Source organism: Umezakia ovalisporum Ak1311, assembly GCF_029891685.1.
Classification (GTDB): Bacteria; Cyanobacteriota; Cyanobacteriia; order Cyanobacteriales; family Nostocaceae; genus Umezakia; species Umezakia ovalisporum.
Genome location: NZ_JANQDJ010000080.1, coordinates 1 through 57,671 on the forward strand (window position 1 = coordinate 1; position 57,671 = coordinate 57,671).

Annotated in this window: 53 protein-coding genes, 1 tRNA gene and 4 pseudogenes (1 of these 58 running past the window's edge); 36 read left to right on the plus strand and 22 right to left on the minus strand. The window is 40.9% G+C overall.

Features of this window, described 5'->3' with window-relative positions; translation table 11 throughout:
* Window positions 1–125: pseudogene (locus NWP25_RS18855) on the plus strand (IS982 family transposase); the annotation flags it as partial.
* A 97-nt stretch (window positions 126–222) separates the two neighbouring features.
* The gene (locus NWP25_RS15550; RefSeq protein ID WP_280652738.1) at window positions 223–1,620 is read left to right on the plus strand and encodes an amidohydrolase; all 1,398 of its coding nucleotides are present in this window, start codon (window positions 223–225) and stop codon (window positions 1,618–1,620) included.
* Window positions 1,621–1,655: 35 nt separating this feature from the next.
* Here NWP25_RS15550 and NWP25_RS15555 read toward each other — a convergent pair whose 3' ends face one another.
* Window positions 1,656–2,009 (minus strand): hypothetical protein, encoded by a 354-nt coding sequence (locus NWP25_RS15555; RefSeq protein WP_280652737.1) that lies wholly within the window; start codon window positions 2,007–2,009, stop codon window positions 1,656–1,658.
* Window positions 2,010–2,421: 412 nt separating this feature from the next.
* Here NWP25_RS15555 and NWP25_RS15560 point away from each other — a divergent pair, with 412 nt between their 5' ends.
* Complete coding sequence (locus NWP25_RS15560; protein WP_280652736.1) at window positions 2,422–4,440, plus strand: glycoside hydrolase family 10 protein; 2,019 nt, start codon at window positions 2,422–2,424, stop codon at window positions 4,438–4,440.
* Here NWP25_RS15560 and glsA read toward each other — a convergent pair.
* Window positions 4,437–5,414: a glutaminase A gene (gene glsA / locus NWP25_RS15565; RefSeq protein WP_280652735.1), complete on the minus strand. Its 978-nt coding sequence runs from the start codon at window positions 5,412–5,414 to the stop codon at window positions 4,437–4,439. The genes NWP25_RS15560 and glsA overlap by 4 nt on opposite strands.
* A gap of 797 nt (window positions 5,415–6,211) precedes the next feature.
* Between glsA and NWP25_RS15570 the strand changes: the two genes are divergently transcribed.
* The 7 genes from NWP25_RS15570 (at window position 6,212) to NWP25_RS15600 (ending at window position 14,446) form a co-directional block, all read left to right on the plus strand.
* Complete coding sequence (locus NWP25_RS15570) at window positions 6,212–7,348, plus strand: septal ring lytic transglycosylase RlpA family protein (protein WP_280656385.1); 1,137 nt, start codon at window positions 6,212–6,214, stop codon at window positions 7,346–7,348.
* A gap of 136 nt (window positions 7,349–7,484) precedes the next feature.
* On the plus strand, window positions 7,485–9,089 hold the full coding sequence (locus NWP25_RS15575) for a bifunctional pantoate--beta-alanine ligase/(d)CMP kinase (protein WP_280652733.1): 1,605 nt from the start codon (window positions 7,485–7,487) through the stop codon (window positions 9,087–9,089).
* Window positions 9,090–9,474: 385 nt separating this feature from the next.
* Complete coding sequence (gene sodB / locus NWP25_RS15580; RefSeq protein ID WP_280652732.1) at window positions 9,475–10,077, plus strand: superoxide dismutase [Fe]; 603 nt, start codon at window positions 9,475–9,477, stop codon at window positions 10,075–10,077.
* A 118-nt stretch (window positions 10,078–10,195) separates the two neighbouring features.
* The gene (locus tag NWP25_RS15585) at window positions 10,196–10,402 is read left to right on the plus strand and encodes a hypothetical protein (RefSeq protein WP_280652731.1); all 207 of its coding nucleotides are present in this window, start codon (window positions 10,196–10,198) and stop codon (window positions 10,400–10,402) included.
* Window positions 10,403–10,475: 73 nt separating this feature from the next.
* Window positions 10,476–11,501, plus strand: coding sequence for a phosphoribosylformylglycinamidine cyclo-ligase (purM, locus tag NWP25_RS15590; protein ID WP_280652742.1), 1,026 nt, complete (start codon window positions 10,476–10,478; stop codon window positions 11,499–11,501).
* 1,037 nt (window positions 11,502–12,538) lie between these two features.
* On the plus strand, window positions 12,539–13,225 hold the full coding sequence (locus NWP25_RS15595; RefSeq protein WP_280652730.1) for a PHP domain-containing protein: 687 nt from the start codon (window positions 12,539–12,541) through the stop codon (window positions 13,223–13,225).
* A gap of 357 nt (window positions 13,226–13,582) precedes the next feature.
* Entirely contained in the window at window positions 13,583–14,446 is an 864-nt protein-coding gene (locus NWP25_RS15600) for a DUF5895 domain-containing protein (protein ID WP_280652729.1), read from the plus strand.
* Window positions 14,447–14,521: 75 nt separating this feature from the next.
* Here the strand turns inward: NWP25_RS15600 and mltA are convergent, their stop codons facing one another.
* From mltA to NWP25_RS15625, 5 genes and pseudogenes are all read right to left on the minus strand, one after another.
* Entirely contained in the window at window positions 14,522–15,778 is a 1,257-nt protein-coding gene (mltA, locus tag NWP25_RS15605) for a murein transglycosylase A (RefSeq protein ID WP_280652728.1), read from the minus strand.
* 3 nt (window positions 15,779–15,781) lie between these two features.
* A pseudogene (locus NWP25_RS15610) lies at window positions 15,782–16,010 on the minus strand (hypothetical protein).
* 301 nt (window positions 16,011–16,311) lie between these two features.
* Entirely contained in the window at window positions 16,312–16,491 is a 180-nt protein-coding gene (locus NWP25_RS15615; protein ID WP_280652727.1) for a hypothetical protein, read from the minus strand.
* A gap of 411 nt (window positions 16,492–16,902) precedes the next feature.
* A complete protein-coding gene (locus NWP25_RS15620; RefSeq protein WP_280652726.1) occupies window positions 16,903–18,615 on the minus strand; it encodes a diflavin flavoprotein in 1,713 nt (570 codons plus the stop codon).
* 203 nt (window positions 18,616–18,818) lie between these two features.
* Complete coding sequence (locus NWP25_RS15625; protein WP_280652725.1) at window positions 18,819–20,564, minus strand: diflavin flavoprotein; 1,746 nt, start codon at window positions 20,562–20,564, stop codon at window positions 18,819–18,821.
* A gap of 386 nt (window positions 20,565–20,950) precedes the next feature.
* Between NWP25_RS15625 and cobA the strand changes: the two genes are divergently transcribed.
* The gene (cobA, locus tag NWP25_RS15630; protein ID WP_280656387.1) at window positions 20,951–21,694 is read left to right on the plus strand and encodes a uroporphyrinogen-III C-methyltransferase; all 744 of its coding nucleotides are present in this window, start codon (window positions 20,951–20,953) and stop codon (window positions 21,692–21,694) included.
* Between the two features lie 45 nt (window positions 21,695–21,739).
* Here the strand turns inward: cobA and tnpA are convergent.
* Window positions 21,740–22,152: pseudogene (gene tnpA / locus NWP25_RS18860) on the minus strand (IS200/IS605 family transposase).
* Window positions 22,153–22,488: 336 nt separating this feature from the next.
* Between tnpA and NWP25_RS15640 the strand changes: the two are divergent.
* From NWP25_RS15640 to NWP25_RS15665, 6 genes are all read left to right on the plus strand, one after another.
* Window positions 22,489–23,556 carry a transposase gene (locus tag NWP25_RS15640; RefSeq protein WP_280699737.1) on the plus strand — a complete coding sequence of 356 codons (1,068 nt, stop codon included), beginning with the start codon at window positions 22,489–22,491 and terminating at the stop codon, window positions 23,554–23,556.
* Between the two features lie 40 nt (window positions 23,557–23,596).
* Window positions 23,597–24,484 carry a uroporphyrinogen-III synthase gene (locus NWP25_RS15645; protein ID WP_374911808.1) on the plus strand — a complete coding sequence of 296 codons (888 nt, stop codon included), beginning with the start codon at window positions 23,597–23,599 and terminating at the stop codon, window positions 24,482–24,484.
* 3 nt (window positions 24,485–24,487) lie between these two features.
* Entirely contained in the window at window positions 24,488–25,084 is a 597-nt protein-coding gene (coaE, locus tag NWP25_RS15650; protein ID WP_280652722.1) for a dephospho-CoA kinase, read from the plus strand.
* Between the two features lie 367 nt (window positions 25,085–25,451).
* Window positions 25,452–25,646: a hypothetical protein gene (locus tag NWP25_RS15655; RefSeq protein WP_280652721.1), complete on the plus strand. Its 195-nt coding sequence runs from the start codon at window positions 25,452–25,454 to the stop codon at window positions 25,644–25,646.
* Window positions 25,647–25,796: 150 nt separating this feature from the next.
* Entirely contained in the window at window positions 25,797–26,291 is a 495-nt protein-coding gene (locus NWP25_RS15660; RefSeq protein WP_280652720.1) for a universal stress protein, read from the plus strand.
* Between the two features lie 490 nt (window positions 26,292–26,781).
* Window positions 26,782–27,879, plus strand: coding sequence for a hypothetical protein (locus tag NWP25_RS15665; protein WP_280652153.1), 1,098 nt, complete (start codon window positions 26,782–26,784; stop codon window positions 27,877–27,879).
* A gap of 37 nt (window positions 27,880–27,916) precedes the next feature.
* On the opposite strand, the gene NWP25_RS15670 is transcribed toward NWP25_RS15665, so the two are convergent.
* Window positions 27,917–28,105, minus strand: a complete 189-nt coding sequence (locus NWP25_RS15670) for a hypothetical protein (protein WP_280652152.1) — start codon at window positions 28,103–28,105, stop codon at window positions 27,917–27,919.
* A gap of 59 nt (window positions 28,106–28,164) precedes the next feature.
* Between NWP25_RS15670 and mrdA the strand changes: the two genes are divergently transcribed.
* Window positions 28,165–29,973 carry a penicillin-binding protein 2 gene (mrdA, locus tag NWP25_RS15675; protein WP_280652151.1) on the plus strand — a complete coding sequence of 603 codons (1,809 nt, stop codon included), beginning with the start codon at window positions 28,165–28,167 and terminating at the stop codon, window positions 29,971–29,973.
* A gap of 58 nt (window positions 29,974–30,031) precedes the next feature.
* On the opposite strand, the gene NWP25_RS15680 is transcribed toward mrdA, so the two are convergent.
* The 3 genes from NWP25_RS15680 to NWP25_RS15690 all read right to left on the minus strand — a co-directional run bounded on the left by NWP25_RS15680 (window position 30,032) and on the right by NWP25_RS15690 (window position 32,439).
* Window positions 30,032–30,436: an ExbD/TolR family protein gene (locus tag NWP25_RS15680; RefSeq protein ID WP_280652150.1), complete on the minus strand. Its 405-nt coding sequence runs from the start codon at window positions 30,434–30,436 to the stop codon at window positions 30,032–30,034.
* Window positions 30,420–31,073 (minus strand): MotA/TolQ/ExbB proton channel family protein, encoded by a 654-nt coding sequence (locus tag NWP25_RS15685; protein WP_280652149.1) that lies wholly within the window; start codon window positions 31,071–31,073, stop codon window positions 30,420–30,422. The genes NWP25_RS15680 and NWP25_RS15685 overlap by 17 nt, the downstream gene beginning before the upstream one ends.
* A 553-nt stretch (window positions 31,074–31,626) precedes the next feature.
* Window positions 31,627–32,439: a M15 family metallopeptidase gene (locus NWP25_RS15690; RefSeq protein WP_280652148.1), complete on the minus strand. Its 813-nt coding sequence runs from the start codon at window positions 32,437–32,439 to the stop codon at window positions 31,627–31,629.
* 102 nt (window positions 32,440–32,541) lie between these two features.
* On the opposite strand from NWP25_RS15690, the gene NWP25_RS15695 reads away from it, so the two are divergent.
* Entirely contained in the window at window positions 32,542–33,459 is a 918-nt protein-coding gene (locus NWP25_RS15695) for an AEC family transporter (RefSeq protein WP_280656391.1), read from the plus strand.
* Window positions 33,460–33,693: 234 nt separating this feature from the next.
* On the plus strand, window positions 33,694–34,944 hold the full coding sequence (gene chrA, locus NWP25_RS15700; RefSeq protein WP_280652146.1) for a chromate efflux transporter: 1,251 nt from the start codon (window positions 33,694–33,696) through the stop codon (window positions 34,942–34,944).
* Window positions 34,945–34,968: 24 nt separating this feature from the next.
* Here chrA and NWP25_RS15705 read toward each other — a convergent pair whose 3' ends face one another.
* The gene (locus NWP25_RS15705) at window positions 34,969–35,490 is read right to left on the minus strand and encodes a phosphoribosyltransferase (RefSeq protein WP_280652145.1); all 522 of its coding nucleotides are present in this window, start codon (window positions 35,488–35,490) and stop codon (window positions 34,969–34,971) included.
* 61 nt (window positions 35,491–35,551) lie between these two features.
* Here NWP25_RS15705 and NWP25_RS15710 point away from each other — a divergent pair, with 61 nt between their 5' ends.
* The 4 genes from NWP25_RS15710 (at window position 35,552) to NWP25_RS15725 (ending at window position 38,978) form a co-directional block, all read left to right on the plus strand.
* On the plus strand, window positions 35,552–37,003 hold the full coding sequence (locus NWP25_RS15710) for an MFS transporter (protein WP_280699739.1): 1,452 nt from the start codon (window positions 35,552–35,554) through the stop codon (window positions 37,001–37,003).
* Between the two features lie 97 nt (window positions 37,004–37,100).
* Window positions 37,101–37,478, plus strand: a complete 378-nt coding sequence (locus tag NWP25_RS15715; RefSeq protein ID WP_280699741.1) for a hypothetical protein — start codon at window positions 37,101–37,103, stop codon at window positions 37,476–37,478.
* A gap of 173 nt (window positions 37,479–37,651) precedes the next feature.
* Window positions 37,652–38,158, plus strand: a complete 507-nt coding sequence (locus tag NWP25_RS15720; RefSeq protein ID WP_280652142.1) for a hypothetical protein — start codon at window positions 37,652–37,654, stop codon at window positions 38,156–38,158.
* Between the two features lie 40 nt (window positions 38,159–38,198).
* Complete coding sequence (locus NWP25_RS15725; RefSeq protein WP_280652141.1) at window positions 38,199–38,978, plus strand: photosystem II S4 domain protein; 780 nt, start codon at window positions 38,199–38,201, stop codon at window positions 38,976–38,978.
* A 3-nt stretch (window positions 38,979–38,981) separates the two neighbouring features.
* Here NWP25_RS15725 and ubiG read toward each other — a convergent pair whose 3' ends face one another.
* From ubiG to NWP25_RS15760, 7 genes and pseudogenes are all read right to left on the minus strand, one after another.
* Window positions 38,982–39,743 (minus strand): bifunctional 2-polyprenyl-6-hydroxyphenol methylase/3-demethylubiquinol 3-O-methyltransferase UbiG, encoded by a 762-nt coding sequence (ubiG, locus tag NWP25_RS15730; RefSeq protein ID WP_280652140.1) that lies wholly within the window; start codon window positions 39,741–39,743, stop codon window positions 38,982–38,984.
* A 189-nt stretch (window positions 39,744–39,932) separates the two neighbouring features.
* Window positions 39,933–40,061 (minus strand): annotated as a pseudogene (locus NWP25_RS15735) (NADH-quinone oxidoreductase subunit D-related protein); the annotation flags it as partial.
* Window positions 40,054–40,695 (minus strand): DUF4142 domain-containing protein, encoded by a 642-nt coding sequence (locus tag NWP25_RS15740; RefSeq protein WP_280652139.1) that lies wholly within the window; start codon window positions 40,693–40,695, stop codon window positions 40,054–40,056. The gene NWP25_RS15740 and the pseudogene NWP25_RS15735, both read right to left, overlap by 8 nt.
* A gap of 5 nt (window positions 40,696–40,700) precedes the next feature.
* Window positions 40,701–42,422 (minus strand): cytochrome c oxidase subunit I, encoded by a 1,722-nt coding sequence (gene ctaD / locus NWP25_RS15745; RefSeq protein WP_280656394.1) that lies wholly within the window; start codon window positions 42,420–42,422, stop codon window positions 40,701–40,703.
* 12 nt (window positions 42,423–42,434) lie between these two features.
* On the minus strand, window positions 42,435–43,040 hold the full coding sequence (gene ndhI / locus NWP25_RS15750; RefSeq protein WP_280652138.1) for an NAD(P)H-quinone oxidoreductase subunit I: 606 nt from the start codon (window positions 43,038–43,040) through the stop codon (window positions 42,435–42,437).
* 210 nt (window positions 43,041–43,250) lie between these two features.
* Window positions 43,251–43,847: a general stress protein gene (locus NWP25_RS15755; RefSeq protein ID WP_280656396.1), complete on the minus strand. Its 597-nt coding sequence runs from the start codon at window positions 43,845–43,847 to the stop codon at window positions 43,251–43,253.
* Window positions 43,848–44,022: 175 nt separating this feature from the next.
* Window positions 44,023–44,286, minus strand: coding sequence for a hypothetical protein (locus NWP25_RS15760; RefSeq protein ID WP_280652136.1), 264 nt, complete (start codon window positions 44,284–44,286; stop codon window positions 44,023–44,025).
* A 584-nt stretch (window positions 44,287–44,870) separates the two neighbouring features.
* Between NWP25_RS15760 and NWP25_RS15765 the strand changes: the two genes are divergently transcribed.
* From NWP25_RS15765 to NWP25_RS15790, 6 genes are all read left to right on the plus strand, one after another.
* Window positions 44,871–46,016 (plus strand): saccharopine dehydrogenase family protein, encoded by a 1,146-nt coding sequence (locus NWP25_RS15765; protein ID WP_280699743.1) that lies wholly within the window; start codon window positions 44,871–44,873, stop codon window positions 46,014–46,016.
* The gene (locus NWP25_RS15770) at window positions 46,013–46,264 is read left to right on the plus strand and encodes a hypothetical protein (RefSeq protein ID WP_280652134.1); all 252 of its coding nucleotides are present in this window, start codon (window positions 46,013–46,015) and stop codon (window positions 46,262–46,264) included. Before NWP25_RS15765 ends, NWP25_RS15770 begins: the two co-directional genes overlap by 4 nt.
* Window positions 46,265–46,437: 173 nt before the next feature.
* Window positions 46,438–46,701: a TIGR02450 family Trp-rich protein gene (locus tag NWP25_RS15775; RefSeq protein ID WP_280652133.1), complete on the plus strand. Its 264-nt coding sequence runs from the start codon at window positions 46,438–46,440 to the stop codon at window positions 46,699–46,701.
* Between the two features lie 516 nt (window positions 46,702–47,217).
* The gene (gene bchL, locus NWP25_RS15780) at window positions 47,218–48,084 is read left to right on the plus strand and encodes a ferredoxin:protochlorophyllide reductase (ATP-dependent) iron-sulfur ATP-binding protein (protein WP_280699745.1); all 867 of its coding nucleotides are present in this window, start codon (window positions 47,218–47,220) and stop codon (window positions 48,082–48,084) included.
* Between the two features lie 29 nt (window positions 48,085–48,113).
* Window positions 48,114–48,797 (plus strand): DUF5331 domain-containing protein, encoded by a 684-nt coding sequence (locus NWP25_RS15785; RefSeq protein WP_280652131.1) that lies wholly within the window; start codon window positions 48,114–48,116, stop codon window positions 48,795–48,797.
* 143 nt (window positions 48,798–48,940) lie between these two features.
* Window positions 48,941–50,353 carry a ferredoxin:protochlorophyllide reductase (ATP-dependent) subunit N gene (locus tag NWP25_RS15790; protein ID WP_280699747.1) on the plus strand — a complete coding sequence of 471 codons (1,413 nt, stop codon included), beginning with the start codon at window positions 48,941–48,943 and terminating at the stop codon, window positions 50,351–50,353.
* Window positions 50,354–50,517: 164 nt separating this feature from the next.
* Here NWP25_RS15790 and NWP25_RS15795 read toward each other — a convergent pair whose 3' ends face one another.
* Entirely contained in the window at window positions 50,518–51,573 is a 1,056-nt protein-coding gene (locus tag NWP25_RS15795) for an anti-sigma factor antagonist (RefSeq protein WP_280652129.1), read from the minus strand.
* A gap of 202 nt (window positions 51,574–51,775) precedes the next feature.
* Between NWP25_RS15795 and NWP25_RS15800 the strand changes: the two genes are divergently transcribed.
* A complete protein-coding gene (locus NWP25_RS15800; protein WP_280656760.1) occupies window positions 51,776–52,573 on the plus strand; it encodes a 7-carboxy-7-deazaguanine synthase QueE in 798 nt (265 codons plus the stop codon).
* Between the two features lie 47 nt (window positions 52,574–52,620).
* Here the strand turns inward: NWP25_RS15800 and NWP25_RS15805 are convergent, their stop codons facing one another.
* Window positions 52,621–53,265, minus strand: a complete 645-nt coding sequence (locus tag NWP25_RS15805) for a DUF3318 domain-containing protein (RefSeq protein ID WP_280652128.1) — start codon at window positions 53,263–53,265, stop codon at window positions 52,621–52,623.
* A 515-nt stretch (window positions 53,266–53,780) separates the two neighbouring features.
* On the opposite strand from NWP25_RS15805, the gene rsfS reads away from it, so the two are divergent.
* The 5 genes from rsfS to NWP25_RS15830 form a co-directional block, all read left to right on the plus strand.
* On the plus strand, window positions 53,781–54,242 hold the full coding sequence (gene rsfS, locus NWP25_RS15810) for a ribosome silencing factor (protein WP_280652127.1): 462 nt from the start codon (window positions 53,781–53,783) through the stop codon (window positions 54,240–54,242).
* Window positions 54,239–54,739, plus strand: coding sequence for a CGLD27 family protein (locus NWP25_RS15815; RefSeq protein ID WP_280652126.1), 501 nt, complete (start codon window positions 54,239–54,241; stop codon window positions 54,737–54,739). The genes rsfS and NWP25_RS15815 overlap by 4 nt, the downstream gene beginning before the upstream one ends.
* Before the next feature lie 176 nt (window positions 54,740–54,915).
* The gene (locus tag NWP25_RS15820; RefSeq protein ID WP_280652125.1) at window positions 54,916–55,869 is read left to right on the plus strand and encodes an asparaginase; all 954 of its coding nucleotides are present in this window, start codon (window positions 54,916–54,918) and stop codon (window positions 55,867–55,869) included.
* A 48-nt stretch (window positions 55,870–55,917) separates the two neighbouring features.
* A tRNA-Met gene (locus NWP25_RS15825) sits at window positions 55,918–55,994 on the plus strand.
* Between the two features lie 221 nt (window positions 55,995–56,215).
* Window positions 56,216–57,671: the 5' portion of a YcjF family protein gene (locus NWP25_RS15830; RefSeq protein WP_280652124.1), read on the plus strand. Its footprint extends 14 nt past the window's final position; 1,456 of the gene's 1,470 nt are visible here — the first part of the coding sequence; it begins with the start codon at window positions 56,216–56,218; the stop codon falls past the right edge of the window.

Here is a 57,671-nt window from a genome sequence, read left to right on the forward strand (position 1 = left end):
TCAACAAAACTGTTGACGGCTTTTGTGTCCATATTGCGGCTAAAATTGCCTCTCACACTCTACGTCTTTTGCTTCGTCGCCGTTTTGGTATTAATGTTCTCACTTTCCAGTCTCAACCTATTTAATTCACATTAGGCGTAAATGAGAACGCCTAATACAGTTTTTAAATTTTTAACTTGGATTTCTACTGTTTGTTCAATTACTTAATTAAGGTTAAATAAAGTGAATTTCACTATTCAAAACGTTCTGATTGCTACCAATGACGATTATCTAACTGTAGATGTGCGGGTTGTAGATGGTAAAATAGCAGCCATAGCACCTGATTTAGATGTCATCGGTACTATTTTTGATGGTAGCAATAAGCTTCTACTACCGGGTTTTGTTAATGCCCACACCCACTCTTCAGAAATGTGGCAACGGGGAGTTATGTCTATCTTTCCTTTAGAATTGTGGCTAGCGGAGTTATATGAGTTTGCCTCTCTAAATTTAGAAAAAGTTTATCTCGGTGCTTTGGGAACGGCTGTGGAAACTTTACTTTCCGGTGGGACAAGTGTGGTGGATCATTTGGTGTTAATTCCTGGACAAGAATTAGAAACCATTGCTATGGCAATTCGCGCTTATCAAGAGGTGGGAATTCGTGCTTTTATCGCGCCGCTCATTCAAGATGAATCCCTCTCAGCCGGTATACCGTCGGGGGAGTCTGTACAAAAGCATGAGCTTTATTTTCGGACAACGAAAGCAATACTAGAAATTCTAGAAGAGGCTGTGAAACAATTTCATTGTCCCGAAGGGGGTGTGAGTATGTTGGTTGCTCCCACGGGTATTCAATTGTGTACTGATGCTTTATTTAAGGGATGTATTGATTTGAGCGATGGCTATGGTCTTTGTCGTCACTCTCACTTGCTGGAAACGAAAGCACAGGAAAAACTAGCCCAAGAAAAATACGGTTGCAGCGCTGTTGAATATTTACAACGCATTGGTTATTTGAGCGATCGCACTTCCTTGGCTCATTGTGTTTGGTTGAATGATGATGATGTTAACATTCTTGCCCAAAGTCAATGTACGGTTGTTCACAATCCTTTAAGTAACTTGCGTTTAGGTAGTGGTATTGCTCCGATTTTAAAATACCTCCAAGCTGGGGTAAATGTCTCTTTTGGTTGTGATGGTGCTGCTAGTAATGATTCTCAAGATCTGCTGGAAGCTATTAAGATTGGTTCTATCTTGCACAATGTTACAGATTTTGATTATCGCAATTGGATTTTACCGAGAAAGTCTATAGAAATGGCATCATTGGGTGGTGCAAAGGGACTGAATGTGGCGGACAAAATTGGTTCTCTGACTCTGGGTAAGGAAGCTGATTTGGTGCTTTATGATTTAACTAATTTGTCTTTACTTCCCCGTACAGACCCTGTTGGTTTAATAGTTTTAGGTCGTCCCACAAATGTTGTTTACAGTGCTTGGGTAAATGGACGGCAAGTTGTTAGTAATGGTCGAGTTAATACTATTAATGTGGATTATTTACGGCAAGAATTATTTAGGCGCAGCCAGTGGGAAACAAAGCGCAAATCTCAAACTGTGTCAGAACTAGAAGCTCATTATCGCCAAGTCATGGATTTGTGAAACTCAGAATAAATTTCCTTGGCTCGCTTTGGAGGCTAACGCTTGACGTAACCTAATTGCCAGTTTTGTGGTTTTTGTAGTTCACTGAGCTTACCTTGGGCAATTAATTTGAGAGCAATACGAGTGTTTAAAAATCCCTTAATCAAGGTGTAGTGTTGGGGTTTATTAACCCTAGGTGAAATTTTGCCAAGATTCTGAAATCCTCCGCAATAAGTTCGATTTCCAGGTATTGATACTGTGAATAAATCATCACTTTTGTATCCAATAGGAATTACGAAGATAGCGTAAACATTATGTTGTCCACGCCAAGGTTTAATTACTAATCTTTGAGGATGGGTATAGTATTTTTCCCTTTGTGGGGGATTGAATGCTTGTTGCTGACATGTCACTATGGGTGGTTGTTTTGAGATGCGAGAAGAAATATAAGAAAATCCCAGAATGCTAAATAAGCTTAATAAGCTTATTAAAAATAATATGTAAAGTATGAGTTTTCGCACTGGTGAATTGTTAAGTTAGTTCTTTAATCTCATATTTTAGCTGGTAAGTTTAAAAAGCGCTCACAGTTATTTGTTTATTATTTCCATTTTATTTGAGTTAAATATGAAAATTTTTTGTTCTGGTGCTGCTAGGTTTGTTTGGGTGTCAGGTTTGTTTCTGTGTTGATTGTCCTTTTATGCTGGAGAGAGATTAACCTCGTGATGAGAATTTTTAAATTTTATGAGCGATTAAGGGCATTATCGCTTTTCTGTTGTTAATTTAACAAGGAATATGAGTATGAAGTTAAGTTAGCTGGTGTTGATTATGATGTCTGATTCTACTGGTTTCCGGGATACTAAAAATCATTGGGCTAGGTTATTCATTGAAGAATTGGCGGGGCGGGGGTTTTTAAGTGGCTATCCTAATGGAACTTTTCGACCCGATTATTCTGTGACTCGCGCTGAGTTTGCTGCTATGGTTGGGGCGGTGTTTACAGGTTCACCGCGGCGTGAATATGTTCCTTTTACTGATGTACCTTCTAATCACTGGGCGTTAGGTGCTATTAAAAAGGCTTACGAAACAGGTTTTATTGTTGGCTATCCTGATAAGCGTTTTCGCCCCAATGACAGAATTTTACGCGGTGATGTTTTGGTTGCTATGGTCAATGGCTTGGGGATGGCTGCTGATGTTAAACCAGATTTGCTGACTGCATTACCACGATTTTATCAAGATGCAAATAAAATCCCTGGTTATGCTAGAAGTCAAGTGGCTATGGCAACTAGAACTGAGTTGGTAGTTAATTACCCCAATGTTAAGTTGCTTAACCCCAATATGGCCTCAACTCGTGCTGAGGTGGCTGTGATGGTATATCAGGCTTTAATTTATTTGGGTAAAGCTGATAAAATTTCTTCAGAGTATATTGTAGTTCCTTCTGGGTTTGTACCAAGTTCTGAAACTATTAGGGTTGGCCATGGGCGAGAGTTTCGCGGGGTGTGGGTGACCACGGTATGGAATAGTGATTGGCCTTCTAAGCCGGGACTTTCAACGCTACAACAACAGGCTGAGTTGGTGGAAATTTTGGACGGATTACAAAGTCTCAATTTTAATGCTCTGATTTTGCAGGTACGACCAGAGGGTGATGCGTTGTATGCTTCGGATTTGGAACCTTGGAGTGCTTGGTTGACGGGAACCCAAGGAAAACCACCAGAGCCTTTTTATGACCCTTTGGAGTTTGCGATCGCGGAGTGTCACAAGCGTAATATTGAACTTCATGCTTGGTTTAATCCCTACCGAGCTAAGAGTAGCACTAAGTCTACACCCAATGTTAGACCCCATATAGCTTTGACTAATCCTGAAGTGGTTTATCAATGGGGAAATCAACTTTGGATGGATCCAGGAGTTAAGATTGTCCAGGACAGGGCTTACAATGTCATTATGGATGTTGTGGATCGCTATGATATAGATGGTGTTCACTTGGATGATTATTTTTATCCTTATCCTATCCAGAATCGGATTTTCCCTGATAATAAGACCTATGCAGCTTACAGATTAACTGGCGGTAAACTCAGTTTAAGTGAATGGCGACGGGAAAATGTGAATCAAATGGTGTTGCGGCTATTTCAAGGAATTAAAGCTACAAAGCCTTACGTTAAATTCGGCATTAGTCCTTTTGGTATTTACCGACCTGGACAGCCAGAGGGAATTAGGGGTTTGGATGCCTATGATGTGCTGTATGCCGATGCTAAAAAATGGTTGGAGCAAGGCTGGATTGATTACATAGCTCCTCAACTTTATTGGCGCATTGACCAAGCTGCACAAAGTTATCCGCTATTACTGAAATGGTGGACAGAAAATAATCCTCAGCAGCGACATATATATGTGGGGAACAATATCAGTCAACTGGATGGGAAAGCATGGAAAAATGAGGAAGTTAACAAACAAGTGATAATTACTCGCAACCTGGCGGCTAAGTTGTCACTAGGTAATATCTTTTTTAGCATGAATTCGATTAATCAAAATCGTGAGGGAATTGCTGACATATTCAGAAGATCTCTTTATGCTTCCCCAGCTTGTGTACCTGCTATGTCATGGCAGAATGGAGCGGCACCACTTCCGCCGCAACAAGTACAAGTTAACAATCGCCGGTTGAGTTGGCAACTTGGTAATAATCAGTGGGTTCGTTCTTGGACACTTTATCGACAAACTGGTAACAATTGGATACTTCAACGGGTGTTATCTGCTGGTACAACTTTCGCTACTGTACAACAGGCTGGAACTTATGCTGTGTGTGCTGTTGATAGGTTGGCAAATGAGAGTTTGGGTGTGGTGGTTAAGGTTAATTAAAATGTAGTATCTGTTGAACATTCAAATAAATGTAATCCTAGCCGCCGGGAAAGTTCCTCGCACACTTTGACTCCCCGGAGGCTGTTACCACGCATATCTAAGAGTGGGGAAAATACTCCAATGCCGATTTTGTGAGGTACAACTGCTATAATCCCACCACAAACACCACTTTTAGCTGGAAGGCCAACTTTGTAAGCCCATTCACCTGCAAAGTTATACATTCCACAGGTATACATAATGCTGAGAATATCTTTAATGTAACGACTATCTAGTGCTTGTTTGCCTGTGATTGGGTTAATACCTCTGTTGGCAAGGGTGGCCGCCATTAGGGCTAGGTCTTGGCAATTTACCATTACAGCACATTGCTGAAAGTAAAGGTCTAAAACTTCTTCAATGTTATGGTCAATCATCCCAAAGTTAAGCATCAGGTGGGCTATGGCGCGGTTGCGGTGTCCTGTGCTGCGTTCAGAGGTAAAAACTGAGATGTCAACGAGTGCATTGTGTCCGGTGTATTTGCTAAACATATCCAGCACCCGGTTTAAGCGTTCCGTTGCTCCAGACCCTTTGATTAAACTGGTGGTGGCGATGGCACCTGCATTCACCATTGGGTTGTAAGGTCGCTTGGACTGTTCATCAAGAATAATGGCATTGAATGCGTCTCCTGTTGGTTCCACACCAACTTTGGTTAAAACATAGTCTCTACCATGGTCTTCTAAAGCAAGGCCGTAGGCAAACACCTTGGAGATGGATTGAATGGTGAATTGTTGTTGATGGTTTCCCACTGAGTAAGTTTGCCCATCTACTGTGGCAATGCAAATACTGAATAATTCGGGATTGACTTTTGCTAGTTCGGGAATGTAGTTTGCTAGTTGTCCTTCTTTTAGGGACTTGTATTGGGAATATAAGTCGTTGAGAACAGCTAAAAATGGAGCTGAGGGGATTTCTAAATCTTTTGGATGTGCTTGATTTGCCATAAGACTGAAAGTCTGGTGTCTTATTCATATTTGAGTTAATATGGCAAGGGAAAATACTTGTATTATTTATTACATACTTTTTAATCCACTCATGCCAATAAAGGTTTTTTTATTGTCTCACCATCGATTTTAATTTGTTGGTAAAAATTTTTTATTTACCTGATTAGCTGACTTTTTTACGTGTTTTAACAAAAGTAAAAAGTTTCAAATAATACTTACTTTATCAACTTATTAAGTATATGCTGGTAGGGTAGATATAATCAGATCAGTCCAAGTCAAAAGATGGCTATTAAGCTATCTAAAATAAATAATCTCTGCGAGTCTCGTTACAGAAGATTGTTAGTGGCATATCAGCAGTTTATCCACTCAATATAATCAAAGATTGTGAGAGACTTTAGACTTCAATATGTTGAATTATTATCTACAATATTTAATAAATTTATATGTTATTTTAACTACATTTTTCTATCAGGAGTCTTACAGCTAATTAAAAATTAGCAAAATATTAAATTTTCGTATTAAAAATTTTGTTAATTGAAAAAAACGTTACATGGTCAAAATCCTCATTTGAGAAAGGTTTTGCCCTAAAAATTAGAATTGAAATTGAATTTGGTGATGTATATCTACGCTAAAACCCTGATCCCCAAGCTCAAAAATTCATGTTACTGTGTTGCAGTTAATAAACGAAAGTGAAAGCGGAACAAGTTCGAGTTATTAAGAATAGGCCACTTTCAAGTGGCACAAAATCCCGCGAACTAAGAAACTGCTGTTCTACAGTCGCTTTAAAAATCTGACGCATGAATCAAAGATATTTGTGGACTATTGTCGCCCTGTTTCTGACTGCTGTGGGTACGCCCTCAGTCGGTCGCACTCAAACTACTACGGCAAAGGCAGCCACTCTAGTTGCTCAAAAATCATCAGTTGGCGATGCTGTGAAAGTGGGGGAGTTAAAAACCTCAGCAGGGAAACTTACCTCGGATAATGTGATGACAAAGATTCATTCTCACAATATTGGAGGTCGCAAGGCGGCAACCCTGTTTATCAAAAACATTCCAGTTCTCACCTTTTTGAGCTCTCAGCCAGTCACAAGTGTTGATACAAAAGTTGGTGTAATTGAAGAAACTGAGGGACAACAGTCCTTTGCCTCAATTGCCGGTAACTCAACCAAGTTAACCAGTGTAGGAAAGTCTACGAATGCGAACAACCTAAAGAAATCGCTTCATGACGACCCAGTCCATAGAGCTGGTTTAATAGCAGCTAGTATTAACCAGCTGGTCCGAAACAGTCAGGACGCTAAACAGATTACCGTCAGTTGGAACTGTGAGGGCCAATCTACAGTTACCCATCAACCCCAGAATAAAAGTGCCTCTGTGCAACAACAACCAAGGGATTGTACAAGGCGCAGTGCCGGAGGCGATGGCTATATCATCAAAGTTAATGACCAAGAATTGGTAGAAATCAATGCAAAAACGAGGCTGGCAAATACCACCAACGATTTGGCAAAAGATGCGTTGCAAGCAACTAATCGCTTGCGGAGAATAATTGGCAATGCATCTCCCATCAATGAAATTGCTAACCTACCAGAACATTCCAAAATTTCTTTACCACCCCAGGCACAACTGATTTCCACCAATAGACGACTCAGTTTCCGAGGTATAGCTTCCTTTTACGGTCGCGGTTTCGCTGGGAGACCTACGGCAACGGGGGAGAGATTTAATCCAGAAGCCTTGACTGCTGCCCATCGTAGCTTACCCTTTGGTACACGAGTCCGTGTCACCAACATTCGCAATGGTCGTTCGGTTGTAGTACGAATTAACGACCGCGGCCCATTCATTCGGGGTCGAATCATTGATATATCTACTGGTGCAGCTAAAGCTATAGGAATGATCAATACTGGTCTTGCACCAGTGAAGATTGAAATTCTTGGTAGATAACTCTTTAAGATAGGACAAAGGGGAAGGAAAATAGGACTGACGGGATAGTAGTTAGCCTTCCCTGTCCACCTTCCTTCTTTGGCTGCCTTGTCTCTCCCCATCGGGGGAGAATCTTAAAAAGAACTAGGGGTATTTTGTGCGCCTGCTGACAACAGTTGCGGCTTTACGCTGCTATTTAACTCAACGCTGTTCAGAAAATCATCTGAGGGTTCCAGAAGATTTGGAACTAGATGAGATGACTAGTTGGTATCATACGGCTGTCGGTTTGGTGCCTACGATGGGAGGATTGCATCAAGGTCATTTAAGCTTGATTAAAAGAGCAAGACAAGAAAATTCTACGGTAATTGTCAGTATTTTCGTCAATCCGCTGCAATTTAGTCCTGATGAGGATTATGAACGCTATCCCCGCAGTTTAAAATCAGACCAACAACTCTGTATGCAAGCAGGGGTAGATGCAATTTTTGCACCTACTCCCGAGGAAATGGGTGTTTCTCAAAAACTTATACAAAAATTACAAGTTACACAAGTAACTCCTCCATCTGCTATAATTTCAGGCTTATGTGGTCGTTCTCGGATAGGTCACTTTGAAGGTGTAGCGACAATTGTAACCAAGCTTTTCAATTTGGTACAACCTGACAAAGCCTACTTTGGACAAAAAGATGGTCAGCAATTGGCTATTATTAAACGGCTGGTGGCTGATTTGAATTTTCCAATAGAAATTGTTGCTTGTCCAACAGTGCGGGAACCTTCAGGTCTGGCTTTGAGTTCTCGTAATCAATATTTGACTACACAAGAAAAAGAGCAAGCCGCGATCTTATATCGGGGTTTACGCCAGGGATCTGCTGCTTTTAAGGCAGGTGTTCGTGATAGCAGTGAGCTGATAGCAGTGGTACAACGAGAACTCGCAAAGGTTAGTAATCTAATTGTGGAATATGTTGAATTAGTTAAACCGACTACGTTGATGTCTCTAGAAAAAATTGAGGAGGAAGGAATGCTGGCGATCGCAGCTCGTCTTGGTTCGACCCGTTTAATTGATAATACCATCTTGAGCAATCGTCAACCGATTATCGCCATCGATGGCCCCGCAGGCGCTGGTAAATCTACAGTGGCTCGTCAAGTGGCAGCGAAGCTTGGTCTAGTGTATCTAGATACAGGAGCTATGTACCGGGCTGTAACTTGGCTAGTGCTACAACAAGGTATTGCTGTTGAGGATGAATGTGCGATTGCGGAGTTAGTTAATCAGTGTAATATTGAACTTACCCCCACTGATGATCTGCATTTTCCAGTCAGGGTTTGGATTAATGGTGTTGATATTACTGAGGCAATTCGCACGAGTGAGGTGACATCTCAAGTGTCCGCAGTAGCAGCACAAAGTGCTGTACGTCAAGCACTTGTTAAAAAACAGCAAAGCTGGGGTAAAAAAGGTGGTTTAGTTGCGGAAGGTCGAGACATTGGGACTCATGTTTTCCCCGATGCTGAAGTAAAGGTGTTTTTAACTGCATCAGTCAGTGAACGGGCACATCGCCGTCAGCAAGATTTTAAAAAACAGGGTCAACCTGATGTGAATTTAGAGCAGCTGAAACGCGATATTGCTGAACGTGACTGGAAAGATAGTACTCGTAAAGTTTCTCCTTTACAAAAAGCACCAGATGCTCTTGAGATACAGTCTGATGGTCTGAAGGAGTCTGAAGTCACAGCAATAATTGTTAACTATTATCAAGAACGCTGCTCTCGGTTGTAGTGGTGTGACAAGGCTAAAGTTTGGCATTAGTTAATGTCTCTATTATTGGGTTTAATGGCGTGTTGATGAGCGTTTTATTAGCTCTATCTTAACTAATCCAATGTTTTAGTCTTGCCGCAACAAGCGAGAGGAGGGAGGTATTTATTTCAGTGGGGGTTTTGCTGGGGGTTATTAGTAGTTATTATTAATAATGATTAATTTGTAGTAGTTTGGGGGAAATACAACTGTATTTTGTTGGAATCCTCACTTTGGTAGTAGAATGACGATGTTAAGTTTTATATTCTTTATTTGATTGGATATAAGACTGCTACACATAAAACCTGTAATTCCCTGAGCTGCTACAACAGCTTTCAACTGGAAAACAGTAAAGAGAGGATTTCACAAAATGGCATTTACACAGCCCGCTTTACCTTACGATTTTAATGCTCTAGAGCCGTATGGCATGAAGGGCGAGACTTTTGAGTATCACTACGGCAAACATCATGCAGCCTATGTGAACAACTTGAACAAGCTCACCGAAGGTACAGAACTTGCTTATAAGTCTCTGGAAGAAGTGATCCAAATTTCTTTTAAAGATCCCTCTAAGGTGGGAATCTTTAATAATGGTGCTCAAGTTTGGAATCATAGCTTTTTCTGGAATTGCATGAAGCCGGCAGGTGGTGGCGCACCCACTGGTGATTTAGCAGCTAAGATTAATCAGGATTTTGGTGGCTTCGACAATTTTAAGGAAGATTTTTCTAACGCGGCTGCAACTCAATTTGGCAGTGGCTGGGCTTGGTTGATTGATGATGGTGGTACTCTGAAGGTAATGAAGACACCAAATGCAGAGAACCCCTTGGCTCATGGTAAGAAGGCACTCCTAACTTTGGATGTTTGGGAGCACGCTTACTACATTGACTACAGAAATGCTCGTCCAGCTTTCATCAAGAACTTTTTAGAGCAGTTGGTAAATTGGGACTTTGTAGCCGAAAATTACGCTAAAGCCTAATCATCTGTCAGTTTGGCTCAGGTATCTCAAGGTCTAAAAGTCATTTAATTTACGACCACTGCAAGCAGTCACGACTAGTACCGTGGCTGTTTTTACTGAGTAAAAAGTAGAGGCTGCTATGGATAGTAAAGAACTAGCTCAATATGTGGAATCAACAAATAGCATTGCTAAACCTTGGCTATTAGTACAGCTACGGTTGAAGAAATTACAAGAACGCCAAGCCAGTATTTCAGAAGATGCATATGCTAATGAATTAGCGGATATTCATCAAGATTTGATGAATTTGGGTGAATGGTGGTGTGGTCTGGAAGAGGAAGTATTTTAATGGTTAACTCACAAGTAACCATGGTGAAATGATAGCCTAAGTTGGTAATGAACTGATAACGGTGCAGTTAGGAATGGATTATCGGGATGCTGGGGTTGATGTTGAGGCGGGTAGAGCTTTTGTAGATCAAATTCGCAATTTAGTTCACAGTACTTTTAGACCAGAAGTTATTGGGGGAATAGGTGGTTTTGGCGGTTGCTTTCAACTACCACCTGGTTTTAAAGAACCTGTGTTGGTTTCGGGAACGGATGGTGTAGGTACAAAGCTGAAAATAGCTCAGATTCTCAACTGTCATGACACGGTGGGGATTGATTTAGTAGCGATGTGTGTTAATGATGTGCTGACATCAGGTGCAGAACCACTGTTTTTTTTAGATTATGTGGCTACGGGTAAGTTAGAACCAGAGCAATTGACTCAGGTGGTGGCGGGTATAGCTGCTGGGTGTAGCCTGGCGGGTTGTGCTTTGTTAGGAGGAGAAACCGCAGAAATGCCCGGTTTCTATTCAGTAGGTGAGTATGATTTGGCTGGGTTTTGTGTGGGAATTGTGGAAAAAAGCCAAATGTTAGATGGTTCTCAGGTGCAACTTGGGGATGTAGCCATCGCACTTCCTAGTACGGGTGTACACAGTAATGGCTTGAGTTTGGTGCGGAAAATTGTCAGCGATCGCGCTTTGGATTGGAGTGAACGTCCACCATTATTGGGTGGTGAAACTATAGCAGAAGCTTTTCTCAAACCTACACAAATTTATGTCAAGCCTGTTCTCGCATCTCGTCAAGCTGAGTTAGAAATTCATGGTATGGCTCATATTACAGGTGGTGGATTACCAGAGAATTTACCCAGATGCTTGGGTAAAAATCAAAGTATTCACATCCAACCCCACAGTTGGACTATTCCGCCTATATTTCAGTGGCTAGCTGAGGTCGGTTCAGTCAGTGCTGAGGCTATGTACAATACTTTTAATATGGGAATTGGTTTTGTGTTGCTAGTGCCACCTTATCAGGTGGAAAAGACAATTACTTTTTTTCAATCGCAGGATATTTCAGCTTTGGCAATTGGTGAAGTCATTGATGGTTCGGGTACATTGACGGGTCTGCCATAGGTATAATTGACGGTGTACATGAGTTTCTGACCGTTATATAAAACCTAAAAGTTTCCTGCGGAAGAAAGATATTCTCTCAATGACCAAATAGGTGGTTTTTCAGCCACTCTGTGGACTCTCTCAGTTGGTAGTGATATCAATCAAAACCCTCCCTAAAGCTTCATAGAACAACTTCCTCCTCGTCATCGGCCCCCCAAACCCTCCTTTGTCCGGAAAAGTGTCCGTCAAATTTGTTGTTTTATGCAAGGATTACTCACCATTATCACTGATTTACTTACTGGCAAAGGCATTTGTTTAAATGGCTTATTCCCATTCCCACCTCCTTTTTCTTCATCAATTGCTTTTAATAGCTCTTAAAGATGTCTCTTTTCATAAGAGGCATAATTTTCTTGTCTACGATACCTCCTTGTGTTGCCCTGACGACAATGTAAAAAACCTAACCCTGTGACCTCAGGGAGACCCCGAGACCGCACTGACTCATATTAACCGCTGCGTTTAAATCCCTGTCACATTCAAATCCACACTTACTCTTATGTACCTTATCTCACTCACAATATTCCCCCGCCATTCCGGTGTTTCCTTTTGGTGATGCCAGTTGTCTGGGGAGAATATCAATCCTGGCTCACCGTGGTCTGAGTGCATTGTCGGTAATGTTTCTACTTTATCATTGTTGGGAGTACTAAAATGTCTGCCTGGGGTGGATTTTTATATTGGTCGTGATTCATCTGTGGGTAAACTCCTTCGTCGCTATACTGGGAGTCATCTCGCCACATCAAAGATAGACAAATGAGCAATTCCGCGAAGTTAGTTAAATATGTTATTGAAAAATTTTTGACTATCTTTATACAAGCAATTGGAAATACTCATGACCGTTAGCATTGAGATTTGCTAAGGTAGTCTTAACATATTGAGAAATTTGGTTACTAAAGCTGAAAAATAACTGCGGACACTTTCAAGTCTTGGAGTTTTTCTCGCAAATAGGTTAGGTGTGGCGTGCTGGTGTGTGGGGAATCACGTATTTTCGTTTAGAGAAGCTTATGGTTATAAATTTTGCTCGGACATCTACTTGCACAGAAATTTTAAGGCAAGTTTTCCAGAGGGTTAATGCTGAAAGCTGTCCCAGAATATTTAATTTTCATATGCACACTGTCTACTCTGATGGCAGGTTGCAACCAAGTACATTGATGGAACAGGCCATCGCTATTGGGCTACAAGGATTAGCTATTACAGACCATCATAGTATTGGGGGGTATCAAGCCGCACAATTATGGTTAGAAGATTGGCAGTGGAAAAATGGCAGTGAAAACACCCCTTATCTATGGAGCGGGGTAGAAATTAATGCTAACCTTTTGGATGTTGAAGTACATATTTTGGCTTACGCGTTTGAGCCAGAACATCCCAGTATCAAACCCTATTTACAAAGTCAAAGTACTACAGGCAAAGAGTATGAAGCAAATAACATAATTGCTGCTATACATCAAGCCGGGGGATTGGCAGTTTTAGCTCATCCAGCTCGTTACAAGCGATCGCATTTTGAATTAATTCCAGCTGCGGCTGAATGGGGAATTGACGGTGTTGAGGCTTTCTACGCTTACAAGAACCCTAAACCTTGGCAACCCAGTACTTTAGAAACACAACAGGTACAACAGTTAGCTAATGAATATCGACTGTTTAATACCTGTGGTACTGATACCCACGGTCTAAGTTTGCTACAACGCTTGTAAGGATGAAGCAAAATTTATTAACATTCCTGGCCAGTCCAACCAGGAATTTATTGTTATGGTGGACTTGCTGAATTATTCCTAGAGGAAAAATCCAACAGCGCCTTGGCAAACTGTTGTAAAAATTTGCCTCTTGAACGTACCTGATCTGTCACCTAAATGGTATAAAAGTACTAGTTTTCATCATATTCCACCTTGCGCCAATCAAGATCCTTAACTTACTGTGAATTAATTGTGGATTCGGTAGAATGTTCCTTAACAATAAGGTATGGTCTGAAGAAGTACTTGCAACCACAGCAGCCTACCCATTGCCCATCTTATTAAACTTATTGATCACAAAACTTTTGATGGTCTAAAACGATGCCAGCATCTGTTAACTTCGACTTTGAGGACGATAAATTTAACGCACCCCCTAATAAAACCATACCCTGGTGTCAGATGATTAACCCTCGGTATGGCATAGATGGTATCCAGCCCCACGGGTTAGCGATTAAATTAGATAATGCGACTGCTGTAGGCTTTCAACCCGATGAAAATTGGCAACAGGTAGAGCATGAATTTAGCTCTAAAGTGGAAACAGTTTTTATCACCACTACCCCAAAGTTAGTTGTAGTCCGCCGAGGTCCTTTATCTGTCAAAGATCGGGAAACTGGTAATAAACTTGGTACTCTTAAAGAAAATTATGAAGCTTTTTTAGCAGACAAACTTAAATTTTTAACCTTTACTCGCCACCTCATTTACCTAGTAGGAGCAAATAAAAAGTTTCTGCACGAATCTCCATTACAATTAACCCTTAGCGGCGCAGCAGGAGCGAGTTTTAGCAAAAATTACTGTGAGTTTCAACAAGGAAGAGTGATCAGTGGCTTCCTAGCTGAACTGGAAAGAGCTTATGCTGTGTATCGCCAGCAACCTCTGTCACCAAAAGGCCCGTTATTTCACGCTCATGGCATTTTCTGCCCAATGATTGAGTGTGAAGAAAGAGGAATTGAACCAAATATTGTCATGGTAGCTTCAACGGCGGAGTATGAGCATCCTACTGTTGATACATTAACCGAATACCTGATTGCTTCAGATTCTGTTGAGTCTGCAATCATCTGCAAGACTTTTGAAGAATACAAAGAGTTTGGTAAGGAATCTATCAAAGTAGAAGCACCCAAAATGGCAGCAATTGGGGTTTCTAGTTCTTATATTTACCCGGATGAAGATGATTATCCACCATACTAGAGTGGTGGTAATAACTACGGAGTAGGGAATAGGAGAGTATAAATACTAGTATTTTCCCTGATTCCCCCTCCCTCCCTATTTTTTGAGCAGTAAATAATATAGTGAACCGTTACCACCTGTAACCCCGGCGCGATCTCCTGCCACTTTGCCAGATCCCATGAAATAATCGACCCTTCCGGGGCTTTTAATGGCACTTCCTGTGTCTTGATCTAGTACAAAGCGGCTCACAGTACGATATTCCATTTGACCATTGCCAGTGGGATATGGTAAGGAAGTATGAATCAGTGCTAGTGCCCCCGGAGGCATGAGCGACTTATCTGTAGCAATGGAACGCTCAGCTGTGACTGGTACATTAATACTACCCGTAGCCGGTCTACCGGCGGTTTCTTGGAAGAAAACAAATCTGTCCCACCGCGGTAGATAATTACTCAATTCCTGGGGCTGGCTTTGGAAAAACTTGACTATACCAGGCATATTTAATTGATTTGCCGCTAATTTACCATCTTTGGACAGTTGTCCGCCAATACTAGTCCAGGGGTAATCTGTTCCCCCGGCAAAGCCCACAGAGGTTTTTGTCCCATCAGTTAACTCAATTTGGGCAGAACCTTGAATATGTATCATGTATGCATCTAGACGATGGCGGAACCACAGCATTTCCAAACCACTTAACTGGCTTCTCTCAGCTAATAAACCGTCCTGACCTTCCAATTCCACTCGTCTGGGGTGAGGTTTAGCCCATTGCTCAAAGTCTGGTGGCCGTCTATATAAGGGATACTTGTATTCATGAGTCCTCACACGGCTGGCAGTATAAATAGGCTCATAGTAAGCAGTAAACTTCACGGTGCCTTTACCATCATTACCCACAGACTTGTAAAAGGCAAACTCTCGACGAACGGAGGCCTGCAGTTCTGCGGGGGATTTGGAATTAATCAATAGCTGGCGGAAACGAATTAAACTGCGACCCACGCGGTCATGGGTAATTCCCTTAACTGGATAGTTTTGATACGCTGCGATCGCACTATTTCTCTGCAAGTAGCTCAAACTATGGTCAATTGCTACCAATAAAGCCTGACGATCACCAGACTTACCCCCTCGGTGCCAAATTTGCTCATCCCAACCCAAACAAGCGTGTCTGGGAGTACAATTATTTCCCAGTCGGAGAAGTTTAAGGGGAGGCCGCTGGGTTTTAGGAATGGCGGGCTGGACTGGCGGTTGTGTTTTAGGATTAGTTGGTACTGTTAAGGGGACAGAAACCTGAGCCACAGCTGACCAGATAGTATTTATTAAGGCAATTCCCAAACTTAAGGAAACCAAAGCAAGGCTTTTTCTCATGATTTAGTTTAATCTTTCAACACTAAAGCTAAAAATTGGTTCTACTTTTTGCCAAAATCCGAATCGGATGTACTACTAAGTAGTCCTGCTGAATATTCTTGATTGGTACGTTCATCAATTCATTAGAGTCAAATTTAGGCATAAGGGAACTGATGTACCATTTTTGAAAATCTTGAAAACTGGGAAAACAAACTTCTTATCGGTGACCACCTTCTATTGGTGTCCTAGGCATAAAATGGAATCACTTAAAACATATTCAACTCATTGTTAACCATGTAAGGCCTGATGAACAGGGTAAGCATACCAAAAGCCCAAAAGCTTTTGTTGGAAATTTCAATTAATAACACATCAATCCTCACGATTCACAGTTGCTTTCACTTTAGACGGCCTGCACTTTTAGCAGTTCCCTAAAAACTCAAGGAAATACTTGGTAGCTCTCAAAACTAGCTCCAATAATTCAAACCTAGAAACATACTGTGTAAAAGTATGTTTCTAGATTAGTGTATTTTTAACTTAATCACTCGCAACGTGAATTAATACTGTTGAGGACCCTTGGCATCACATTCTCTATTCAAACACCGTTCCAGAAGTCTAATTCGCCAACCATGGGCAAAACGACGAGGATTTAATTCTAAATTAGAATTACGACTAAATAAGGGTTGGTTCAGATATTCCCAAAAAGGAAATTTAATCTTGTTGTGTTGTGGTGACATAGGAGGAACAAAATAGTATAAAAACGTTGCGACAGAGTAGCTGACAGGTCATGTGAGAACTTGCCAGACCATGATTTGCTAGTTTAGGATGACATGATACATATTCAATTGTCTTGGTGACAATTGCGGAATCTTACCTAAATATTTTTGTCAGATTTGCTATAGTGTCTATGAGGATAAAAGTTCCTAATCAAGAAAACTATTTTACTTATAGATCTAGACGTACCAGTTGCTAGAGTCTATAAAGGAAAATTTTTTTGCCAAGGTTGGTTGAGCCTTCCATGAACAGATGTCACGAGTGTACGAATTGCAGAAGTCAATTAAGGCAATATATAGGCTCACAAAAAAGCTCCCGCCAAATTTGAAACTGTGGCAGGAATCTTAGCGTACAAATTATTATTGATTAATCTGTTAATAATGAGTGCCAGTTTTACGATGATTAATAGCAGTCACAGCATCAGGCTTAATTAACTTACCATTATTAACAGTTCCATAAACTACCCAATGATCGCCACATTCCATACATTGGTTAACCGAGCATTCTACATAAGCTATTGCATCAGCAAGAACCGTACAGCCATTATCTGCAACTGTAGTACTAAAATTGACAAATCTATCCTCGCCAGGAGCAAAAGTTTTGCGGAAATGCTTTGTGTATTCTAAATGATTACCTTCCTCCAAGATGCTTAAAGCAAATTTACTACCTGGATACATCAGAGATTCAATGGCTCTGTCCTTGGCAATAGCCACAGTCAGTCCTGGTGGGTTGAACGTAGCTTGTGAAACCCAAGAGCCTAGCATCCCAGTAGAAACATGACCTTGTTTAGCCGAAACAACACAAACCGAACCAACAATTCTACCCACCGCTTGCTCCATAGAACTAGCAGCTTGTTGGGGTAAACGGACTTTTCTAGCTTTTTTCAAAACTTGTGCAAAATCCGTACCAACTTCTTCACAAAACTTGAGAGCTACATCATCCGGCTTAAACTTGACCTTGAGTGTATCAAATCCAAAGCGATAGCCAGCATCGCGAAGTTTACCTTCAATTAAATCAAAAGCTTCCCCACTCCAACCGTAAGAACCAAAAACACCTGCAAGCTTGCTGCTATCACCCACAGCCAAGACAATACCTAAAGCAGTATGAATGGGAGTAGGAGCATGACCCCCTATAGTGGGAGAACCAATGATAAAACCATCAGATTGTTTAATAGCAGCGCGGATTTCATCAGGGGTGGCAATTTCGCAGTTAATGGATTGGACAGCAACTCCACCCTTAGTTAGTCCCAAAGCTATAGCCTGAGCTAAAATCGCTGTATTTCCATAAGCTGAAGCATACAATAAAGCTACGGATATGTCGCGATTTTTTTGAGCATTGCTCCATTCTGCATAAGCCTTAGTCAATTCCATCAGTCCAGTACGCACCAATAAGCCATGACCAGGAGCATACATTCTCACAGGGAAATCTGATATTTTTTCCAAAGCTGCTTGTACATGTTGAGCTTGAGGAGCTATGAGACAAGTATAGTAGTAGCGCCGGTCTTCTTTGAATAATTCAGGGTTCTCATCAAACACTTCATCGCTACAGACATGAGCGCCAAATAATTTATCTGTGTAGAGTATTTGAGTTTGCTGGTCGTAAGTACAAAGTCCTTCTGGCCAACGAGGACTGGGAATGGGCAAGAAGTTTAAAATGTGACCTTTACCTAGGTCTAGGGTTTCCTTGCCCCGCATAACTAAAATTTGCAGTGTGTTATCTGGAAAAGCACAACGTAAATTAGCAGCACCAGGAAGAGAACAAACAATAGTAACCTGGGGTGCTAATTCCAGAATTGCCTTGAGAGTTGGCACCCGATTAGGGCTAAAATGACCCAAAATCACATAATCCAAGTTTTTTAAATCAAAGGTCTGCTGCAATGCTGCTAAATAATTTTCAGTGAAAGTTTCAGCAGGCGGGTCAATAATTGCACTTTGACTTGCTTCAATTAAATAACAATTGGAAGTAGTACCTCTTTCTCGTGCGTATTCAACTTCAAACCGCAAGCGTGACCAGCTACGCGCTCTAATAATTTTTGTGTCTGTAGCAATGGGGAGAACTTGTACATCACGGGGTTTGGAATTGCTCATAGATTTTTGGTGAAGTGTTGCCAAATGAAAAACCAAAGAGAAATTGCCCAGTTTTTAGCAAATTTCAAGAAGCGTGCAAAATTCATTTTTACTAAGTCGCCATCGCATAAAATATGGAAAACGCGATTTATATTGAAAAGAAATTCAGAAGTAGGGAGAAAGTTCTTGAACCTACTCCTCATTCCCCAATACCCAGCCTCCAATTAGTAGTAGTTGCCTACTTTGCGATGGCGAACTGCTGTCAGTGCGTCAGCCTTGGAAACACGACCTTCTTGAACAGTGCAGTATAAAATGCAATGATCGCTGCATTCCATGCTTTTTTCAACTTCACATTCCATGTATGCGAGAGCATCAGTGAGAATAGGAGAACCGTTTTTGGCAGTTTGAAATTTGACCCCAGCAAATCTGTCTGTTCCTGGGTGTAAGCGCTTCAGAAAATGCTTTTTCAGTTCTTGATAATTTCCTTCTTCTAGAACATTGAGGACAAAGCAATCGCCTACTTGCATTAATGAATCAATGGCGCGGTCTTTGGCTACGGCGATGGTGAATCCTAGAGGTTGGAAGCTAGCTTGGGCTACCCAAGAAGCCAACATAGCACTTTTGATATTACCTTTTTGGGTGGTGACAATGTACAGTCCATTACTAATGCGCCCCAAAGCTTTTTCCATGTTCACATCAAGAGATTTGATTTGCTTGATGTTGCGATTGCCTTTGGTACTGCTCTCGCCGCAATCGCGCATTACCAATTGTCCCAAATCTATGCCTGCTTCTTGGCAATGGTGAAACGTATTTTCTGAAGGAGTTTCTTTAATGCGAATAGCTGAGAAAGCTTCTTTCACACCTAAGTCGATAAATTTACGCCGCAAAGTATCAATAGGTTCATCATCACCCCCGTAACTTTCAAACAAGCCAATTAATTGCTTGTTTTTGACAACAGATAACAATGAACTAATCCCAGCTTGGGCTGTAATATCTGTAGATGGGGGCATCCCGATTACAACCCCCTTGGCTCTACCTGCTAATTCCTGAATTTCTTGCAGTTCAGCTGTGCTGATATCAATGACTTCTACTCCAACCCCGGTTTTTTGTATGCCTTCGGCTATAGCTGTAGCGATTTGCTGCCCATACCCATACTCAGAAACATAAAATAAGCCTACCGTAGTTTCTGTTTTAGCTTGTCTTTGACTCCAAACTTGGTAGCACTCTGTTAATATTTCTAAATGATGGTAAAGTATGGGGCCGTGACCGTTGGCAATCATGTTAATTTTTCCCAGTTCGCTCATTCTTTTCATAGCATTGAGCAGAGAACGAGCGTTAGGTCCCATAAGACAGTCATAGTAAAATCTAAAATCAGCTTCAATAGCTTCTAAATCTTCATCAAAAGTGCGATTGTCACAAAAGTGCATCCCAAAAGCGTCGCAAGTGAACAAAGTTTCGGTTTTGCGGTCGTAGCTGAAAATAGTGTCTGGCCAGTGCAGGTTAGGTGCGCTTACAAATTCAATTTCGTGTCCTTTACCAATATTGATGCGATCGCCACTTTTAACAATTCGCTTAGAAAATGGATCATGTACTAAACTTTCTAAAAACTGGAGAGCAATTTTTGAAGCTAATACTGTTGCTCTGGGAGCCAACTGAAGCACATCTTCAACTAAGCCGCTATGGTCTGGTTCTGTGTGGCTAACAATTATGTAATCAATAATCTTGGGGTTAATAAGGCTTTTGAGTGTATCTAAATACAATTGACGAAATTTCTGGTGAGAAGTGTCAATCAAAACTGTCTGCTCGCCTCTAATTAGATATGAGTTATATGTTGTACCGTTTTGCAGTCCAAACTCAATATCAAAGCGATCGCGATCCCAATCAAGAGAGCGAATCGCCGTTGTATTAGGAGCAATTTCTACAGTCTGTATAGTTAGTCGATGCTGTACATTCTCTGCGATCGCTACCATTCTTCATCTCCGAGCTAGAAATTTTAGTATTCTTTTCTGCACTCATTGTCCCTGAAATTTATTTTTAAGATTGTAATCAAGATGTTATTTCTATAAATTAACCCTGTAGCATTTATAGCGGTTTTTCAGCATTTTTTAGCACTTAAATCATAGATAGTGAATTAATTATGCCACCGACATAAACTTTTAAATATTGATAATTATTGAGAACTTTTAACCACCCAAAAAACATCATACATATCTTATTTTGATAAAAACAAATTCGTAATAAAAAGCATAGAATGAAAGTTTTGAACCCAGAAAACCCCAACCTAGACACAAAGTTAAGCCGACTCTTAATGTAAAATTACTTTGTGTATTGGCTGTTTTGCGGGCTAATAAAATAAATGAGTAAAAAAAAAGGCAAAGTTTATCTTGTGGGTGCTGGACCTGGAGATGTGGCATATCTGACTGTGAAGGCTTATCATCTCTTGGCTAAAGCTGAAGTATTAATCTACGATGCTTTGGTAGATGAGCAATTGTTACAGTGTGTTTCTCCTGATTGCCTACAAATCAATGTTGGTAAACGTGGTGGTCAACAAAGTACTCCACAAAGCGAAATTAATTGGTTACTTGTGCGGCACTGTTTGCAAGAACAACAAGTGGTAAGATTAAAATCAGGCGATCCGTTTATTTTTGGGCGCTGCACCCAAGAAATTCAAGCCTTGCAAGCCTCTGGTTGTGAATTTGAAGTAGTACCAGGAATTTCCTCAGCTCTTGCAGCCCCATTGATGGCAGGAATTCCCTTGACTGATGCTGTACTTAGTCGTTGTTTTGCAGTGTTTACAGCCCATGAACCAGATGTTTTAGACTGGGAAGCATTATCTCGGTTGGAAACTTTAGTAATATTGATGGGTGGCCGGTGCTTGCCAGAAATTGTACAGCAACTTCTTAGGAATCAGCGATCGCCTTCTACTGCTATTGCTATTATCAGGCAAGCGGGAACTCCTCATCAAAAAATTTGGATAGGGGAACTAAATAATATTCTGGAACAAACTGCAAACATTTCTCTCTCTCCAGTGGTAATTGTTATTGGCGAAGTTGTAAGACTATCAAAAAATAGTGGGAGCCTGAGAACCCCTATGCTTTAGCGAGGGGATGAAACGCGAGTCAGGGGGATAAATACCCATGTTTCCTCATTTCCCTTGTTGACTTTCAATATACCTTTTAACTACCTCAGCGCTTACCTGATTTGTTGACGCTACAAAGTAAGTCAATGTCCACATAGCAGGTATTTTTTTAGTTATGGAAACTCTTTTCTTAGGTGATGAGATACTCTACCTTTAACCCATCTAGCAATATCTGCTGGTGATTCATGGGTAAGAGCATTGATGAATAAATGAACGTGGTCAGGTTGAACCATCAGCGCAATAAGTCGCCGTCCATGCTCTGTTACTAGCTCAAAAATAATCTCTTGTCACCTTTTAGCAACCTTTTTAATTAATACTGACTTTCTACGCTTTGGTACAAAAACAAAATGGTAATTAATTGAAGATACAGAGTTCTCGGTGCGCCTGTATTCATGGTCTTCCCTAGATAATTTAGCCATATTTACTAAGAATATTGTTGTCAAATATTATAGTAACTATTATTATAAAATACAGGAGGTGATGAAAAATTCTACATAAGAATCCCGCTAAAAGCAAAGTTTACTTATGAACAAAAAGCTTTTTGGATTGACCAATGCCAACAGTTAAATAGTTTAATTAATTGCGCCATATATGCAACTGGGCAGGCTTATTATGCAAGCTTAGAGGAATGTGATAATTATTTTACTACCCACTGGCGTGGTGATGAATTACGTCATGGCTGGAAAATTTATCATTGCAAAACCACGTACCTACAGCTAGATAAAATCCTCAAAAATAACCCTCACTACAAAGCGATGGCACCTCAGTCAGCACGGCAGATGCTTAAATCTGTGGGAGAGTCAATAACCAGTTACAACAAACTAGTTGCACTGTATTACCAGGGTGATGTTCATAAACCCTCATTACCAAAATATAGAAAGGGTGGCGGTTTTGCTGCTGTTACATTTCCCCGTCAAGCATTAACGTGGAAAAATGGTTGCTTTTATCCATCAATCAGGAAAAAAACTAAGCCGGAATTACTAACAGAAATAACTTTGCAATTACCTAATTTAATTGATTCACACTGGGTAAAAGAAGTTACTATTAAACCTTATTTAGGTGAATTTTGGATAGATTGGGTAATTGATAACTGTAACAAACCAGTCAACACTAACCCGGAGCTAGATTATTCCCAAGGGTGGAGTTTTGACCACCGTGGCACTAACTGGTTAACAGGTGTTTCCACTCGCGGTAAAAGCCTAATTATTGATGGACGCACACTCAAATCAATAAATCAAGGTTATTGTCCCTTAGTAGCCAAATACAAACAAAATAAATTTGATTTTTATTGGGACTCTAACTTAGATAGAGTGCAACTTCAACGCAATAATCAAATGCAGCATGCTATTAACAAAGCAGCACGATTTATTATTAATCAATGTCTTAACGACAGAATTGGTAATCTGATTATTGGCTGTAATCATGGGCAGAAAAATAGCTCTAAGATGAGTAAGTGTGGAAGTCAAAACTTTGTTTCCATTCCCACGGGTGGTCTAATTGAACGTCTTAAACAAATTTGTCCAGAATATGGCATAAAAATAACGATTGGCGATTACCTCTACAAACATGGTGAAAAACTCGACGGATGGAAACCGTCAGGTCAAAGGGTAAAACGCGGATTGTACAAAACTTCTGCTGGTATACTGGCAAACGCTTACTGTAATGGTGCTGCAAATATTTTAACAAAAGTAGCCACACAGCTAGGTGCTAACCTAGCCAAGGTGGGTAGGGGAGCTTTGACACTCCCAATACGGGTTGATTTATTTAATGGATTAAGTAGATCATATCCTAAAGGTTGCGTCCCACGGCTTCAGCCTGGGTAGCAACATCAGTTTAGAATGCCCTGTGTTTCAACCAGGTGAGATGTCAAGCAATTACTTACACCCTAAAAAAATATCTTCAGAAGAAAAAGTTTTTCAGCCTCTACCTATGTCCAATAATTTCTCTTCATCTTTTCATCTCCCTCTCAAAGGTAAAACTATCCTAGTAACTCGTTCTTCTGGACAATCCAGGGAATTTGTCCATCGCCTCACAGCATTGGGCGCTATGGTGATTTCTATGCCCACCTTAGAAATTGTTCCGCCTTCTAGTTGGGAAAATTTGGATCAAGCCATCGCTTGTTTGGCTGATTTTCACTGGTTAATTTTCACTTCTACTAATGGTGTGGATTACTTTTTTGAGCGATTAATTGCCAAAGGTAAAGATATCCCTGCTTTAGCAAGGATAAAAATTGCTGTTGTTGGTGAAAAAACAGCCCACAGCCTCCAGCAACGCGGTGTGGTTCCTGATTTTATTCCTGCTAACTTTGTAGCTGATTCCCTGGCAGCGAATTTCCCAGAACCGCTACAAAGGAGAAAAGTATTATTTCCTAGAGTAGAAAGCGGTGGACGAGAAATTTTAGTTCAAGAGTTAACTGCTCAAGGTGCAGTGGTTGTAGAAGTGGCTGCATATCAATCTCGCTGTCCTAGCTCCATACCAGAATCGGTAAAATTAGCTTTGCAAAATGGGACTGTGGATATAATTACTTTTGCTAGTTCTAAAACTGTGAATTTTTTCTGTCAACTCATAAAAGAAACATTTTCCCATTCTTCTGACATCGGTCACTTGTTGGCTAAAAGTTGTATTGCTTCTATTGGACCCCAAACCTCGAAAACTTGCCATGCTTTATTGGGGCGGGTCAACATTGAAGCTGAGGAATATACTTTAGATGGCTTAACAGAAGCATTGATTAAATGGGTGGAAAAATCTTAGATTATGAATAAACGTATCATTGGCTTGACAGGAGGTGTTGCTACCGGCAAAAGCACTGTGGCTAATTATTTGGCTAGCACCCAGAAACTGCCAATTTTTGATGCAGATATTTATGCAAGGGATGCTGTGGATATAGGTTCGCCAATTCTCGGCAGAATCGCTCAACGTTATGGTGAACAGATTCTACTACCAAATGGCAGTCTGCACCGGGAAAATTTAAGCGCCATCATCTTCACACAGCCAGAAGAACGCCTGTGGGTGGAAAGTTTAATTCATCCTTACGTACTGCGTCGGTTTCAGGAAGCGATCGCTCAATCACTATCACAAGAACTTATGTTAGTTGTCCCTCTGCTGTTTGAAGCAAAGATGACTAACCTAGTAACGGAAATCTGGGTTGTGCTATGTTCTGAGTCGCAGCAATTGGAAAGATTAATGCAGCGAAATGCTTTAACTCAAGAACAAGCCCAAGGTCGTATCAATAGCCAGTTATCCCTAGCAGAAAAAGCAGCCCGTGCAGACGTCATTTTAGATAATTCCTCGAATCTAGAGTCTTTGCTAAAACAGGTAGACACTGCTTTTGCTACGAATATTAGTAGTTAAGTTTTGCCTTGTGACAAAATTAATTAATTGGCACTACCTACTATAATCTCCAAAGTCACACTAATTCCACCATGGATGCAGCACCAGCAATACCGTACATTGTCTGGTGCGTTATGGTAAATTTATGACTATAATTTTTACGTCTTCCTGAGATTAAAGGCTCACGGGAGCATTATCTAGGTCGGTTATCCCTAAATGTTCGGATGTACTTGGTTTTCAATTATTCTTTGGCAAGTTAATTACGAAAAAAATACTCTTGCCTTTGGTCAGGCTAAAATTTAATTTCAAGTTTAATTTATTCCGTTGGTTGGCAAATCTCAGACATTAATCAAGTAATAAGTATAAAACACACGATTATAGGCATTTAGTGCTGGTTAGAGATTATGTATTTGATCTGGTCAATGAAGGAGCTACGGGATACATGACTGCTGTAGGCAAACTTAGGTTGGGCCATCGCATTATTTTACAAGTTGGATCTCATTCTTATGTATATCAAATCGAAGAAATTAATTACTACTTTGATCCACCCGATATATGGATAGCTTTACTAAAACAAATTTAAAAACTCATACTTGAGATTACTTTAGTCAAAAGAATTACTTTCATCAGAATAATTTTTAACTTTCCCAGTACAGGCAATTTCTTTGTACAAACTAAAATAAGCATATAGACAAGTTAAATAGATCCAACCAAATACTAAGGAATGTTAAGTATGTATCACAAAATTTTGGTAGCTGTAGACAAATCAGAAATGAGTCAATACGTGTTTGAACATAGTGTATTTTTAGCAAAAGCTGCTAACGCTGAAATCATGTTACTACACGTATTATCACCACTAGAAGATCCCTACATCAGTCCTGTATTTACACAACCAGATACCATCTATCCATCTGTACCAACTATGCCTATGGATAGTTACATCCAAGAGTGGGAAGAACTAAAAAAACAAAGACTAGATTGGTTGCAGTCCCTGACTGAAACAGCAATTAATGCAGGTGTCAAAACTAAGTTTACCCAAAGCCTGGGTGATGCTGGCAAAATAATTTGTGAGGTTGCTCGTAATGGGCTAGCCGACTTAATTATTATTGGTCGTCGAGGTCGCACAGGAATAAGTGAGTTTTTGTTAGGTAGCGTCAGTAATTACGTACTACATCATGCCCCTTGCTCGATGTTGATAGTACAAGGACGTATTCCTACCACAATGTAAATTTCTTGTTTAGGTGCAATATATCAGCCATTGAGAATTAAAAGTTTCAGAATCTCGGTATCTTCAAAAAGCTGGGATTCTCTTGTTTTTATGTCAATTTTTATGTAATCATAATTAACGCAAGCAAAGCTTGTTATAGCAACTAGAACGCAGTGTAGACAAGCAATCTAAAAATGGTAAGTAATTACAGCGCTATCCTTGATAATAGTGTAATTACTGAGGTTTCGATGACTCGCAGTTATCTAATAAAATGACAATTATATAAAAATATTTTTCATTTAAATTATAACTTGAATTAAATATATTATTCATGGGATTAATATTAATTACAGCTCTATTCTCTTTTATTTATTGGGTAAAATAATTATCTCAAAAATTAAAGGCATCAAAACTGAAACTAGCTATTTGATTAACACCAAGTAAATAGACCTCTATTTAATCTTGCCATATTAACAATATTTATACAGAACAAAATGGAGAATTTTCATTAATGGAAAGTACTGATATCAATTTATTTAAGAGTAGAGAAAAGACTTTAATTGGCGATTTTCAGCCTCAAAAACCACCCTTTGCAGGCATAGATGAAGTTTTAGCAGAAAATTTACTTTTAAGTGACACTAACGATATTAGCAATGAAAAACCTGTAGGCAATAGCGTTATTAACCCCTTTGCCGGTGGTGTTAGCAGTCAACTTAATGAATTAGTTTTTGGACGCTTGCAATCAGTCCTGGGTGAAAATGAAGTTGTCAGTGGCAGTGGTAACTCATTTACAGATGGAGATAATTCATCTTTTAATCAAGACAACCCACCCTTTGGTTATGGCAGCAGAAATTTTGGTAGTGATAACGCAAATATTGGTAATTTCAACTCAGATTTTGGTAGTGATAGCGCAACTATTGGCAATGGTAATTGGAACTTTAATAATGACAATGCAACTATTGGTAATGGTAACTGGCTATTTGGCAGTAACAACACAAACCTCGGTAATGGTAACTGGTATTGGGATGAAAGCAGTAACAACTCAACTTTAGGTAATGGTAATTGGCAATTCAACAGTGACAATTCCACTATTGGCAACGGTAACTGGGGTTTTGGTGAAAACAATACAACTATTGGCAACGGTAACTGGGACTTTGGTAATCACAACACCATTATTGGTAATGGTAACTGGATTTTTGACGATAACAACACCATTATTGGTAACGACAAAAGCACCAGCAAATCAGAATCGCTTCCGCTAGATATTAAGACTGATGTTGATAATTTAATTGATTCGCTGATAGGCATAATGGGTGAAAAATTTTTGCCCTTAACAGGAGGTTTGGGTGTGTCAGAGACAGAGACATTTAACCGACTGATTCTTTCTCAAAATAACGGTAATATATCTACAGACATTGAGCAGTTTTTGGCATTACTCGGTAAAATTAAAAGCAATAGAATTGCCTCCGGCACTGCCCTTGGCCCAATGCCCTACCAGCACGGACAAAACCTTCAGCCCGTCCCCGAACCTTCATTTTCAGTATCACTCCTAGTAATGGGAGTGGTATGTTTGCTGTGGTCAAAATTAAAACAAGGATTTTTTGATTAATTGAAGCTTGCGCCTATTATTCAGAGTGGTCAGCAGGCTATTGAACTTGAGTTGATGACTGATGATGATTCAAGAAGCTATTTTTCTCACTCCCCATTTTATATTCTTTAGCTCCACCAAACTTAATCAAAAGTGCGATTGCAATAGTCTCAACTATAGTTAATATTATACTCAAGGCGGAACCATGTCCAAGGAAGCGATTTGACAATCGGTTTTCAGCAGGCATTTAGTATCACTTTAGTATCATCAGATACATAGTAGTACTTTCAAAAATTTCTTTGTTTTATGACCTTATTACAACCATTTTCACTGGGACGAAAAAACAATACACGCACCGTTGGGCAAAGTTTTCAGTCGGTATTTCTAATTGCATTTACCCTCTTAATGACTAGTGGAATAGGGGTGCGGTTGGGATACTTACAAATTGTTGAAGGAGCGCGCAACCGTGCCAAAGCAGAGGCTAACCGAGTGCGGATAATTGCCAAACAGCCAGAAAGGGGTAATATTTTTGACCGCAATGGTAAACTTTTAGCTAGTACGCGTCATCCTCGTTCTGTATATCTCTGGCCAATGGCGCATACTAAAGCCGGATGGTTGGTTGTTGGTTCCCGTCTAGAAAAAATTCTGGATATCCCCAAACAGGAAATAGAAAAAAAATTAGAAGAGGCCGGCCCCAACTCTTCTTCACTAATTCGCATTGCTCGTGATCTCAGTGAAGCTCAAATTACTGCCCTCAAAGAATATCAAAGCGAGTTACAAGGTGTAGAGATACATACGGAAGCTGTTCGCTACTACCCAAACGGTAAAGAATTAGCCCATGTACTCGGCTATACGCGAGAATTAACTGCCGAACAGTTAAAACAAAAACGGAAGTTAGGCTACCGATTAGGAGATGTCATTGGTCAGATGGGGGTTGAAAAGGCTTACGAAAATATTCTCCGGGGTGAATGGGGCGGTCAGCAAGTGGAAGTGGATGGTGCAGGTCGTCCCATTCGGGTATTAGGAGAAAAAAAGGCAAAACCCGGTAATGATGTTAATTTAACCATAGATTTAAATCTACAGATTGCGGCAAACAAAGCTTTGGGCAAATACAATGGTGCCATTGTGGCACTTGACCCCAAAAATGGCGGAGTTTTAGCAATGGTGTCTCGTCCCACCTTTGATCCAAATATTTTCTCTAAAGGAAAACTATCGCAACAAGATTGGCAAAGTGTCCAAGGTGAAAACCATCCTCTAGTTAATCGTGCCCTGAGTGCTTTTCCTCCCGCCAGTACCTTCAAAATTGTCACTACAGCAGCTGGACTGGAATCAGGGAAATTTTCTCCCAACACAGTCCTACAAACTTACGGTTCCTTAACTATTGGTGGGATAAGATTTGGTGAATGGAACCACGCTGGATTCGGTCCTTTAGGTTTTGTGGGCGCAATGCAGTGGAGTAGTGATACTTTCTTTTATCAAATTGCTAGGGGAGTGGGTGGCCCTACTTTAATTGAATGGACTCGTAAATTTGGATTTGGTCAGAAAACTGGCTTTGAGTTTGTCTCGGAAGAAACAAGGGGTTTAGTGCCAGATGAACAATGGAAACAAAAAACTTGGAAGATGCCTTGGACTGTAGGTGACACTGTTAATATGTCAATTGGTCAAGGTGCTTTATTAAGTACTCCTTTGCAAGTTGCGGTTATGTTTGCTGTACCAGCTAATGGCGGCTACCGAGTCCAGCCCCATTTGCTTAAAGATAATGAAGAAGCAAAAAGCTGGCGAGAATCTGTGAATATGAAGCCGACAACCATTACAATTCTTCGTGATGGACTGAGAAAGGTAATCACTGAAGGTACTGGTAAAGTTTTGAATAACCCCGCACTTCCCCCAGTAGCAGGTAAAACAGGTACAGCTGAAGCATGGCAGCGTCGGGTGAAAAGAAATCATGCTTGGTTTGGCGCTTATGCTCCGGTAGATCAACCAGAAATCGTGATTGTAGCTTTCGCTGAACATTCTGGAGGTGGTGGTGGTAGTACTGCGGGGCCAATGCTTTTAGAAATTATGAAAGACTATTTTCAACGCAAGTACCCTGGTAAATATAAGCAACCAAAGTAAATGGTTTCTATTTCTATACCGACAAAGGCAAAAAGATGGTGTTGAATTACTCCAATGCTTAGGGTTTTTGAGTGGAAATCGCTAACTTTGCCCCTTTTACCTGACGCACCTGATCCATAACTGCCACTACCTGACCATGCCCGACTTGCTCATCAGCATTAATAATTACCAACGCTTCGGAGTTAGAACCAATTATAATCCGCAGTTGCTCTGCTATTGAATCAACTTGACTAGGTTGACGATTGACGCTAATTACTCCTTGTTTGTCTACCGTAACAGTAACTTTCATGGGAACTTGCTGTTGTGTTGCTGTGCTCGCTTGAGGTAAATTCACGGGCAAACCTTCAGAACGAGTTAAAAACAGCGTTGACATTATAAAAAACGTTAAAATCGCAAATATCACATCAATCATCGGTACGATGTTGATCTGTGTTGGTATATCTGCTTCATCTGGTAGACGCATAGTTTTTCTCCCCTCGTTCGTAGCGTCGGCGGTAAAGTAATTCTAGTTGTCCCCCGTACTCTTGAAAGAGTGCCATTTGACGGACATATAAACTTCTAAAGGAGTTGGCAAATAAAAGTGTAAACATAGCAACTATCAACCCCGCCGCGGTAGAAACCAAAGCTTCACTAATACCAGCAGTTACACTGGCGGTTTTTGTACCTCCTACATCGCCAATATCCAGGGAAGCAAAAGAAGTAATCAATCCCAACACAGTACCCAGTAAACCTAATAGTGGTGCTAGACCAATAATTGTCTCAAAGATATTTTGAAAGCGTTTCAGTAAAGGTATTTCAGCTTGGGCCTCACTTTCTAACGCTAAACGAAATTCTTCGGGATTTGCTTCTTCTAATTCCAAAGCCGCCAGAAAAATTCGTGCTAAAGGCAAATCTGCATTTTTCCGTAGTGTATCTAAGGCACCAACTACGTTATCTAGCCGATAAAGTTTCAATACCTCTCTAATTACATTGCTTTGACGGTTATTGATTCTCACCCAAAACCGGATACGTTCAACAATCAGCGCTACTGCTAACACCGAAAACCCAAATAGCGGCCACATCACCACGCCGCCAGCCGTAAACAGATTATTAATTTCCATTTAGTGCCTCGCACATAATAATAAGTAATACACAGGCAGATTAGTATAATCTTCAGGTAAATTGATACTTTTTGTCAAGAGAGCATAAAAATTTCTGAGAAGTTTTTTCAAATTCATCCAGAATTCACAACAAATCCAAAGGCTGGAAAAGTATTCCAACACAGAATTTTGTATGAAATCTAGGCGAAGAGAATTAATTTAAATTTTTGCAGTTATTTTGTGGCTAATTGTCATTTGATTTAGACGCAACTTTACGTAAGCTTTGAGTTGTATAAGTAACTTTTTACAAAAATTAACCTAGTTAATTTTACGACTATATAGGCTTAAGAAAACACTGTTTAGCATCATAAACCCATATGGCTCACTACAGGGTAGATGAGGTGAGAACAAATTAAATCCAAGAATTAAAACATCCTGGTTAATCGGCAGTTAATTATTCTGATCTCAACCATGACGGCAATCCCGATTAAAACTTAATCACAATCTCTTCTGTCTGTCAAAAGACAGACTGTCATAATTCAGTAATATCTCTAGGGATTACGCAAATATCCACTTATGGTTGTGTGGAATTCATATTTCTAGCTTTGTAGAATAATTCTAAACTGTGGCGATCGCCGACAAAACGCCAGTGCCAAGGTTCATAACTCACACCTTGGGGATTATTCTCAGGAAAGGACATTTCAAAGCCAAAACGGGCAGCATTTCCTTGTAACCACTTAAAGGCTTTAGTATTTTCAAAGTTGGTTTGGAGATTAGTTGCTGGTGCTGCACCATCACCTATGTCTACAGCATAGCCTGTGTGATGTTCACTGTGTCCAGGAGGCGCACTGACGGATGCTCTTTGGGTTGGGGTTTGATTCCGGGTAGCACCAACAGCAAAAAATAACTGTTCCTGAACTTTTACAGAGCGAAAACCAGAAATTGGCACTAAAATTACACCCTCACGTCGCGCAGCTTGTGTCATGGCTTTATACTTTTGAGCTGCAGCTGTTCGCATTTTAATTTGCCCATCTACCGTAATTGGTAATAGTTCTGACCCTGGGGCTTCTGAATATCTCAAATGACCTAACAGCGTATCAACATTTCTATCTTTTCTATTGACATAATCGCTAGATTGTGTATTCGGTGTGGCTGTTGGACTAGGTGATAAAGAATCAACATTAGTCTTCGCATCGACGACGAAAAACCAAAAACCAACAATTAAACCTAACAGGACTAACCCTCCTAACCCTCCCATCAGCAAAACTAGGGTTTGCGGCGGTTGCTGGGGTTTTACTTCAGGTCCATCGCGTAAAGCCACTGGGATATCTTCACCAGGGTCATCTGAGAAGTTATGCGGTTGTTCAGAAAACCGGGCTTTATTCAAGGATCAACTCCTGCCTTTGTACAATATTCATCAAAGATTGTAGACTGGACACAAATAAACATCTTCCGTAGTCTTTACATCCATATATTCCAGGTCACAATCTTGGCTAACCTCTTAGAACTATACGCGAAACTGATAGGACTAGTGTTGGTAGGTTTTATTCTAGGACGCAAACTACCCAAGACAGTTCCTACCCGTATAGGCCAATGGCTATTTTGGGTGGGGATACCCATAAGTATCGTGGCTTTTTTACGTCAAGCTGACTTATCAGGACGGATTTGGATTGCGCCAGCCATCGCCCATCTGGCCATTTCACTAGGGGGATTCTTGGCTTGGTTGGGAATCAAAGGGCAAAGGTATTTTACAAATACCGTCTACCAAAAATCAACTCAAGGTAGTTTACTCCTAGCGGCAATGGTAGGTAACACAGGTTATCTTGGTTTTCCCATCACCCTAGCATTGGTGGGGCAAGAATACTTTGCCTGGGCTTTATTCTACGATATGTTGGGTTCGCTTTTCGGGGCTTATGGCTTCGGAATAGTATTGGCATCTCATTTCGGCAGTAATGTTAGGAATTATTGGCAAATTACCAAGTCTATTTTAATTAATCCTGCTTTGTGGAGTTTTGGCTTTGGCTTGCTGTTTCGCAAAGTGACGCTTACCAGTGTGTTTGAATATAGCCTAGAAAAATTAGGTTGGAGTGTTGTTGCTGTAACCTTAATATTAATTGGGATGCGACTTTCCCAGCTTAATTCTTGGCACAAGCTACCAGAGGCAGGGATGAGTTTAACAATTAAGATGTTAGTAGTTCCCCTAATTCTTGGTGCTACATTACCGGTACTTGGCATTACTGGGGAACCAGCACAGGTAATCGTGCTACAAATGTCTATGCCTCCAGCTTTTGCCACGTTGGTAATTGCTGAAACTTTTAATCTGGATCGCGACCTCGCAGTTACCTCCTTGGCGGTGGGGTCTATGTTATTATTACTTGCTCTCCCCTTTTGGCTATGGCTATTTTGATCCGCGCATTTCAGAGAGTGCCGATTATTTTGTCTCACCTCTGGCGGGACCAAGACCCTACACATTAAGGGTAGACCATTCACTTAAGGTCTCAAGTCTACAAGTATAGATTTCGATATAAAATAACGATACTATAATTATAGTCTGCTTAATTCCTAAAATTATTGTTATTATTTCTGCAGTTTTTGACTTTCTTACTTTTAACACCTGCATATCGCCATCAAGAGGTTGAGCATGAGTCAGCACAGTCATCACGACTCTGTGGAAATACAGCCTAGTTTATCGGTTCGATTAACAGAACTGGCTCAACTTTTTCTCAAGCTAGGCTTGATTGGTTTTGGGGGACCTCAAGCTCACATAGCGATGATTAATGATGAAGCTGTAGTCCGCCGGGGCTGGTTAACTCAAGAACAATTTTTAGAAGGTGTGGCTGTTTGCGAGATGTTACCTGGGCCTGCTTCTACACAGATCGGAATTTATACTGGGTATGTGCGGGCAGGACATTGGGGAGCTTTAGTAGCAGGTATTTGTTTTATTTTGCCTGCCTTTTTAATTGTGCTAACTCTGTCTTGGGCATATTTTCGTTTTCAGGGTATACCGCAAATTGAAGATTTGTTTTTAGGGATTACACCTGTTGTCATTGCTATCATCTTTGGATTTTGCTGGAAGTTAGCAAAACGGACAATTACTGATAGTAAAGGTGTGACCATCGCCATTACCGTCCTTATGATGACTTTGCTACTAAAAGTCAATGTTTTATGGCTATTCATCCTGGCGGGTATTATCGGGTTAATCTTGTACCGGCCACTAACCACGCCAAAAAATCCCACCAGTGCTTGGCTAGTTCCGCTTTTACCCATGATGCGAGAGTTGCCCAAAACAGTGGCAACTGTATCTACTGAGACATTGGCAGTTTCTAGCTTTTGGGGACTGGAACGGATTCAAGAGTATTATCTGACCTTAGCATTGTTCTTTTTGAAAGTGGGTAGTTTCATCTTCGGGGGCGGGCTAGTTATTATCCCCTTATTGGAGTTTGAAGTAGTCAATCAATTTCATTGGTTAACCCAGAGCGAATTTATCGACGGTGTGGCTATTGGCGAATTTACTCCTGGGCCTGTGGTGATTACAGCCGCATTTGTGGGTTATAAGGTGGCTGGTGTTTTAGGGGCTTTAGTCTGTGCGATCGCGATTTTTACACCGTCGTTTGTATTCATTATGGGAGCTGCGCCCCTTTTACTTCGCATTCGTCACCAACCTGGAATTCGCAGCTTTTTAAAAGCTGTTACTCCGGCCGTGCTGGGAGCGATGGCGGCTGCGGCCGTTCCCTTAGCACAGACAGCTATAATCCAAGATACCTTGGGGCGCTCCATTTTAGCGATGATTGTCGGTATTGTAGCTTTAGTTGCTTTGATCCGCTTTAAGCGTCCCACATGGCAGTTAGTCCCCGTCGGTGGAATTATCGGCTTAATTGCTGGCGCTTTTTAAACAAGGCTTTTTCCTCCTTCCCACTCAATAGCAAGGTTGACTGACCTTAGCTATGAGTTCCGCCGGGTTCATATTTTCATAATGTTCAAAAGGTTGATGAATCCAGGGGTTGTCACACAAATAATCCACATAATAATCTGGTTTGATACTTGAACTTGCTTTATACCAAATTACAGCTGTACGAATTTCCTCAATTTGGAAATTACTATTTTCCTTTAGCCAAGGTATGGTCTGTTCAATTGTGATTCCAGAATCTACCAAGTCATCCACCAGAAGAATGTGCGAACCTAACTTTTCTGTTGTCATTGTCAAGTGGCGAGACAAAGTTAAATTGCCTCTTTCTTGCTTACCAGCACCACTGTAAGAAGATGTTGCTAAAATTGCCAACGGCTGCTGATATATACGTGAAATAATATCTCCCACCCGCAGTCCCCCTCTGGCGAGACAGACAATCTGGTTGAACTCCCAGCCTGATTTATATATCTGAGCAGCCAGGTGTTCAATTTTTTCGTGATAATCTGACCAAGAAACGTAAAGGTCTGGCATAGAAAAGGTAATTTTTAAGTAATACTGAATTCAACTACAAGCTTTTTATTTTAGTATGACCATGAATGATTCTGTTGATGAGTTCTCCAGAATTAATCCAGAAAATCAAAAACTGGATTTGAAAACCAAAATAGCTTATGGCGCTGGTGATTTAGGCCCCGCCATCACTGCGAATATTTCCATCTTTTTTTTACTGGTTTTTTTTACCAATGTGGCCGGGATTCCAGCTGGTTTAGCTGGTAGCATTTTAATGATTGGTAAAATTTGGGATGCCATCAACGATCCGATTATCGGTTTGCTGTCAGATAGAACTCAATCTCGTCGCTGGGGTCGTCGCTTACCTTGGTTGTTTTACGGGGCAATTCCTTTTGGCTTGGTCTTTTTCTTGCAGTGGATTGTACCGCGTTTTAGTGCCGAGTCCAGTAGTAATATTTGGCCATTGTTTTGGTACTACGTGGCCATTGGGTTACTATCTCAGGTATTCTACACTGTGGTCAGTTTGCCTTATGCGGCAATGACTCCGGAACTAACTGAAAATTATGACGAACGTACTAGCCTAAATAGCTTTCGCTTCGCTTTTTCTATCGGGGGCAGTATTTTATCGTTGATTCTAGCGCAAATTATTTTTGCTAGGATTAGCGATCGCGAACAGCAATATCTAGTTTTAGCGGCAATTTGTGCTGTCATATCGGTTCTAGCTTTATATGCGTGTATTTTTGGCCTGCGCGATCGCGTGTTAGCTTTTGAAGCAAAACGCACCCAAGTGGAAGAACCTCCATCCATACCTTTTTTGGAGCAAATAAAAATCGTTTTTAGTAATCGCCCTTATCTATTTGTTATTGGTATATATCTTTTTTCTTGGTTAGGGGTGCAGGTGACAGCCACAACCATTCCTTATGTTGTCGTCAACTATATGCGTCTGAAGGAATCAGATGTTCCCTCAGTGATGATTGCAGTCCAAGGAACAGCCTTGCTCATGCTATTTGTTTGGAGTGCTTTGAGCAAGAAAATCGGCAAAACAGTGGTTTATTTTGCAGGTATGAGTTTATGGATCATAGCCGCAGGAGGACTATTTTTGTTACAGCCTGGTCAAATAGCTTTGATGTATCTGTTAGCTGTCATGGCGGGTTTTGGCGTGTCCACTGCTTATCTAGTTCCTTGGTCACTAATTCCAGATGTGATTGACTTAGATGAACTCCAAACCGGACAACGCCGAGAAGGCATTTTTTACGGCTTTATGGTATTGCTGCAAAAATTAGGTTTAGCTTTGGGAATATTTTTAGTAGGAAACGCCTTAGAAACAGCCGGTTTCCAACCCGCCATACCAGGAGAAACTACGCTACCCATTCAACCTGACTCAGCACTGCTAGCTATCCGCATCACCGTTGGACCACTACCGATAATTTTTTTGATTTGTGGTTTATTGCTCATGTATTTTTACCCAATTACCCGTGAAATCCACACAGAAATTATGATGAAACTCAAAGCACGTCGGGAAAACAGAAGGGTTTAAACTGCTGGCGCAACAAAGTAGTTAACAACAGCAGCAAATCAACAATCAAATTTGGACTACCATAGCTGAGTATTGAAAAACTACAAGTAAAAATTCAATGACTACAGTTACATCCCACGAAATTGCTTTGTTTCGTTCTCAGTTAGCCGATGATCCTACAGCTATGGAAGCCCTGGACTTAATTGAAGATTGTGATGGAGATTTAGAAGATGCAGCTATGACTTTAGCCATTCGGTCAGGACAACAACCAGAGATGACTAATTCCGAGTGGTTGGATGCTATGGCTAGAAAATGGCGTGCAGTTATTTGTCAACAAGAATACCGAGAAGACTTGCTGAGTGACTCATTGGTGAAAATCATCGAAGTTCTCAAAAAAATGCCCACATTTCCCACGATTTTGGCAACGCCAGTTCTTATATATATTCTTAAGCAAGGGATAAACGATTTTTGTCAGCCACTGGATCCGCTTAATTGATACCTGATGCCAGACAATGCGATAATAAAAGCACGGAAACCACAATTCCACATTTCCCTTACCACGGTAGTTACCCTTTTTTCCTCTATGTATATATCAGGCACAACTTCGATTCCACTAGTTTTGATAACCTGTTAATTAAGAACTTTTATCAAACAATTATTATTTAATCAATGAACTACGTTGTTGCTGTGTTACCAAACCGCATCCAAGCCGAAGCCGCTTACTTAGCTCTAGAAGCACAAGGCATCAAAAGCACTATCCTGGGTAAGGGTTATAAAACTGCTGACGAGTTTGGCTTGGTTGATCCCCAAGAACAAGCTAAAAAGCAAGCAAAGCTGATGTCATACTGGCTCCTACCATTCGGCTTTTTTGCAGGTTTTACCTTTAGCCTAATTACAGATTTAAACACTTTTTCCTGGGCGGGTGAAGTTGGTAACCACATCGTTGGGGGACTGCTGGGTGCTGCTGGTGGGGCTATGGGTAGTGTTTTTGTCGGTGGTGGTGTTGGGTTAGTGGTGGGCGGCGGTGACGCTTTACCCTACCGCAATCGCTTAGAGATGGGTAAATATATAGTTGTTGTTCAGGTTTCCGAAGCGATCAGTCGGCAAGCAACCCGCATATTACGTAAGTTTGAACCAGAAAATATCCAGGGTTATGCTGACACATCCAGCATATAGCAATTGAAGATTCACAATTCAAAATTTGATAATTTGGATAATGTTGCCAAGAGAAGAACTTTTAAAAGGTGTCGAAAATCGTGATAGTGTTGCTCGTGTCATAGATCAGGCAGAACAAGCAATTAAAACTTGGGAAGTAGTTTTGACTGATTTTTTGTCTCCCCCGGAATTAGCAGAAATTCACAGGGTATTCAATCGGTTAACAGATGTACAATTACTCACCTGGGGTGGTTATCCCCAAGCAGAACGTCAAAGAATTGCCATGGCGCGTTCTGAATTGCCCCTAGATCAATCTCAAGTTGACCTTGCAGCTTTAGAAATTGCCGGTAATTTTCTGTTTGATCCCGCCACTCACCGCGACTTTTTGGGCGCAATGCTGGGGACGGGAATTGTCCGTGAAAAGACAGGAGATATTATTGTTCTGGGAGAACGGGGAGCGCAAGCAATCTTAGTACCTGAGTTGGCAGAATTTTTAGAAATGAGTCTGCAACAGGTGCGCTCAGTTCCCGTGAAAACTCAGCGCTTTGACATTAATGAGTTGAAAGTTAGGGAACCGAAGAAAAAGGAATTAACTACAGTGGAAGCTTCTTTACGACTAGATGCCATCGCTTCTGCTGGTTTCGGTATGTCCCGCAGTAAAATGGTTAATTTCATCGAGAGTGGCGATGTCCGCGTCAATTGGAAAGACGTTAATCAAGCTAGTTCTCATGTTAAGACAGGCGACTTAATCGCTATTCGTGGTAAAGGACGTTTAGAAGTAGGCGAAATTGCTGTTACTAAAAAAGAACGTTACCGCGTGCAATTAACAAGATATATGTAGACTTTAATCTTTTCTTACAGCTTTACCAATATACCAAACCGAAGTATCTTCATTGATTTCGATGGGAAACGGTTCTGAGTTTTTGTCTTTATTTTTTGTATTTAAACCTTTAAACAGGATGTTGATGAATGTTTGAAAACTCATACCCCCTGTCAAGTCAAATCCTTTAATGACAACATTTATAAAACCATTACTTTCCATTGTATAAGTTAGTCCTTCGGGTTTAATAAACTTATTCCAATCATGAAAACCTGGCGGTATTTGCTTGAGAATATCCTCCAAGAGCCAAATCATGATCAATCTTGATTTCAAATTCCTATTAATTGTATCAAATAAAAATAAACCATTTGTCTTTAACACTCTATGAACTTCGGAAATAACTTGTTTCCAATCTGTCACGTGTTCTAAAACATCACAACACAACACAACATCAAATTCCTTGGCAGCAAAAGGCAAATTTTCCGCAATTCCCCAATGATAATCAATGTCTAAGTTGTTTTTTCTAGCATGTGCTTGAGCAACTTTAATTGATGGCAAAGATAAATCAATAGCAGATACAATAGCTTTTTGTTTAGCTAAAGTTTCACATGCTAATCCACCCCCACAACCAACATCTAAAACCTTAACTCCTTGCCAGGTGGGGATATAATTTGAAAAAAAATCAATTCTAGACTTATTCAGACGAGCAGATAAATTTAAAACTTCACCTTCTATCCACCAATTATCTGCATTTACATCATAGTATTCTAGAGGATTTTTTTTCATTTTTTGGATGAATAATAATAATTATGAATCAATGCTTAATAGCATTTCTAATAATTAACACTTTATCTTTTGCTACGCAATTAATCCCTCCTACTTTAGGGCTATTTTAGTTGAATTAATAAAGTTATCTAAAACACATTTTCTTGGAAAAATAGCCTTTTCTAAGCTTCTAGTCTACTACGGGTTCAGCACCATGAGGCCGGAAATTCCCCAGTTAATTGCTTCTTCCCGGTGAATCACACCAATACCTTCCACCCGTCGCCGAAAGATGGAATTGTTAATAGGATTGTTAATAAATAAACCCTCATACTCATCCATCTGTAAACTGCATAAATAGAAGATCCAGTAATTGCAAGTGTCTTTCTATCACAGGGATAGTTTTAGCCGCAAAGGCTTGCAAGTCTCGGTCTTGACCTAACTGTATTTGACGGGTATGGATGACTAAATTTTCCATGTGTCCGTTAATGCCAGCTTCATTTATATATGCTTGGTCAAAATTGCTGCCAGAAAGCTCTGATAGTTGTGCTTTTAACGCTTGATACTTGGGGCTTGCAGTGGTTGGCAGAGTAATTCCCTTTTGCTGCGCCAACTCTATTAATTGCTCATTCAAAGGCGTGTGATCCGCAATCATTTGTTTGGCATATTGCCTGACATCACTATTTTTTGATTTTTCCAGTGCCAATTTTGCTAGTTCAACTTCCGCCATTCCGGCTTGAGCTGCTTCTTGCACATACACCATGTCAATTTCACTGAGGCTAGCTTGTGAAATTTTAGTCTCTAGAGTCCTAGAGTTATGGGGTGTGGTGTGGGCGATGGCCTTCGGCACTGCCCTCGGCGCAATCGCTCTTTGATTGATCTGGGCATAGCCAGGAACAGCGATGGTGCTACTTACTCCAATAATTCCAATCAGATGAGTAAATTTTTTCGCCAAGTTTCCATGCAATAAATTCATTTTGTTCACTTGATAGAGGATTCTTGATCACGGTTTTGGCGGTCCTCAGGTTCCGTACTTAAAACAGACCGGGGATATTCTTGATCTGAGAGGAGATTAGCTTCCGATGGACCCACGCCGTAATGGTAAGGATGTAAAGCTAAAACAGGTTGAGTTTTAAAGTTCTCTGGTGGGGGTGGAGAAGTGGTCATCCATTCCAAAGTCAAACCTCGCCAAGGGTTATCAGGTGCTTTTTCACCGTATAACCAGCTATGGCAAACGTTAATCAAAAAAGGTAGGGTAGAAATTGCCAGTAATACCGCACCAATAGAACAAATAAGGTTGAGATCGGCAAATTTGGGGTCATACACAGCAATTCGCCTTCTCATCCCTTGGATACCTAACTGGTGCATGGGGAAAAATGCCAAGTTAAAGCCAATATAGGTAAGTACAAAGTGAATTTTCCCTAGGTTTTCATCTAGCATTCGCCCGGTCATTTTCGGAAACCAATGATAAATACCGGCATACAAGCCAAAGACACTACCACCAAATAAAACGTAGTGTAGGTGAGCCACAATGAAATAGCTGTCATGAACGTGAATATCGAAGGGAACCGCAGCTGTCATGACACCGCTAATTCCACCAATGACAAACACCGAAATCAAGCCCATGGCAAATAGCATGGCCGTCCGAAAGTGGATTTTGCCACCCCAGATGGTTCCTAACCAGCTAAATACTTTAATTCCTGTGGGTACAGCAATAACCATGGTGGTGATCATGAAAAACATTCGCACCCACCCTGGTGTCCCAGTCGTAAACATGTGGTGCGCCCAGACAATTAGTGATAAACAAGCGATGGCAATACTGGAATAAGCAACGGCTAGATAACCAAAAATTGGCTTGCGGGCGTGAACTGGAACAATTTCCGACATCATCCCTTGGACTGGGAGAATCATGATATACACGGCTGGGTGTGAATAGTACCAAAACATATGTTGATAAACTACAGGATCACCCGCTCCCGTGGGGTTGAAGAATGTCGTACCTGCAAGGAGGTCAAAAGTGAGCAAAATCAGCCCCCCAGCCAGTACAGGAGTTGCTAACAGTGTCAACCCAGAAGTTGCTAGCATTGCCCAGCAAAAAAGAGGCATGTCACTTAGACCCATCCCTGGTGTCCGCATTTTCAAAATTGTCACCAGAAAATTTAGTCCTGCCAAAATCGAGGAAGTTCCCAATAAAAGCAGGCCGAAAATCCACATAGCTTCACCGACTTGACCCATCACCAGACTTAACGGCGGATAGGATGTCCAACCAGCTTGGGGTGGTCCGAAAAAGAAACTAGCTATGATTAAAAGGCCTCCTGGAGGGACAAGCCAAAAAGCCACTGCATTCAAACGCGGAAAAGCCATGTCTCGCGCCCCAATTAAGAGAGGAACTAAAAAGTTACCAAATCCCCCCGTCCCAGCCGGAATAATCCACAGAAAAATCATTATTGTTCCGTGGAGGGTAAATAAACCACTATAAAGTTCAGGGCTAACTACGTCTGTCTCTGGTGTTGCTAGTTCACTACGAATTACAGTGGCTAAAACACCACCCAATAAATAAAAAACAAAACTGGTGACTAGGTATTGAATGCCAATAACTTTATGGTCAGTACTAAAGCTAAAATATTCTCGCCAATTCCTCATCACAGGTTCTTCAGGATGAGCCGGAAGATTGGCAGTTTCTTGAACTTGTACTTGTGTCATAATCAATAAAATTTAGATACTAGTATGGCTAGTATCTTCTACCCCTTGCTGTAAAATTTCTGACGGCATTAAACCTGGACGATGAGCATCATTAGGAACACCATGAGGATCTAAAACTCCTTCTGGTAGGTACACTAATTCCCGTAGTGGTGTGACCATAGGATCTTCCGTAACTTTGTACGGCACTCTCCCCATTGCTACATTGTCATGGTTTAATTCGTGGCGATCGTAAGTACAAAGTTCATATTCTTCAGTAAATGAAAGGCAGTTTGTCGGGCAAAATTCCACACAATTACCACAGAAAATACAAACTCCAAAATCAATACTGTAGTGTTTTAATTCTTTCTTTTTGTATTCTTTATTGAACACCCAATCTACAACTGGCAGATTAATAGGACAGACGCGAACACAAACCTCGCAAGAAATACACTTATCAAATTCAAAGTGAATACGACCCCGATAGCGTTCAGAAGGAATTAGTTTCTCATAAGGATATTGAACAGTAATAGGACGACGGTTCATGTGGTCAAAAGTTACCGACAGTCCTTGTCCAATATATCGACTGGATTGCCAAGCTTGTTGGGCGTAATCTCTGACTGGTTTGAGAAAGTTAAACATGAGTAAATTAATGTCACTTAATCGTGCTCTTAATAAGCACGTTAATGGGTAATATTGTTGATAACTTCCGTCAAAGGTCAGGCTAAATATTAACTTAGATTGTATGTAAAAGTACAATTTCTCCTCTAAGCAAGCAAACTTGGCCTATTTGCCCAAATATCGAAAACCTAAAATCATACAATAATGCGACTAATTGTAGGTGACATTTTTTTATTCATTATTACTATCAGGAGAATCATATATGCCCCAATTTTTAATACCGCAATTTTGTAATATCCCTTCAACACTATGAATCTCTTCATCTGTACCATTCAGGATCAGTAAATAATAACTCTGTTGCAGGCGATCGCTATAAACTCTGGCTCGGTTTTCGGGTATCCCTAAATCAACTAGCGCCTGCACTAAATTCTCATTTGCTAATGCTCCCATAGCAACACCCGCCATACTAGCAACTAACGCCACACCTACTGAACCTGCTGCCAATAAAGTTCCTAAACTAGGAATCGCCAAACTACTCAAACCAACTAGCACACTACCCCAGATAGTAGCCGTCAGTGTATCACCTATTGGCTTGGTAGCGTTAACACTTTGGTCACCAATGCGATTACTTAGGGCTATGGGCTTTGCACCATCGCTCATCTGTGCCTCACCCAGGCCCTCGTCTGGTTCTACATCTTTAGCAATGATAGAAACTTGCTCCATGGGAAAGCCTGACGCTTTCAATTCATTAATTGCTTGCTCTACTTCTTGATATTTTCCAAATACTCCTACCGCATATTTATTTTTTTTCTGATTTTTAGTAACCATATTATCCCCATTCGCAATTACCAGTCAAATTCAATTTGCTTGATAAAAATCCCCTATGCAATTAATTTGGTAATTAATAAAAAATATTCGATTTTAACCAACAAAAATTTTGTTAACCAGCCGCAGCATATACTAATAAAAAATACATACTGCGGCTGTGAATGTTTTAATCTTGTCAAGAATCTGTTTGACCGGGCTCACCTTGTTGATCTTGCTGATCAGGTTGACCAGGCTGACCAGGCTGATCACTTTGACCAGGCTGTTTTTCAGGAGCAGTCTCATCTCCTGGTTGTTGTGCTTGGGAGTGTATGGTGCCAGTTGTAGATCTAGTTAAATTAGTTAATGCAAATGCGGGGAAACTGATCAAGGCACTGACACCAGCGACTCCCACAAGGCTAACAAGCATTTTGAAGAATCTTGTATTCTTGTTGGCTTTCATTTTCATCTCCTGAGATTAAAGCAGCAAAACTTTTAAATTACGAAGTAATTTGACGAAATGTATGCAAAGTCTTGGAGTATTCTGAACTGTAGTTAACTCTTATTCAGTCAGAAATACTACATTAAGTTTTGCATTTACTCTCAACATTAATTCTGTTAAACTTGCAGAACGTCTGTCTAAAGAATAAGATAATGTTAAACAGGATGGTGATGACAAATACCAATAAAATTTTTATCCTGAGAGTTATAATTGCTGCATTCTCTTAGAATAATAATATGTATTTGTTAAGCTTTTGAAAGTGGTAAATTTATCCCTATAAAAAGATAGAATATTTATGTACAATGAATATATTCAAGTCTCATTGATAATTACTATATATATAATTATTTAAACTATTTCAACTTAGAAGCAGAATCCTCAATACATACAAAATTTTTTATACACTTAATCATATCTGGGCTTGATGACCTTGATCTGAAAAAAAGTCTTTCCTCAGTTGTTTTTCCGTAAGTCATACTTGTAACGGATGACAAATAGGACAAAAAACTGCTCAAATAAGAGTTACTGTTGTTTATACTCGAGTAATGACAGACCGCGTTTTGATACTTGGTGGCACAGGGCGGATCGGTAGCCATGTTGCTGCCGATCTGGCCAGCCACACCCAGGCAAAAATTACAATTACTGGACGTTCCCCAGAGAAAGGAAGCTGCGTCAGTTTTTCTTTGGGTAACAAAGTTCAGTTTTTGGTGTTAGACCTGGCAGAAGTTAATAAATTGAGGGAAGCCATCGCCAACTCTAATTTAGTTATTCATTGTGCTGGACCTTTTCACTACCGAGATGCTAATGTTCTTAAAATTTGCATTGAACAAGGTGTCAACTATGTAGATGTCAGTGACCATCGTTCTTATACCACCAAGGCTTTAAAGTACCATGAACAAGCTGTTGCTGCTGGGGTGACAGCAATTATTAATACTGGTATTTTCCCCGGAATTTCTAACAGCATGGCCCGTCAGTGTCTTGAACAATTCCATGAACCAGAAAAAATACACTTAAGTTATCTAGTATCTGGTTCTGGTGGTGCGGGAATCACAGTCATGCGGACAACTTTTTTAGGATTACAATATCCTTTTGAAGCTTGGATAGATAATAAATGGCAAAAAACTCAGCCCTATAGTGAAAGAGAAATTGTTGATTTTCCCTCTCCCTATGGACCCAGAGCCGTTTACTGGTTTGATATGCCAGAAACCTTGACAATCCCCCACGCCTTTCCATCAGTTAAAACTGTAGTCACAAAGTTTGGCTCCATTCCCGACTTTTATAACCACCTAACTTGGATGACCGCACATATATTTCCTAAGTGGTTAATCCAGCGTCGTTACATAGTTGAAGTTCTGTCCCGGGTCAGTCATTCAATGACAGATTTAACCGATAATTTCAGTGGAATTGGTGTAGCAGTACGTTCAGAAGTCACAGGTAAAAAAAATGGTCAAACAGCCGTTTACTCTTCCACCATCATACACGAAAATACAGCAGTAGCTTCTGGTTGTGGTGCAGGTAGCATTGCCCAATTCTTATTAGAAGGCAATCTGAAAAAACCCGGTGTTTCACCTGTAGAAGAAGCACTACCAACAAGTTTATTTATCCAAGCCATGCAAAACCGAGGAATTAAAATAAATTATAATTGGTCTCAAAACACCCACTCCCAGCTTAATCATGGACGCTGGCAATGACTGAAGGGGAAAGGTTACAGCGCTTTAAGCAATTTTCCCACAGCAGTAGTCGTGCTATGTTGCAAAATTGCCTATTTCCCATTGTCAATCACGAAGATGGTATGGGCACATTAGAGATTCTTTACCCCAATGAAGCTGTCAAACAACCCTCATACAGAAAAAAACCCAAAATTAACAACAATATCAGCAGTTGTTGGAGTCATATCCGTTGGTTATCACTATGTATTGAGGAAGATGGTAAACTGTAGTGCCATAAGTGTACCCGTAACGGCGATTTAGTCAGACCTGAGAGTAATTCGTAATTGAGACAATCCAGGTTTATGGACTTAAGTCTACATACAGGTTGTGTTGTATCAGCCTTTCAATAACGTGATTTGCCAAGCCCCATTTCCCATATCCCATGACGACTTTCCTATGTTCAATGCCTAAAAAACAAAAATTTCCTCACCTAGTTGGTTCTAAGTGGACAGCACGGAAAAAAATAGATGGCTGGCGACACTTTCAAGTACTTAACCGTAAAAATCAAAGTAAGTGGGTGTATGCTGAAATGGTTGCTGCCTGCGACCCCAATGTTCGCTTTTGGTTAAATGCAAAATTGTTACAAGATAACTCTCAGTGGCAAGCTGGCTGGCAGTCACTACAGGAAATTGAAGCGGCGGAACCTCAAAAATCAGCCCATATCTGAAAATTAATAATTCATTACAAAAAAATCACTAACCCACCCAAACCATAACCGAGACGGTGTTGGTAAAACCTTTTATTTGCCAATACACCTGCTCTTCACATTTACAGTAGATTTTTAGCATTCCGTAGCAAATCTCTCTGTTTAACTTTCAACTTCAGTTTATTTGGTTGGGGATCAGCCTGGTTGAGGGTAGTTTAAATACCTGAAAACTATATACAAAACTACATATAGGTTTTTTTGTCTTTTGTAACTCTTTTAATTTAAAAGTTATATAAAATCTAAAATAATTAGGTTTATAAACTAAAATAAGCTTTTTATTCATGTAAGAATTAAATATTGTTTTTAATTATTTTTAATAAAATGAATAACTTCATTTTTCATATTTAAGACCTCTTTTCTTTCTGTGTAATTTCGACAATAATGGCAATCACATAGCTCACACATCGCCATCTGCCCTAGGTGAAAGCCAAGGCTTGAGCCACGAGTTTGACAAAAAATTATCCGAGGCAAACAACAGTGAAACTAGCAGTTTACGGAAAAGGTGGTATTGGTAAATCGACAACTAGCTGTAATATATCCGTCGCCCTAGCCAAACGCGGCAAAAAAGTTCTGCAAATTGGTTGTGACCCCAAACACGACAGCACCTTCACTCTCACAGGTTTTTTGATTCCCACCATTATCGACACCCTCCAAGAAAAGGACTACCACTACGAAGATGTTTGGCCAGAAGATGTGATTTATAAAGGCTATGGCGGTGTAGATTGCGTAGAGGCAGGTGGTCCACCGGCTGGTGCAGGTTGTGGCGGCTACGTGGTAGGCGAAACAGTAAAGTTACTGAAAGAACTCAACGCTTTTGATGAGTATGATGTAATTCTGTTTGATGTACTAGGTGACGTTGTTTGTGGTGGTTTCGCAGCCCCACTCAACTATGCTGACTACTGCATAATTGTCACTGACAATGGCTTTGATGCTTTGTTCGCAGCGAATCGAATTGCTGCATCAGTGCGGGAGAAAGCACGAACTCACCCACTGCGTTTAGCTGGTTTAATTGGCAATCGCACTTCTAAGCGTGACTTGATCGAAAAGTACGTAGAATCAGTTCCTATGCCAATTCTAGAAGTCTTACCTTTAATTGAAGACATCCGTATTTCCCGGGTGAAGGGTAAAACTTTATTTGAAATGGCAGAACATGACCCTTCTCTGAGCTATGTTTGTGCTTACTACCTCAACATCGCTGACCAAATTCTGGCGGGTCCAGAAGGTGTTGTACCTAAGGATTCTCCAGATCGTGAATTGTTCTCTTTGTTGTCTGATTTTTATCTCAATCCCCGTCAACACCAGGTTCCTAATTCGGAAGAGCAACTCGACTTGATGACTGTGTAACATCATCAATATTCAGGATGAGGAAAAATATGGCTTTCTTTAATAGCTTTACAAATTCAATAAGACAGAAGTGGTTGCAATTTTTTCAGGTAAACCGTGATTGGCTTATCCTACACATGAAAGCAGATTCGGTTAACACTCCTGATGGCGGAAAGCGACCACCTTCATACCTCATCCTAGGGGTTGTCAACGCGCTGGAACCAAAATTGGCACAGTTAATGATGCCCTTTTCGAGACTGAATTCTGACGTTGATACTCTCATTGAAGTGCTCGATTTGCATTTTGACCCAGATATTGCTCTCGGTAACCGTTTCATTCCCCCAGATGAAACAGAAGAAATACCAGCAGCAGGAGAAATCAATCAATACCAGTCAGCAGATGAAAATTCTGCTTTGGAAAGTTCTGTAGTCAGTGAATCTGACGAAAGCCAAAATCAACTGGGTAATGAGTTTAATGAACCACTAAATGCCGAAGCAGATGATTTTGGTGAAATTTCCTTCGACTCATCAACTGTATCGGTAGAAAAACTGAATGAGGAAATGCTCGATGATCTCAACACACCAGACGATAACGCTTTGAAAGAGGTGTCATCTGATGTCTGGGATGATACAGCCTTGTCCAAGAGTGGAGAAAATATCGATTTTTTAGGGGAAGAACTGCCATCAGGCGTTTTTGATGAATCAGAAATAGCCCGTCTCTTCCCCAAAGCTTGATTTATTCACGTTCCTGTTAAATGTGGGGACTACTAATTGGTGTTATGTGCCACAAACTACGGTATTTAGGAGGAAACATCATTTCCCCCTAATCCCTACCCTGTATTCACCTGCCATTAAATATCAAGGGGAGAAAAATTTAAATGACTATCGCTCAACAACCAGAAGCTTTAAACTTTGAGTGTGAAACGGGAAATTACCACACCTTCTGCCCAATTAGCTGCGTGGCCTGGTTATATCAAAAAATCGAAGATAGCTTCTTTTTGGTAATTGGTACGAAGACTTGTGGGTATTTCCTGCAAAACGCTATGGGGGTAATGATTTTTGCTGAACCTCGCTATGCAATGGCAGAGTTGGAAGAAGGAGATATTTCGGCACAGCTGAACGACTATGAAGAGTTAAAGCGGTTGTGTTTGCAAATTAAACGCGATCGCAACCCTAGTGTTATTGTTTGGATTGGTACTTGTACTACAGAAATTATTAAAACTGATTTAGAAGGTTTAGCACCGAAGTTAGAAGCAGAAATTGGTATACCCATTGTTGTAGCCCGTGCTAATGGTCTTGATTACGCTTTTACCCAAGGGGAAGATACAGTCTTAGCAGCAATGGCTAATCGTTGTCCTAGTAAAGCTCCTAAGGCGCTAACCGAAACAGACAAGAGCGATGAGCGCAACCCCATTCAAAAGCTGCTTAACTTCGGTAAGAAGAAAGAAGAAGTTATCCAAGAAGAATCTGAATATGTAGATCATCCACCTCTAATTCTCTTTGGTTCCCTACCTGATCCTGTGGTCACGCAGTTAACCTTGGAATTGAAAAAACAAGGAATTAAGGTTTCCGGCTGGCTACCTGCAAAGCGTTTCACTGAACTGCCGATAATTGAAGAAGGGTATTATGTCGCTGGTGTCAACCCCTTCCTCAGTCGGACTGCTACCACTTTAATGCGTCGCCGCAAATGTAAATTAATTGGCGCACCCTTCCCCATTGGACCTGATGGTACTCGCGCCTGGTTAGAAAAAATCTGCTCTGTGTTTGGTATTACTCCTCAAGGTTTGGATGAGCGTGAGGCGCAAATCTGGGCAAGTTTAGAAGATTATGTCAAACTAATTCGTGGCAAGTCTGTATTTTTCATGGGTGATAACTTGCTGGAAATCTCCCAAGCGCGATTTTTGGTACGTTGTGGAATGATGGTTCACGAAGTCGGTATTCCCTATATGGATAAGCGCTATCAAGCTGCTGAGTTGGCGCTCTTAGAAAAAACTTGTCAAGAAATGGGTGTACCCCTACCGAAGATTGTTGAGAAACCAGATAATTACAACCAGGTTCAGCGCATTTATGAATTGAAGCCGGATTTGGTAATTACCGGTATGGCTCACGCTAATCCCTTGGAAGCACGGGGGATAAATACTAAGTGGTCGGTAGAGTTCACTTTTGCTCAAATTCACGGTTTTACTAATGCGCGTGATCTTCTGGAATTGGTGACCCGTCCTCTACGTCGCAATAATAATTTAAAAGATTTGGGTTGGGATAAATTGGTGAAAGAAGAAGCGAAGATTTAGTAACATGGAGTGGGGTAAATGATACCAACCCCACTCTATTTTATTCTGGTATTAGTTAAACCAAAGCTAAACACAGCAATACCCAAACTTATGAAAAGCTTGGGAATCGCCAAAAATGCCAGTAGATTCTCAGTGGGCAATAAATAAGAAACTAGAGCAATTAACTAAACAGCACCACTATTTTTGTTAAATAGAATTGCTATAGTTTTGAAAATTAATTTCACATCGTATAACAAACTCCAATTTTTTTGATACTTTAAATCCAGGTGAATTACATCTTCAAAACTACGTACCGTAGACCGCCCATTGACTTGCCACTCCCCAGTCATACCGGGTTTAACATCTAAACGTTGCCATTCGGGTACTTCATAGCGTTCTACTTCATCGGGCGTGGGTGGTCTAGTACCCACTAAACTCATATCTCCTTTGAGGACATTCCAAAATTGCGGTAATTCATCCAAGCTGGTTCGCCGCAAAAATCGCCCCACCCGAGTCACTCTCGGATCTTGTTCGTTCTTGAAAAAGGCACCTTGGACTTGATTTTCAACTTGGGATTTCTTCGCTTCCGCATCTACACACATAGAGCGGAATTTCCAAATTTTAAAACGTTTGCCCATCCAACCGCAGCGAATTTGACCAAAGAAAATAGGTCCAGGATCATCAATTCGGATAGCCACCACAATGGGAATAAACAAAAATCCTGTAATTACCAAACCTACCAGTGCGCCAATAATGTCTATGAATCTTTTCATCCAAGATGCTACAGATGGATGAGTCTTTGGGGTTGGTAGTTGCTCTACTTTCCGAGAATTACTCTGATGGGTATCTGTAGATTTATCAGTTTCTATTGGCGATTTTTCCCTGCTAGGCTGAATGGGAAAAACTTCATCTAATCCTGTAAGATTAAGCACTGCCATAACTTGAGGAGTAACATTCCGCAAAGTCATGGTAATTCCTTTTTCCTGGGAATTTTTGAAATTACTCACCAGCGCACCTAAACCACTACTATCCATAAAAATGGTTTGGTGAAAATCAATAATGATTTGTTTGGGAGGTGTATTTTCTTGCATTAAATTTTGGCAGATTTGCTTAAAGCCTACGGCTTCAAGCACGCTTAATCTCGCTGAAACCTGCACTATCGCAGTTTCCTTGAAGGAACTAACTGAAAAGTCTTCCTGTGTGGGTTGGCTAGTCATGAAGCTGTGCACTTTCGTTGCCATGTAAATTTAAACTGCCAAAAGTTATGTTACTCTGGTAATTTATGTAACCTCATCGGAACTTAATAGTTAATTAGTAGGTATAAACACTAATAGTTACTGAGGATGGGAGCGGAGATTGCCAGCGACGATTCACAATAGAAAAAGAACTAAAAAATATCTCACCTTTTGTGCCGACGCAGCGCAATGGCGCTGTCATTATCCCATGACTGTTAAAACTAAGGTTCAACCTACAGCACGCCTGATTGAGGTCTTTTCTGCTATTCAAGGGGAAGGACTGAATGTCGGGACACGCCAACTCTTTATTCGCTTTGCTTTTTGTGACTTGCGGTGCGACTTTTGTGATAGTGCCCACACTTGGAATGCACCCGCTACTTGTCGGATAGAGCGATGGCCAGGATTGCGCGACTTTGAAATCCACTCAAATCCTGTCCCACTACCCATTTTAATCCAATGGGTTGAAAGGCAGAATTTACCTTGTCTACACGATAGCATTAGCTTAACGGGCGGCGAACCCCTTCTTCATGCAGCTTTCTTACAAGAATTTTTGCCCCAAGTGCGATCCCTTACCAATTTACCCATATATTTAGAGTCCGGTGGACATCGCCCAGAACAATTAGCGGTGATTTTACCCTACTTAGACTCTGTGGGCATGGACTTAAAACTACCTAGTGTGAGTGGCGAAACTCTTTGGCAAGAACATACAAAATTTTTACAATTATGTTTTAATTCAGATTTAGAGCTTTTTGTCAAAATTATAATTTCTGAAAATACAGATCCAGCTGAACTACAACGTTGTGCGGCAATAGTGGCACAAGTCAGCCCACATATCCCCGTATTTTTACAACCTGTTACCCCTTTGCCAGCTTCTCAACAACTCACTAAAACACCTGTACTAGCACCCACTCCCGAGAAAGTCTTGATGTGGCAAGCTTTAATGAAGCAGTTGCTAGCACAAGTCCGGGTTATACCTCAAACTCATAAAATGTTAAATCAACTGTAATCAAATCTTGTTTGGGGATGGGAAATACCCACCCCAGAGACTGCATTCTACAGTCCGGCCTCATCTGTAGTTCTAGATTTAGCCTTGGCTTTGTTAGCACTGCGTTTGAGTGCAGAAAGTCTTGCTTCGTAGCGAGACCGTTGGCGTTTGCTAGGTGTGTTATCAATCATAGTTTTTAAGGCACTACCCAGACTCTTATAGGCGTTAGGGAGACTATAACCAAAGCGAGTTGCCAATGTGATCGCCTTTTCGTCGGCAACTATCAATTCCCTGAGTTGTTTTTCCCCATTATTCTTTTGATACAATCGCCAGCCAGAGACACCACATAGAGCCAAAGCTAATACCAGCAATAATCCATCTTGAACCCACAATTCGCCCACAGCACCACCTAAACCAATAGCTAATGCTGCCATTTCCCAGCCATCTTTGGGAATAGTATCATTTTGAATACGAGCAACTTCATGCCAGAAGAGCAGATTACGCTGATCCATTGCCAGACCATCCCATTTCACCAAGTCTATTTGAATTTCCACTTGGTCTTTACCAATTTCTTCGCAACGGATCATAGGTGGATTAACCTCGGTGGTACCTTCAACCGTGACCCAGCTCTGCAATTCTGGCGGTAGTAAGCCTTTTAACCGCCGCAGTTCACTCATTTCCGCCTTGGCAAAAGAGGTTGCATAGGATGTCATAAAATCCAGTCCTAAAAAAAACTTCAGTATATAGTGAGGGTATCACTTTGGAGTATAGCTATTTCAGTGATGATTCGCCTCACTCATTGGGAAAACCTCTCAGTGGGAGTTGAGGGCAAAGATACCTGATTCATTTCCCAGTAAACTCCTTCTTAGCTGTACCAAAAATCCTCTCATCACATCAAGGATGGAGTCAAGTCTATCCGTATAGACAGAATCTGATAGTTTAACTTCTGTCCTACCGTAGCAAAACCCCTAGAATTGTGTATGAACATTGAGAATGAGCCAGCTTTCCACTCACAAAGATTATTACTAAGAATCCTAGCAAAACAGTCATTAGTTGATTTATACTACCATAGGACATACCCCTATGAGTTTTTATTCAACCCCATAGACAGCCGTTTTTTTGTTAGTATTCAAAAAAACCAACACATACACTTGCTATTCAATTTTGTTGTTTGTAAGTAAGTGATTGGAGAAAATTGTAACAAAAGGGATAAAACACCTGAGGTTTAATGTCTGATTATTTCCAAGGAAATTTCCCATTACAATCTGTCTCAGAGATCAAGAGCGCACTCAGAGGACTAGAGGCTGAAGCCAAAGAGGTGAGCAAGGATTTAGCTTTGACTATTGCCGAAGCAGCTTTAGACCGCAAAGCGGGTGATATCTTGGTTCTGGGGGTAGCAGATGTATCTTATCTGGCAGACTACTTTGTGATGATGACCGGCTACTCTAGGGTGCAAGTCAGGGCTATCGCCGACGCAATTGAAGCTAGGGTAGAAAGTGATTGGCAACGACGACCCTTGCAAATAGAAGGAAAAGCGGATAGTAGTTGGGTATTGCTAGATTACGGCGAAGTGATTGTTCACATCATGATGCCCACTGAGAGAGAATTTTATAATTTAGAAGCATTTTGGGTTCATGCAGAACGTATTTCCCTGGCAAATTCTGATGAGGGCGGGGGTAAGGTAAAATGATGAGGCCTTCGGTTTCCAATTGTCCAGTTCCCATAGACCAACAACCACTCAATGAATACGAAGAGTTAAAAACATCCTGGCTATTTTGTGATTGCATCTTAAATTGGCGAGACTATATCATGAAAATGCTGTGGATTTGGGGTTTATCGTGGCTGGTAGCAGGCCCAGTAGCAGCCGCTAGTTTCCCGCCGCACAAGCAACTCGTCCACTTTATCCTCTCCGGTGCAGCAGGAGCGAGTTTAGGGGTGGTTTTGGTACTGGTGCGGTTGTTTTTGGGGTGGAACTATGTACGCGATCGCCTCTACAGTCCAACGGTATTTTATGAAGAGTCAGGCTGGTACGACGGACAAACTTGGACTAAGCCAGAAGAAGTAATCATGCGCGATCGCCTAATAGTCACATACGAAATCAAACCGATTCTCCAACGATTACAATTTACCTTCGCTGGCTTGGCGGGAATGTTTGTTATTGGTACTATAGTTTGGCAATTGTCATAAACCCTCATTGGTGTTTAGTAATTAACTACTAATGACCAACAAATAGGAACTAATACAGCCGCTTTGGCAGTCAAAAGTCAAAGAATCCTACTTTGGTCTTGTTGGCAGTTTTTTACGGTGGTTCCATGGCCGCTGTATTCTACTAATTAATAAAAAAAGGTGATAAATATTAACCCATGACAATGGGAAAACGAACTCAAGCCACCCCCCTAGAAGTCCGGCTCCTCCGGGAAGGGATTATTGAATCGCGCCATATAGTGCAGGCCGTTGTGTGCGACGAACGCGCAAGGGTTCTGTCCGTCGCAGGCAACTCGGAAACTGCTGCATTTGTCCGTTCAGCACTGAAGCCATTTCAAGCCCTCGCAGTCACCACCACAGGCACACTAGAACGTTATCATCTCAGCGATCGCGACTTAGCCATTATTACCAGTTCTCACCAGGGTACAATAGAACAAGTAAGACAGGCATTTAACATTCTGTGGCGGGCTGACCTTGATCCGAACGCACTTCAGTGTCCGATTCCTCAAGGGAAAAAAAGCCCACTGGAATATAATTGCTCTGGTAAACATGCGGGAATGTTAGCTGTTTGCCAACAACGTCATTGGCCTTTAAATAACTACTTGGAACGCAAACACCCAGTACAGCAGTTAATTTTGAGCAAAGTCGCAGAATTGTTACGCATGCCGGCGGAGGAATTTCTCAGCGCTCATGATGACTGCGGCGCACCCACCTATCTAATGCAAATCAGTCAAATGGCATCTTTGTATGCTCTTTTAGCTTCTAGTAACAATGTGGATATGGAGCGAATTGTTCGCTCCATGACTCATCATCCAGCAATGGTGGCCGGAGAAGGTGAATTTGACACAGAACTGATGCGTTTAGCTCCAGGAGAACTGGTAAGTAAATCCGGTGCTGAAGGAGTGCAATGTATTGGCAGACTGGGTGAAGGTATGGGATTGACCATTAAAGTCATGGATGGAGCAAAACGAGCAAAATATGCCGTGGCGATTTACTTGCTCCAACAAATGGGTTGGATTAGTCCCAGCACCGCCGATGGCCTCTCAGAGAAGTTTATGACTTTAGGAAAATATAAGCGGTTAGAAGTAGTTGGAGAATTGTCACTTTTATAGTTGCCAAACTTCTGACTTTGTGGTTATACTAGAGGAGTGAAGAGGCGACGCGGGATAGAGCAGCCTGGTAGCTCGTCGGGCTCATAACCCGAAGGTCAGTGGTTCAAATCCACTTCCCGCCACCAAATAAAAGAAAGAACAAAATTCCGTTCACCCTAGATAATATAGGGTAAGCGGTTTTTTGTTTTATGCTGTTAAAGCCTGTGGGAGAGAAACTACGTTGAGATATAGTGCTTACTCCGTGAGGAAATAGGTAAATAAAATGTGTGTGTTCCTCTGTTAAAGATGGAAAGGCAGGATTTTGATCTATTCTGTAAGAGAAACCTGACAACAAGCGCGGAGTATCATGGTTGTGAATTTGCAGCGACCGATTTTGGTGGGAGGATTGGGACTATCCTTTTCCCTGTGGATATTACAAAGCTGGCATGATTCCATAGTGCAGCTGAGTGAATTTGGTTTATTTAGTGCTGTGGCTGTGGGTAGTGGTTTGTGGTTATTGCAAAAACATCGCCCCCAACATACTTCAAAGCAGCCAGATGCTGTTGTTGTACATCGGGCAATGGTGGAAACTGCCATCGCCACAACTAAAACCATAATTAACCAATTAGCAATAGAAGCAGAAAACCACATAGCCTTAAAGACATTAGAAGAACAAGTTGCCCAATTGCTGCCGGAATTAGACAGACAAGAAATTAAAGTAGCTGTTACTGGTGGTAAATCTGTAGGCAAAAGCACCTTAATTCAAGTACTAAAGTCCAGCAGTTGGCAAGAACCACAGCAAAAAGTCAGTTTCTGGGAAACACAGCCTTTGTTTAGAGAATTGGCTGACGATTCAGATGCGGCTGTCCTAACAGCAGTCCAACAATCGGATTTTGTTCTGTTCCTAACCAATGGTGATTTAACAGACTCAGAATTTCAAAGCTTACAGCAGTTAAAAGCAGCAAATCAGCCTGCTATCGTAGTTTTCAACAAACAAGACCAGTATTTAGCAGATGAACGTGCTAGTGTTTTGCTGTCCTTAAAACAGCGAATGCGGGAAAATGTAGTTGCAACTGCGGCCTCTCCCATGGCTATTAAAGTCCGGAAGCATCAAGGTGATGGTACTGTGCAAGAGTGGATGGAACAGCCCGCGCCAGATATACAGCAATTAACAGACCAGTTGAGAGAAGTTTTGGTGCAGCAAGGACAACAACTAGTGTGGACAACTACTTTGAGAACAGCCGAGTTGTTGAAAGCTGAAGCCAAAAACTGCCTTAATACCACCAGACGCCATGGCGCCACCCCTATTATTGAACAATATCAATGGGTAACTGCAGCTGCTGCCTTTGCAAACCCAGTACCAGCATTGGATATTCTGGCCACTGCGGCAATTAATGCTCAAATGGTCATGGATTTAGCTAATATCTATCAGCAGAAGTTTTCCCTGGAACAAGGGCAAACTTTAGCCGGGACCATGGGTAGTTTGATGCTGAAACTAGGTTTAGTCGAACTTTCCACAAAAGCTGTGAGCACTATTTTGAAAAGTAATGCTGTCACCTTTGTTGCTGGTGGTTTAGTTCAGGGTGTCAGTGCAGCTTACCTGACCAGAGTAGCAGGGTTAAGTTTAGTCGAATATTTTGAACAGCAGGAATTAGCGATGAATTCAGGAAATGCTTTGAATTGGGACAAATTGCGGCAAACTTTAGAAAATGTCTTTCAGCATAACCAGCAGATGAGTTTTTTGCCAGGGTTTGTTAACCAGGGTGTAGACCGTTTGTTACCACAAGCACAGGCTGAAGTTGTGGGTTCACACTTTGTTAACC

Bases quoted from the DNA above. Each gene is read 5' to 3' on its own strand.
- NWP25_RS15560 (WP_280652736.1), top strand. From the start codon at position 2,422: ATGATGTCTGATTCTACTGGTTTCCGGGATACTAAAAATCATTGGGCT.
- glsA (WP_280652735.1), bottom strand. From the start codon at position 5,414: ATGGCAAATCAAGCACATCCAAAAGATTTAGAAATCCCCTCAGCTCCA.
- NWP25_RS15570 (WP_280656385.1), top strand. From the start codon at position 6,212: ATGAATCAAAGATATTTGTGGACTATTGTCGCCCTGTTTCTGACTGCT.
- sodB (WP_280652732.1), top strand. From the start codon at position 9,475: ATGGCATTTACACAGCCCGCTTTACCTTACGATTTTAATGCTCTAGAG.
- NWP25_RS15585 (WP_280652731.1), top strand. From the start codon at position 10,196: ATGGATAGTAAAGAACTAGCTCAATATGTGGAATCAACAAATAGCATT.
- purM (WP_280652742.1), top strand. From the start codon at position 10,476: ATGGATTATCGGGATGCTGGGGTTGATGTTGAGGCGGGTAGAGCTTTT.
- NWP25_RS15595 (WP_280652730.1), top strand. From the start codon at position 12,539: ATGGTTATAAATTTTGCTCGGACATCTACTTGCACAGAAATTTTAAGG.
- NWP25_RS15600 (WP_280652729.1), top strand. From the start codon at position 13,583: ATGCCAGCATCTGTTAACTTCGACTTTGAGGACGATAAATTTAACGCA.
- mltA (WP_280652728.1), bottom strand. From the start codon at position 15,778: ATGAGAAAAAGCCTTGCTTTGGTTTCCTTAAGTTTGGGAATTGCCTTA.
- NWP25_RS15615 (WP_280652727.1), bottom strand. From the start codon at position 16,491: ATGTCACCACAACACAACAAGATTAAATTTCCTTTTTGGGAATATCTG.
- NWP25_RS15620 (WP_280652726.1), bottom strand. From the start codon at position 18,615: ATGAGCAATTCCAAACCCCGTGATGTACAAGTTCTCCCCATTGCTACA.
- NWP25_RS15625 (WP_280652725.1), bottom strand. From the start codon at position 20,564: ATGGTAGCGATCGCAGAGAATGTACAGCATCGACTAACTATACAGACT.
- cobA (WP_280656387.1), top strand. From the start codon at position 20,951: ATGAGTAAAAAAAAAGGCAAAGTTTATCTTGTGGGTGCTGGACCTGGA.
- NWP25_RS15640 (WP_280699737.1), top strand. From the start codon at position 22,489: ATGGCACCTCAGTCAGCACGGCAGATGCTTAAATCTGTGGGAGAGTCA.
- NWP25_RS15645 (WP_374911808.1), top strand. From the start codon at position 23,597: ATGTCAAGCAATTACTTACACCCTAAAAAAATATCTTCAGAAGAAAAA.
- coaE (WP_280652722.1), top strand. From the start codon at position 24,488: ATGAATAAACGTATCATTGGCTTGACAGGAGGTGTTGCTACCGGCAAA.
- NWP25_RS15660 (WP_280652720.1), top strand. From the start codon at position 25,797: ATGTATCACAAAATTTTGGTAGCTGTAGACAAATCAGAAATGAGTCAA.
- NWP25_RS15665 (WP_280652153.1), top strand. From the start codon at position 26,782: ATGGAAAGTACTGATATCAATTTATTTAAGAGTAGAGAAAAGACTTTA.
- NWP25_RS15670 (WP_280652152.1), bottom strand. From the start codon at position 28,105: ATGCCTGCTGAAAACCGATTGTCAAATCGCTTCCTTGGACATGGTTCC.
- mrdA (WP_280652151.1), top strand. From the start codon at position 28,165: ATGACCTTATTACAACCATTTTCACTGGGACGAAAAAACAATACACGC.
- NWP25_RS15680 (WP_280652150.1), bottom strand. From the start codon at position 30,436: ATGCGTCTACCAGATGAAGCAGATATACCAACACAGATCAACATCGTA.
- NWP25_RS15685 (WP_280652149.1), bottom strand. From the start codon at position 31,073: ATGGAAATTAATAATCTGTTTACGGCTGGCGGCGTGGTGATGTGGCCG.
- chrA (WP_280652146.1), top strand. From the start codon at position 33,694: ATGAGTCAGCACAGTCATCACGACTCTGTGGAAATACAGCCTAGTTTA.
- NWP25_RS15705 (WP_280652145.1), bottom strand. From the start codon at position 35,490: ATGCCAGACCTTTACGTTTCTTGGTCAGATTATCACGAAAAAATTGAA.
- NWP25_RS15710 (WP_280699739.1), top strand. From the start codon at position 35,552: ATGAATGATTCTGTTGATGAGTTCTCCAGAATTAATCCAGAAAATCAA.
- NWP25_RS15715 (WP_280699741.1), top strand. From the start codon at position 37,101: ATGACTACAGTTACATCCCACGAAATTGCTTTGTTTCGTTCTCAGTTA.
- NWP25_RS15720 (WP_280652142.1), top strand. From the start codon at position 37,652: ATGAACTACGTTGTTGCTGTGTTACCAAACCGCATCCAAGCCGAAGCC.
- NWP25_RS15725 (WP_280652141.1), top strand. From the start codon at position 38,199: ATGTTGCCAAGAGAAGAACTTTTAAAAGGTGTCGAAAATCGTGATAGT.
- ubiG (WP_280652140.1), bottom strand. From the start codon at position 39,743: ATGAAAAAAAATCCTCTAGAATACTATGATGTAAATGCAGATAATTGG.
- NWP25_RS15740 (WP_280652139.1), bottom strand. From the start codon at position 40,695: ATGAATTTATTGCATGGAAACTTGGCGAAAAAATTTACTCATCTGATT.
- ctaD (WP_280656394.1), bottom strand. From the start codon at position 42,422: ATGACACAAGTACAAGTTCAAGAAACTGCCAATCTTCCGGCTCATCCT.
- ndhI (WP_280652138.1), bottom strand. From the start codon at position 43,040: ATGTTTAACTTTCTCAAACCAGTCAGAGATTACGCCCAACAAGCTTGG.
- NWP25_RS15755 (WP_280656396.1), bottom strand. From the start codon at position 43,847: ATGGTTACTAAAAATCAGAAAAAAAATAAATATGCGGTAGGAGTATTT.
- NWP25_RS15760 (WP_280652136.1), bottom strand. From the start codon at position 44,286: ATGAAAGCCAACAAGAATACAAGATTCTTCAAAATGCTTGTTAGCCTT.
- NWP25_RS15765 (WP_280699743.1), top strand. From the start codon at position 44,871: ATGACAGACCGCGTTTTGATACTTGGTGGCACAGGGCGGATCGGTAGC.
- NWP25_RS15770 (WP_280652134.1), top strand. From the start codon at position 46,013: ATGACTGAAGGGGAAAGGTTACAGCGCTTTAAGCAATTTTCCCACAGC.
- NWP25_RS15775 (WP_280652133.1), top strand. From the start codon at position 46,438: ATGCCTAAAAAACAAAAATTTCCTCACCTAGTTGGTTCTAAGTGGACA.
- NWP25_RS15785 (WP_280652131.1), top strand. From the start codon at position 48,114: ATGGCTTTCTTTAATAGCTTTACAAATTCAATAAGACAGAAGTGGTTG.
- NWP25_RS15790 (WP_280699747.1), top strand. From the start codon at position 48,941: ATGACTATCGCTCAACAACCAGAAGCTTTAAACTTTGAGTGTGAAACG.
- NWP25_RS15795 (WP_280652129.1), bottom strand. From the start codon at position 51,573: ATGGCAACGAAAGTGCACAGCTTCATGACTAGCCAACCCACACAGGAA.
- NWP25_RS15800 (WP_280656760.1), top strand. From the start codon at position 51,776: ATGACTGTTAAAACTAAGGTTCAACCTACAGCACGCCTGATTGAGGTC.
- NWP25_RS15805 (WP_280652128.1), bottom strand. From the start codon at position 53,265: ATGACATCCTATGCAACCTCTTTTGCCAAGGCGGAAATGAGTGAACTG.
- rsfS (WP_280652127.1), top strand. From the start codon at position 53,781: ATGTCTGATTATTTCCAAGGAAATTTCCCATTACAATCTGTCTCAGAG.
- NWP25_RS15815 (WP_280652126.1), top strand. From the start codon at position 54,239: ATGATGAGGCCTTCGGTTTCCAATTGTCCAGTTCCCATAGACCAACAA.
- NWP25_RS15820 (WP_280652125.1), top strand. From the start codon at position 54,916: ATGACAATGGGAAAACGAACTCAAGCCACCCCCCTAGAAGTCCGGCTC.